Genomic DNA, 57,671 nt, shown 5'->3' with positions numbered 1-57,671 from the left:
AGGGTTTAGTCTCCAAATTTTCAATCGTGAATTGAGCGTTCTTACATGTATTTAAAAAGTCAAGGGCTTCGGATTCGCGCTCAAAGCGTGTAGGAAGTTCAGCCTTTAAAATGGCATTTCCTTCAACAACAAATTCAGCTGAAACCTTAAAAGAGGCTACCGGCACAAACTGCTCGATCTCCTTTTCCCTTTCAACAATAAGTCTAACCGTAACAGACTGAACCCGACCAGCAGAGAGTGCTGGCTTTACTTTTTTCCAAAGTACAGGAGACAGTTCAAAACCCACCAATCGATCCAATACACGGCGTGCTTGCTGAGCATCAACGAGGTTCAAATCAATGAACCGTGGATTTTCAATGGCTTTGGATATAGCTGGCTTGGTGATCTCGTGAAATACGATACGTTTGGTATTCTCGGGCTTCAACCCCAGCACCTCATATAGGTGCCATGAGATCGCCTCTCCTTCGCGGTCCTCATCCGTTGCTAGCCAAACCGTATCCGATTTCTTGGTTAGACTCTTGAGTTCCTTGATGACATTCTTTTTATCTGGCATCACCTGATAGTGTGGAGCAAAGCCATCTTCGATGTCGATGGATAGGTCTTTGGTGGCCAAATCGCGGACGTGTCCGTAACTGGATTTAACGGTGAAGCCGTCTCCCAAAAATCCTTCAATAGTCTTTGCTTTTGCAGGTGACTCTACGATTACCAAATTCATTCTTGCAATGGGGTTTGATGCGTTTTTTACGTCGTGCAAAGTAATGGAATATTCAAAAAACAGGCATTTTAAGCTTAATTCACATCCAACAGAACCAGCTCACCTCACACCAAACACCCCTATTAAACTGGGAGTTACGGCCAATTAATGCCATTTTGTCACCATTTACCTTTTGGCTACTTTTGCCAGTCAAACTCGGCCTGGAGCCGAAAAAGAGTGCAGCAAATGGAAGAAATGATGGACGAAAAAGTGCAGGGAGAAGCTATTGTGAAGGAATCTTCTCAATCTGGAAATGGTAAAAAACTCTACCTGGAAAGTTATGGCTGTGCGATGAATTTTTCGGACAGTGAAATCGTAGCTTCCATTTTGGAAAAGGAAGGTTTTGCGACTACCCGTGATGCTGATGAGGCAGACTTGGTTTTGATCAACACCTGCTCCATTCGTGAAAAGGCTGAAACAACCGTGCGCAATCGTTTGACTCACTTCAAAGGGATTAAGAGAAAAAAGAATCCTGGAATGATGGTGGGTATTTTGGGATGTATGGCTGAGCGCCTTAAGTCTCAACTACTCGATGAAGAAAAACTGGTGGACATTGTTGCTGGTCCGGATTCTTACCGAGCCCTTCCTGACTTGATTCAAGAAGTGGAAAGCGGACAAAAGGCGGTAAATGTTTTACTCTCACGAGAGGAAACCTATGCTGAGATTTCTCCTGTAAAGTTGGGCGACAATGGAGTTTCCTCCTTTATCTCTATTATGAGAGGATGCGACAACATGTGTTCCTTCTGCGTAGTGCCATTTACCCGCGGTAGAGAAAGAAGTCGTGACCCGCATACCATTGTAGAAGAGGCCCGCGAACTATTCGAAATGGGCTTTCGGGAGGTCACTCTTCTGGGGCAGAATGTGGATTCTTATCGATGGAATATTACCAAGAAAGGAGAAATCAAAGACCCTGAAAAGCCGACTGTTAGTTTTGCTCAATTGCTCATCAAGGTGGCCGAGGTTAGTCCGGAACTTCGGGTGCGGTTCTCCACCTCTCACCCTAAAGATATGACCGATGACGTTTTACACGCCATCGCTGACTACCCTAATATTTGCAACTATATCCACCTACCTGTTCAAGCTGGAAGTAGTGAGTTACTCAAGAAAATGAACCGTGGATATACCCGTGAATGGTACCTGGAGCGTATCGACGCTATTCGACGTATAATTCCTGGATGTTCCATTTCAACAGATATTATCAGTGGTTTCTGCACCGAAACTGAGGAGCAACATCAAGAGACACTTTCTCTAATGGAAGCGGTAGAATTTGATTTTGCCTACATGTACAAGTATTCGGAGCGTCCCAAAACTCTGGCTGAACGAAAGTTCACCGACGATGTTCCCGATGATGTAAAATCAAAGCGCCTTACGGAAATCATTTCGCTTCAAAACGAACACGGGTTGAAAGGAAACCAGCGTTTTATTGGCGAGGTAAAAGAAGTTTTGGTAGAAGGCCCATCCAAAAGAAACAAAGACGAATGGTGTGGAAGAATTTCTGAAAACACCATGGTTATTTTCCCTTACACCGATATGCGCCCGGGAGAATATGTTCAAGTTAAAATCACCGAATGCTCATCTGCTACCCTAAAAGGAACAGTGGTATAAATCATGACCATACAACAAGTAAAACAACGCTTTAAGATAATTGGTAGTTCTCCTGCCTTGGATCATGCTATTGCAACCGCAATGCGCGTAGCTCCCACGGATTTGTCTGTTCTGATCACAGGAGAGAGTGGTACGGGTAAGGAGAATTTCCCAAAAATCATTCACCAACTTAGCCAAAGGAAGCACAACAAATACATTGCTGTAAACTGCGGTGCCATTCCGGAAGGAACGATCGATTCTGAATTATTTGGACACGAAAAAGGCTCTTTTACCGGAGCTCACAATACACGCCAGGGATACTTTGAAGTAGCCAATGGCGGCACAATCTTTCTGGACGAAGTTGCGGAACTACCACTTCAAACTCAAGTTCGCTTGCTACGCGTTTTGGAATCGGGTGAATTCATTAAGGTGGGTTCTTCCAAGGTTCAAAAAACCGATGTACGCATCGCAGCAGCAACGAATGTGAATATTCCCGAAGCGATCGAAAAAGGGAAATTCAGAGAGGATTTGTTCTATCGTTTAAGTACGGTACCCATTAAACTCCCACCTCTTCGGGATCGGAAAGAGGATGTTCATCTTTTGTTTCGAAAATTTGCCGCTGATTTTGCAGAAAAGTACCGCATGCCTCCAGTTCGATTGAATGAACAAGCAGTAAGAGTCCTGGAAAACTACTCCTGGAAAGGAAATATTCGTCAGCTAAAGAATGTGACCGAACAGATTTCGATAATTGAACAGGTACGTGAAATTGGCGCTGAAACGCTGATCACCTACCTACCTGATTTTGCGGAGCGAAAACTTCCTACACTCTATAAAAAGGAAGAGCAGGAATTCTCAGAACGTGAACTTCTTTACAAGGTGCTCTTCGACATGAAAAAAGATGTGACCGATTTGAAAAAATTGGTTTTGGAGGGAATCAAAAATCAAACGATCAACCCTAATAGTGGTGAAAATGTGGATATCATCAACCGCTTTTATGGGGAGGTTCAATCCGATACAGTGCATCCTGTACCTATCGATCAAAATCCTGGCATTGTTTCTGATTACAACGAAAACGAGCCTCGAATCATTCATCCGAATCGCCCATCCTTTCATGAGCATGAGGAGGTAGAAGAGTCTCTGTCTATTGAAGAAAAGGAAAAGGAATTGATAAAAAAGGCCTTGGAAAAATACAACGGCAAGCGAAAACATGCGGCCCGAGAGTTGGGAATTAGTGAAAGAACATTGTACCGTAAAATCAATGAGTACCATTTAAAATGAAAGCCACGTTAAGAAATCTTTTTATGGCCGTATTGGTCAGTTCTTCATTGATATCCTGCAAAGGAGTTCAGTTTACCTTTAATGGTGCCGTGTTGGACTATGATAAGGTCAAAACTATTTCGGTTGAAGTTTTCCCCAATTATGCACCACTGGCTCAGCCTACTCTTTCTCAGGATTTTACTGAAGCCCTTAGGGATATCTTCCTGACTCAAACGCGATTGGACCTGGTAAAGAACAATGGCGACCTCCAGTTTTCCGGAAAAATCGAGCAATACCGTACCGCCCCTGTGGGAATCCAGGCCGACGAAGTTGCTGCACAAAACCGTTTAACGATTACGGTATTTGTTAAATTCGTGAACCGAACGGATGAAACCCGCAACTTCGAAAAGCGCTTTACCCAATATGCCGATTACAACAGTACCCGGCAATTGAACGAAGTAGAGGCTACATTGATTGAAGAAATTAATGAGTTGCTGGTTCAAGAAATCTTTAACGCTTCGGTAGGAGACTGGTAAATGAATGTATCTGAACTTGTGCAGTGGACTCAATCGCCTGAACTGATGACAGCATCACAGGCAGAGCTGGACAAGTGGGAAAAATCTTTCGGTTTTATCCCTCTGGTGCAAACCTTAAAGGCTAAGCAATTTCAACTTCAGCAGGATTTGCGCTTTGAGCAACAACTGAAGAAAGCCGCCCTATTCTCCCCTGATCGGGAAAAACTCTATCATTTTATTCATCAGCCTGCCATGGAATTGGTGGACGTGGTGGAAGAAGAGGTGGCCAGTGAACCCGAAGTTATTACTACTTCACTTGAAGTGGTAGAACCTGAACCGGTAGAAGAAAAGCTCGAAACTCCTCCGGAAACCGAACCAGAAATTACTCCCGAAGCTATTGAGACCATAGAAGAACCTGTTCAGGATACTGAGGCAGAAGCTCGGGAAAGAGAACTTCTTGAAAAACAATTGCTCAGTTATGCGGTATCGGCGAGTATCGAACGTGAGGTCAGCGATGAACTGAGCGCACAGGAGCCCGTTGAAAATGTTGTTCAAGAAGAAAAAGAGGAAGTTCAGCCAAGTGCTCCAGTTGAAGAACCGGGTGATCCTGGCCTATTATCCTGGCTTAAAAGGGTAGAAAAAAAGGAAACTCAAAAAGTTTCTTCACCCGATAGTTTGATTTCGACATTTATCGAGAAAGGTCCGGTTGAAATTCCAGCTCCCGTAAAAGACGAAAAACCTACGATGGTGCCCATCAACAGGCCCAAAGCCGAATTCTTCTCCCTGGACAAAATGGCTCGTGAAAGCCTTCGTGAAGACGATGATATGGTCACCGAAACACTGGCCAAAATTCATGCGAAACAGGGGCATTTCGACAAGGCCATAGAAGTTTATGAGAAATTAAGTTTGAAATTCCCGGAAAAAAGCGGTTATTTTGCACGCCTTATTTCTGAATTGAAGGAAAAAAGATAAGATTATGCTTTATTTCATTTTCATTTTGATATTTATCGACTGTCTGCTTTTGACAGCCGTAGTTCTGGTACAAGAATCCAAAGGAGGAGGTCTTGCCAGTGGATTCTCATCAGCCAACCAGGTGATGGGAGTTAAGAAAACCGCCGATTTCTTGGAAAGAGCAACCTGGAGCCTGGCTATTGTATTGATGGGATTGTGTTTGGCCGCTGCCGCCATTCAAGGACCTGCCGGAGGATCGGCTATAGGTGTTAATGACGAAGGCTCAGGGGTTATCCAACGTATTGAAGACGATCCTACTCAACTTCCACAAGTGCCTCAGTCTGTTCAGCAGCAGCCTTCTCCACAGCAAGGAGAAAATGCTGAAGGAAATCAGTAGAGTATCTTAGGACTAAAGTCCGACCATAAAATTTTTAGAATGTCAGTATGTCACAACATACTGACATTTTTTTTGCAATCCTGTAAAATTGTCCCACAAGCTATCATTGGCACAAGAGATGATAGAACCCCGGGAAACAAGAAATAACTTAATTCTTTTAATACACTTTAATTATGGCTTTAAACATCACCCCTTTAGCGGACAGAGTAGTAGTAGAGCCTGCTGCTGCTGAAGAAAAAACCGCCGGAGGAATTTACATTCCAGACACGGCAAAAGAAAAACCACAGAAAGGAACTGTTGTTGCAGCCGGAGCTGGAAAGCCCGATGAACCCATCACAGTTAAAGTTGGTGACGCTGTTCTTTACGGAAAATACAGCGGAACTGAAATCACAATCGAAGGAAACGACTACCTGATCATGCGTGAGTCTGACATCTTCGCTATTGTATAATCCCCATTAAAGAACATCACTAAACACAAGAAAAATGGCAAAAAAGATCACTTTCGACGTTGACGGAAGAGACAGTCTGAAAAAAGGCGTTGACGCGTTGGCCGATGCGGTAAAAGTTACCTTGGGCCCTAAAGGAAGAAACGTGGTTATCGATAAAAGCTTCGGTGCACCGGCCATTACCAAAGACGGTGTGACTGTAGCTAAAGAAATTGAGCTCAAAGATCCAGTAGAAAACATGGGTGCTCAAATGGTAAAAGAAGTGGCTTCTAAAACTGGTGACGCTGCCGGTGACGGAACTACTACTGCTACTGTATTGGCCCAGGCTATTATTTCAACTGGTTTGAGAAACGTTGCTGCAGGTGCTAACCCAATGGACCTGAAAAGAGGTATTGACAAGGCGGTTGCAGCTGTTGTAGCTAACCTGGCTTCTCAATCTCAGGAAGTAGGTGCTGATTCTGAAAAGATCAAGCAAGTAGCTACTATTTCAGCGAACAACGATGCTCACATTGGTGAATTGATTGCTGAAGCTATGGCTCGTGTTACCAAAGAAGGTGTAATCACTGTTGAAGAAGCAAAAGGAACCGATACTACTGTTGAAGTAGTAGAAGGTATGCAATTTGACCGCGGTTACTTGTCACCTTACTTTGTGACTAACACCGAAAAAATGATTGCTGAGATGGAAAATCCTTACATCTTGATCTTCGACAAAAAGATCTCGACTATGAAGGATCTTCTTCCAATCCTTGAACAAACGGCTCAAACTGGAAAAGCTTTGGTAATCATCGCTGAAGATGTGGACGGTGAAGCTTTGGCTACTTTGGTAGTAAACAAGTTGAGAGGTTCTTTGAAAATTGCTGCTGTTAAAGCTCCTGGATTTGGAGATCGTAGAAAAGCTATGTTGGAAGACATCGCTATCCTTACCGGTGGTCAAGTAATCTCTGAAGAGCAAGGACGTAAATTGGAAGATGCTACTCTTCAGGATTTGGGTACTTGTGAGAAAATTGAGTTGGACAAAGACAACACCACTATCGTAAATGGTGCTGGATCTGCTGACGCAATCAAAGCTCGTACTGAGCAAATCAAAGCTCAAATTGAGTCTACTACTTCTGACTACGACCGTGAGAAGCTACAAGAGCGCTTGGCTAAATTGGCCGGTGGTGTTGCTGTACTTTACATTGGTGCTGCTACTGAAGTAGAAATGAAAGAAAAGAAAGACCGCGTTGACGATGCCCTACACGCTACTCGTGCTGCTGTAGAAGAAGGAATCGTTCCTGGTGGTGGTGTTGCACTTATTCGTGCGGCTTCTGCACTTAACGATTTGCCTACTGACTTCGATGATGAGAAGACAGGTATCGCTATTGTACGTCGTGCGATTGAAGAACCACTTCGTCAGATTGTGAAGAATGCTGGCGGTGAAGGTGCTGTAGTTGTTCAGAAAGTGAGCGAAGGTGAAGGTGACTTCGGATACAATGCTCGTGCTGACAAGTATGAAAACCTATTGGGTGCTGGTGTAATTGATCCTACTAAGGTAACCCGTGTTGCTCTTGAAAACGCATCTTCTGTGGCTGGATTGTTCTTGACTACTGAGTGCGTATTGAGTGAAGAAAAAGATGAAGACGCTCCTGCAATGCCTGCTATGCCAGGTGGAATGGGTGGCGGAATGCCAGGCATGATGTAAGCCTGACAGTCTTACCAAATAATAGAGACCCGTTTGCCCCTGGCAGACGGGTCTTTTTATTTATAGCCACTATCCCCTACATTTGAAGCAATGGACACATTGGATCAGGACCTTCTCGAAAAATCGAAAGTAAAAGCCAAACAGGCAGATGCCCTTTTCTTAGCCTTGGCCGCCCTTTTTATTACCGCCCTGGTTACCTGCAACCTGATCGCCAACAAATTCATTTCAGTTGACCTGGGATTCAAAACCTTTATAATAAGTGCTGGAGTACTTCCCTATCCAATCACCTTTCTCATTACCGATGTTCTGTCCGAAATCTATGGCCGTCGCAAAACGAGTCGGGTAGTTCTTACCGGGTTAGCCGCATCCTTGTTCGTCTTATTCATTCTCCTGTTGGGCAGTTACTTTCCTTCCATCGATGGATCGCCCGTGGACAATGCGACCTATGATCAGGTTTTTGCCAATTCTTGGCGAGTCATATTTGCGAGTATGACTGCTTACCTCGTGGCTCAACTGGTAGATGTTCGTGTCTTCCATTTTTGGAAAAAGTTGACCCAGGGCAAACACCTTTGGCTGCGCAACAATGCCTCCACTATCTTCTCTCAATTTCTGGACACCTTTCTGGTCGTTGGTGTTTTGTTCGTAGGAGTAAAGAGCTTTGGGGAGATTGGTGATATGGTATTAGACGGTTGGATGTTTAAGGCCCTGGCCGCTCTAATTGACACGCCTATCTTTTATGGACTGGTTTATTTCCTGAGGTCCTATTTCGGATTGAAACCCGGTGAAGAGCTATCCGAGTAGCTTTTTTGTCGCAAAAAAGACCCTTTTAACGCTTATTGTTAATGAATTAAAATAGACTTTGCTCGAAAAAGAAAAGTGCTACTTTTGGGCCCTTACACCTTTTAGTTAGGACGTTATGAAGTATTGGTTACTCGGAGTTTTATTGGGTTTTACCACCTTGTCGCAGGCCCAGATTTTCAATCCCGTAAAATGGAGCCAGGAGAGCAAGCAGGTTTCAGAGAATGAATTTGAGGTTTTACTTACCGCCAAGATTGACGATAAGTGGCACTTATACTCCCAAACCCTTCCCTCAGCCGACGGCCCCGTAGCCACCGAAGTAGTCTTTAAAAATGCAGGTTCCGATTACCAATTGGTTGGAAAAACCGAAGAAGTTGGAGATCTACACAACGAATACGATCCCAACTTTAAAATGGACCTCTCTTTTTATGAGCACGAGGTCACCTTCAAGCAAAAAATTAAATGGACCGGCGCTCCTGGAAAAGCAATTGTTGAAGTCTATTACATGGTTTGTGATGACAAGCAATGTCTTCCGCCAGAGGCTTTGGAATTTGAGATTGATATCGCTCCAGGCACCATCGAGGTAAGCGAAGAGTTTGTAGAAGAGGCCGCTTCAGAAGAAGCATCTACCGAAACTGCTGCAGCTTCATTGACTGGAAGCATTCAACACGATCAACCGTCGGGTGGAATTCTTCAACCGATTAAGTGGAGCTTTTCGGCCGAAAAGATCTCCGACAAAGAATACAACTTGGTAGCCACTGCTACTCTGGATCCAAAATGGCACCTCTACTCTCAGAACTTGGAATCGATGGACGGCCCTGTTCCTACCCAATTCAGGTTCAATGAAAAGGACGGGAACTTCAAAGTAGTTGGTAAAACGGAGGAACGCGGAGAGATCCACAAAGAATTCGATCCGAATTTCGAAATGGAGCTATCCTTCTACGAGCACGAAGTATCCTTTGCCCAGCGCATTCGCTTTGAAGGTGAACCAGGCATAGCCAAAGGAGATGTTTATTTCATGGTATGCGACGACAAAAATTGCCTACCCCCTGAAGAAATTGTTTTTGAGATTAACACCAAGGATGCGGTTCCGGTTGAAGACAGCGCTGCTGCATCTGGAGGCAAAGAAAAATCCGGCAAATCGCTTTGGGAGATTCTACTTTACAGCTTCTTAGGAGGATTAGGAGCTTTACTTACTCCTTGTGTTTTCCCGATGATTCCTATGACTGTAAGTTTCTTTACCAAGCAGAGCAAAACTCGAGTTGAAGGAATTAAAAAAGGAGTAACCTACGGTATGTCTATCATTTTGATCTATGTACTATGTAGTGTCCCTTTTCACCTATTTACTTCGGTAAGTCCGGATATTTTCAATGAGTTTTCGACTAACCCGATATTGAACCTGACGTTCTTTGCCATTTTCATCATTTTCGCAGTTTCCTTTCTAGGTGCCTTTGAGATCACTCTTCCCTCCTCTTGGGTGAACAAGGCAGATCGAGCCGCTGACAAAGGTGGTATGGTTGGGATATTCTTTATGGCCCTTACATTAATATTAGTATCCTTTTCATGTACAGGACCTGCCATCGGCCTACTTCTTGGAAGTGTATTGTCAACGGATGGAGGAGCCACTTATCTATCTGTAGGTCTCTTTGGCTTTGGACTTGGTTTAGGGCTGCCCTTTGGTCTATTTGCAGCTTTCCCAGGCTGGCTACATTCCCTTCCACAATCAGGTGGCTGGTTGAACTCGGTAAAGGTAGTATTCGGATTCCTCGAATTGGCTTTTGCATTTAAATTCCTGTCCAATGCAGATTTAGTAGTTCAAGCTGGTCTATTGACACGTGAAGTATTTATTGCTATCTGGATTGCCGTTTCCTTTATGCTTGCCTTATATTTATTAGGCGTATATCGACTTCCCCATGATAGTCCTACGGAGAAAATATCGGTCGGTCGGTCGCTCTTAGCGACCTTGACGCTCGCCTTCACAATCTACCTGATACCAGGTTTGTGGGGCGCTCCTTTGAAGTTGATTAGTGGATTCCCACCTCCCATGTTCTATTCTGAATCTCCTCAAGGCGTTGGGAAAACCGCAACTATTGTCTCCTCCAGCAATTCGGAAGAAGATCATGCCGGATCCGGTGGGCATAGTGGCACTTGTCCGCATAACTTAAATTGCTTCCACGATTACGATGAAGGCATGGCCTATGCCAAAAAAGTGGGCAAACCTGTAATGTTAGACTTCACAGGTTGGGCTTGTGTAAACTGCCGAAGGATGGAGGAGCAAGTTTGGTCTGAAGAGCCTGTACTCAAAAGACTTAGAAAAGATGTGGTCCTTATTTCCCTGTATGTCGATGAGAAAAAAGAGCTGCCTGAATCGGAAAAATATGTTAGTGATGCCACAGGCAAATCAATTAAGACAGTCGGAAATAAATGGAGTGATTTTCAAATCACTCGTTACGAGTCAAACACTCAACCCTACTACGTAATTATTGACCATGATGAAAATCAGTTGGTGGAAAGTGCATCTTACGATCCCGATGTTGCACTATTCGTAGACTGGTTAGATCGAGGCAAAAAAGCATTCGAAAAAGGAAAGCACTAATGGCAGCACAATCCATCCAAGCCCAATTTGACGAAGCCCGTCAGGTATTGGAGCAATTTCTGGCCGATCCGGCCCACCTGGAATCGGTGGAGGAAGCGGGTAAGGTTTTAGTTTCCTGCATTCAAAACGGAGGCAAAATCCTGAGCTGTGGAAACGGAGGTTCGATGAGCGATGCCATGCACTTTGCCGAAGAACTATCGGGCCGCTACCGGGATAATCGTAAGGCATTGCCTGCTCTGGCCATTTCGGATAGCGGGCATTTGACCTGCGTTGCTAATGACTTCGGTTATCAGGACGTATTTTCGAGAATGGTAGAAGCCCTGGGTCAATCTGGAGATGTATTGTTTGCCATTTCTACCAGTGGAAATTCCGCGAATATTGTCAAGGCCATTGATGTAGCTCATGAACGAGGAATGAAGGTTATCGGCCTCACTGGAAAGGACGGTGGAAAAATGGCAGGTAAATGCGACGTAGAAGTTCGTGTGCCCCATTTTGGTTATGCCGATCGAATTCAGGAAATCCATATTAAAGTAATTCATGCCCTAATTGGGTACGTGGAAGAGAACGTCCTCTGATCTAGGTTTTTTCAGACGAAACAACTTTCCTACATTTGCCGCAAATTCATGATCCGATGATTAACGGAAAAAAAGTGGTAGTGGTCATGCCGGCCTACAATGCGGCAAAAACGGTAGAGAAAACCTATGCGGAGATTCCCTTTGACCTGGTGGACGACGTAATCCTCGTAGATGACCACAGTCCTGACAACACCTCAGAAATCGCTCGAAAGATTGGTATTAAGCATGTCATTCGTCACGAGCAGAACAAGGGCTATGGCGGTAATCAAAAGACTTGCTACAACAAAGCTCTCGAAATCGGTGCCGACATCGTGATCATGGTGCACCCGGATTACCAGTACACGCCCCTTCTTATTCCTTCTATTGCGCACATTATTGCCAACGATCTTTACCCGGTGGTACTTGCCTCCCGGATCTTAGGAAAAGGAGCTTTAAAAGGGGGAATGCCTATTTATAAGTACATCGCCAACCGATTCCTCACCTTGACCCAAAACTTGTTGATGAATCAAAAGCTTTCGGAATACCACACGGGATACCGGGCTTTTTCGAAAGAGGTGTTGCAATCGATCGATTACAATGTGAACTCAGATGACTTCGTCTTCGATAATCAGATGTTGGCCCAGATTTTCTATGCCGGATTTGAAATTGGAGAAGTGACTTGTCCAACGAAGTATTTTGAAGAGGCCTCTTCGATCAACTTCAAGAGAAGTTCGGTTTATGGATTAGGTGTTCTTTGGACCTCTTGGATGTACTTCCTGAATAAATTGGGAATGGCTAAATCTAAGATCTTTAGAAAGCCGGCTTAGGCAACGGTCAAATTTCAATCTTCAATTTTCACCCTCATTCGGATTTGAAATCCGGATGTAAGGGATTGCGGATTTCAAATCCGCGGCTATCGCTTTCGGATAACATATCCGGAAGAGTTCGTGAATTCGTGTAATTCTAATAAGATACAGTCAGTAGGCTCCTCAACCTTCATCTTTCATAGAACCTCATTCGGATTTGAAATCCGAATGTAAGAGGTTGCGGATTTCAAATCCGCGGCTATCGCTTTCGGATAACATATCCGAAAGAGTCAGTGAGTTCGTGTAATTCTAATAAGATACAGTCAGTAGGCTCCTCAACCTTCATCTTTCATAGAACCTCATTCGGATTTGGAATCCGAATGTAACAGGTTGCCGATTTCAAATCCGCAGCTATCGCTTTCGGATAACATATCCGAAAGAGTTTGAGTTGAAAATGTGTTCTCTTAATTATTGAGTGGAGTAACGCTCTCTACCCGGGCGATTTGGGGTACATCCTTTAGGATGGCTTCTTCAATTCCTGCACGGAAGGTCATGTTGTTCATGGAACAATCCAGGCAGGCTCCTTTGAGTTCCACCCGGGCAACCATTTCAGAGGTAATTTCGACCAATTCAAGATCACCCCCATCTTCCCTAACAAACTTTTTCAAATCCCCCAGCGCGTCATTAACGCGATCAAACAATTCTGACTTTGACATGAATGCGAAACAATTGAGCTACAAAGTTAATACACAAAGTCCTACGATTTCTGCAACAGGCACTCGCTAAACTTCTGAGTCAAGTCTTTGAAGGCCAAAGCCTGTGGAGTGTTATCCTGCAAAACTGCCGGGCGACCTACATCGCCGCTTTCACGAATGCTCTGGACCAATGGAATCTGTCCCAACAAATCAACTCCCATGGAGTCGGCCAAATCTTTGGCTCCGTCTTTTCCGAAGATGTAGTATTTGTTATCGGGCAACTCGGCTGGAGTAAACCAAGACATGTTCTCAACCAGACCTAAAACAGGAACGTTAATGGAGTCCAACTTAAACATACCAATCCCTTTTCGGGCATCGGCCAAGGCAATCGGCTGAGGAGTACTTACCACAATAGCTCCGGACAGCGGTACCGCCTGAACAATGGAAAGGTGAACATCACCGGTACCTGGAGGAAGATCAATCAACATATAATCGAGGTCACCCCAGTGTACATCGTTAATCATTTGATCCAATGCCTTAGAAGCCATAGGACCTCTCCAAACAATCGCCTGGTTAATGTCTGCAAAGAAACCGATAGACAAGATTTTCACTCCGTAAGATTCCACCGGAGTCATCATCTGCTTTCCACCTACTTCAATCATTCCAGGTTTTTGATCCTGAACATCAAACATCAAAGGAGCGGATGGCCCATAAATATCAGCATCGATTAGACCTACTTTGTATCCTTCTGCGGCCAATCCAGCAGCCAGATTGGAGGTAATCGTCGATTTCCCTACTCCACCTTTACCTGAAGCAATGGCAACAATGTGCTTTACGCCAGGTAATACTTTTCTGAGTTCGGTATTCTCGCCATCCTTCTTATCCAAAGGCACGACTTCAACTTCAACCTCAACATCACCTCCAATTTTGGTCTGCACCTGGTGGACACAAGCCTCTTCCAGCCTTTTCTTACTGTGCATGGCCGGATTGCTCGTTTGCACCCGAATGGACACCTTGTTATCGGAGATAGATTTAATGCTTACCAGACCTAAGGAAACCAGGTCTTTTTTTAGATCAGGCTCAATCACAAAGGAGAGAGCGTGGAGTACCTCTTTTTCTGTCAACTTTTCGATTTTTTTAGGCGTTGCAAAGGTAACGCTTAAGGGCTTACCCCGGTTCAGAGTTCACCCAATTCTACCTGTGGGTCCCAAAACAATTCCTTAAAGTTGACCACTTTGTCTTCTTTCACCTCTACACCTTCCATTTCCAACAATTCCTGCATCCGGTATGGGGTTTCAAAATGGTGTTTCCCGGTCAACAAACCCAATCGATTGACCACCCGTTGTGCCGGCACTGGAGGATCCTGTGAATGGGCAGCATTCATCGCCCACCCCACCATTCGGGAAGAACGGGCTGCACCCAGGTATTTCGCAATCGCACCATAGCTGGTTACCCGCCCGGAAGGAATCTGCCGAACGACATCGTATACATTATCGAAAAAGGTGTACTGATCCATCGTTAATGGATTCGGTATTTAGTATAAGTAATCTTATATCCCTGGGCAGAAAACAACTGCTCGTAATGGGTTTTGATACTCAAAATCTCACGGGTATCGGGATCTACCTCATCCACCTTTTCGCCATACAAGTCGGCTGTAGTTTCCAACAGGTCGTAACCGTTCTCCTGAATTTCGTCCAAGGTAAACTCGTGTAAAAAGGCACTATCGGTTTTAAGGTGTACGAGACCATTTGGCTTGAGAATCGTTTTGTAGCGGTCGGTAAACAGCTTATTGGTCAATCGCTTTCTTCTTCTGTTTTCCTGAGGTTGTGGATCCGGAAATGTTATCCAAATCTCGTCCAACTCGCCGGGTGCAAAAAAAGAGGTAATGAAGTCGATTCGGGTTCGGAGAAAAAAAGCATTGTTAAGGCCTTCATCCAGTGCATCTTTGGCACCATACCAAATTCGGGCTCCCTTGATATCAACCCCAATAAAATTTTTGTTGGGAAACTTACGAGCCATTCCTACCGAGTACTCGCCTTTTCCGCAACCCAATTCAATGACAATGGGATTGTCATTTTGGAACACTTCCTCACGCCACTTTCCGGCCAACTTATGCGGTAGAATGGATTTATTCTCCGAATCAAACACTTCACATAGTCCAGGTTGCAAGACATTGGAAAAAGTCTTCATGTCCGCAAAACGGATCAACTTCTTTTTCTTACCCATAGGGTTCTACAATTTGGGATTAACGGGTTTTATTTCCAATTCCTCAACCATCCCATTACTGGTTAAGGCAAGAACAACGCCATCGGCCACGTCCTTGGGCTGTACAAAATCTTCAACTGGAGCGTCCAACCCTTCCCAACTCGAAGTATTGGTCGATCCTGGAAGGATAGCAGTCACCTTTACATCGTAATTTCTCAACTCAGAGCGCAACACCTTGGTATAGGTATACAACATCTGCTTGGTCAAAGTGTAGGACACCGCCTGGCGACGCACTTTTTTGCTAAGTACGGAACATACGTTGATGATATGTCCTCTCTTTCTACGTTTAAATTCAGGAATGAAAGGCTGCGTCAAACGAAAGGCACTGAGGAAATTGATATTAAGCATATACATCAACTGCTCTTCCGAGATGTTATCCAATTCATCCTCCTCATATACCCCAACATTATTGACTAAGACATCAATGTCTCCCCAATAATTGATAAAGGTTTCGGCAAAATTGGTAGTCTCGTATTTTCTGGAGAAATCAGCAGATTTGGTAATTACTTCAAGGTCTGGGTAAATGGACATGATTTCCTTTCTCAGGTAATCCATCTCTTCCAGATTTCTCGCTCCAATTCCTAAATCATAGCCCTGTCCAGCTAAGGCCAGGGTGATTGCACGGCCGATTCCTTTGGTTGCTCCAGTAACAATTGCCTTCATCGAATTACAAATTTAAGATTACCAGTCACATGGTTGAAGGTTGCTTTTCGAAAATTGAACGAGTAGGTTTTACAACAGCCATAGCCCCTACCTATTCTTCTAAAGTATATTTGAAGGAATGAAAATCTTATTCACCGTTTTAAACTGGGGATTGGGCCATGCGACTCGAAGTGCACCGCTAATTCGGGCACTTACGGAACGAGGGGCTCAAGTAATCCTGGCAGGTGACGGTGACTCCAAAAGTTATTTGCATGATAGCTTTCCGGGTTTGGAAATAAGAGAACTCCCCTCTTACCCGATCAAATACGGCAAATCGGCAATGGCTACCCGACTACAATTGGTCCAAAGCAGTCCGGGAATTAAATCCACTATAGAACAAGAGCGAAAAGTGGTGGAGCAATGGATAGAGGCCGAAAGCTTTGACTACATCATTTCCGATAATCGATATGGCTGTCACCACCCAAAGATTCCCTCCATATTGATCACTCATCAATTAAACATCGCTGCGCCATTTGCCTCCTTTCTGGTTAACAAAGTGATCAAAAATTACCTTAAACCCTTCCATCGAATCTGGGTTCCGGATGTGGAGAATCCAGAAATAAACTTAAGTGGTGATTTGTCTCACCCTAAAGCTGAATCTCTTCCGGTTGAATACATTGGTCCACTCTCTAACCTTCCCGTAAAGCCTGGCAAAAAAGACCTTGAATGGCTGGGTATTGTATCTGGGCCTGAGCCACAACAATCCTTGTTCTATCAAGCCTTGCTGAAAATTCAAGCTAAGCATCCGCTGCGCATAACCCTTGCCAGAGGTCTTAGCCAAAAGGAACTGACTCCACTTTGGAATCGTGCTCAAAAAATTATTTGCCGCTCCGGCTACTCAAGTATAATGGATCTGGCCCTGCACCAGAAACCCGCCATCTTGGTGCCCACTCCTGGACAAGACGAGCAGCTCTATTTGGGCAAATGGTTCCAAAATGATTGTTCGTTTAAGGTCATTCAGCAAAATGAGATTGATGATCGATGGGTAGACTGGGAGCCCGAAAACAAAAAAGTCCACACGAGGTGGACTTCTTTCTATATGGAAGCGATTGAATCGCTATTTCCTACATCAAATTAGGCAAGCATAGTCACAGGATTCTCTAAGAACTGCTTAAAGGAAAGCAAGAACTCAGAACCAGTAGCACCATCCACAACCCGGTGGTCGCAAGAAAGGGTTACTTTCATTCTGTTTCCAGGTACGATTTGACCGTCTTTTACAACCGGTACTTCGCGAATTCCACCTACAGCCATAATACAGCTATCCGGTGGATTTACGATGGCCGTAAACTCCTCGATACCGTACATACCCAAGTTCGAAATGGTAAATGTGTTACCTGCCCATTCTTCCGGCTGAAGTTTTTTGTCCTTAGCACGCTGAGCCATATCTCTTACTTCTGCACTAATTTGAGTGAGAGGCTTACTGTCAGCAAAACGAACTACAGGAACCAACAAACCTTCTGATACTGCCACAGCCACACCAATGTGAACGTGATCGTTGTAACGGATAGAAGTTTCTTGCCAGGAAGAATTAACAGCTGGGTGCTTTTTCAAAGCCATGGAAACCGCCTTAATCACCAAATCATTGAACGAAACTTTTCCTTCAATGGAGGCATTAATGGCTTTACGGGCTTGAATCGCCTGATCCATATCAATCTCCATGGTCAGGTAGAAATGAGGCGCCGTAAACTTGCTATCGCTTAGTCTTCTTGCAATGGTTTTACGCATCTGAGAAACGGGCTCCTCATGGAAACTCTCTTGACCCAAGATAGCTGTACCAGCAACTGGAGCAGCTACCGGTTGATAGTTGTCAATATCTCTTTTTACAATTCGTCCGCCTTCACCTGTACCGGCCAAGGTATTCAAATCAATTCCTTTTTCCTCCGCCATTTTCTTAGCCAGAGGAGAAGCCTTAACCCGGCCATTCGTTGAAGCAACTAACGGGGCAGGGGCTGCCGCCGCTACTGGTGCCGCTTTTACTTCAGGAGCAGGCGCTGCTACCGGAGCCGGAGCTGCTTGAGGAGCTTCAGGCTCAGCTGCGGGTTGTGCTGGAGCAGATTCTTCAGCGGCCAACAAGGCCGAAACATCTTCCCCTTTCTCACCCAAAATAGCGAGAATACTATCTACAGGAGCGGCTTTTCCTGCCTCCACTCCAATGTGAAGGAGAACCCCATCCTGAAAGGATTCAAATTCCATCGTGGCCTTATCGGTTTCGATATCTGCCAACAATTCACCTGATTCGACCGAATCTCCAATTTGCTTGTGCCACACTGCTACCACACCTTCTTCCATGGTGTCGCTCAGTTTCGGCATTCTAACGATTTCTGCCATTTTACTCCTTTATTCAGTTACAAAAGGATAATCCTCTTGCATGTAGACATCTTTGTACAATTCTGCTGCTTCTGGCTTTGGAGATTCCTCAGCAAAGCGAACAGATTCTTCCACTTGATCTTTGACGCGTTGAACGATTGCTTCAAGCTGTTTCGCAGTGGCGTATTTCTTGGATTTGATGGTTTCCAACACCTTATTTATAGGATCTTGCTCCTGGTAAGATTTTACCTCGTCTTTGGTCCGGTACTTCTGAGGGTCAGACATGGAGTGACCTTTGTAACGATAAGTTCGGATATCCAAAAGGTAAGGACCTTTTCCACTGCGAGCATGACTCGCTGCACGCTCGATGGCATCATGAACTGCTTCTACAGTCATTCCATCAACCGACTCAGCAGGCATCTCATAGGAGGCTCCTAACTTAGACATATCAGTAACGTTGGAAGTCCGCTCAACGGAAGTTCCCATCGCATAGTTGTTATTCTCAATGATGAAAATCACAGGTAATTTCCAATTCATAGCCATGTTGAAGGTTTCATGCAAAGCTCCTTGCCGAGCAGCACCATCTCCAAATGAACAAAAGGCTACGTTTTTGGTTCCCTGGTATTTTTCAGCGAATGCGATTCCGGCTCCCATTGGAATTTGAGCTCCAACGATTCCGTGACCACCCATAAAATTTCGCTCCTTGTCAAACATGTGCATGGATCCACCTTTACCCTTAGAACAACCTGTGCTCTTTCCGTAAAGTTCGGCCATTACATACTTGGCTTCCATTCCAAATCCGAGTGGATGGGCGTGGTCGCGGTAAGCGGTAATGTGTTTATCACCTGGCTCGCAAGCTGAAGCCGTTCCGGCTACTACAGCCTCTTGGCCAATATAAAGGTGACAAAATCCACCAAATTTCTGCTGGATATACAATTGGCCAGCCTTCTCTTCAAACTTTCTCATCAAGAGCATGGACTCATACCACTTGAGATAAGTTTCTTTTCCAAACTTCGATCGTTTTGCCATAGTTTATCGCTTCTGAAAGCGGCAAATTTATACAATTGGAGGATAGAAAAATGGGATGGTGCTCCGATTTCTCAGTTATTTTCAGGGAACTGAAATCCAAAGGGCAACAAGGTCTGCGTTCCTTCGATAACAACGGCTCCATCTCCATCGGCCAGAATGATGGTGAGAGGCTCCTTGGCTAAGGATTCATACTCGGCCATAACTTGCCTACAAGAACCGCATGGAGCAACTAAGGATTCAAGGGCTTCGCCCTGATGACGAGCAAAAACGGCAATGCTTTGGACCTTACTGTCCGGATAAGTAGAATGTGCAGCAAATAACGCTACTCGTTCAGCGCACAAACCTGAAGGATAAGCCGCATTTTCCTGATTGGTGCCGGAAACAATTTGACCATTGTCCAGTTTCAAAGCTGACCCTACCTGAAAATCGGAATAGCGGGCATAGGCAGTGACAGACACTTCCTTCGCCTTTTCTAATAGCAAAAGGTAATCCTCAGGAAGATCTTCCCATCGATCGTAGCGATCGTAACTGGCGTTGATATACTCTTTGGTAGAGCCCATTCAGGATTTTTTTACCAAGACGGTGGCGTAGCTTTTCACCCCATCTTCTGTTCCAACGAAGCCCAATTTTTCGCTGGTTGTGGCTTTTATGGATATCCGATCACTGTCTACCCCCATCACTTCTCCCAAGCAGCGTTGCATTTCGGGAATATGAGGATTCAGTTTCGGAAGCTCCATAACCACGGTGGCATCCACGTTTCCTAATTCAAATCCTTTATCACGAATCAATTCCATGACTCCGGCCAGTAGCTTTTTGCTATCTGCGCCTTTGTATTGAGGATCTGTATCTGGAAAATGAAAGCCGATATCGCGTAGATTTAGTGATCCCAAAAGGGCGTCACAAATGGCATGAATCAATACGTCAGCGTCGGAATGCCCAACGGTACCTTTGACATATTCTAATTCAATTCCTCCTAACCAAAGAGATTCTCCTTCGGCTAAGCGATGAATGTCATACCCAAATCCAACTCGAATATCCATTAACCTTCAGCAGGGGTGCTGCCTGCTCCAGTTCTCTTAACTCCGTCTTTCCCGAAATTAAGCAAAAGCGTGAAACGCAGTGTATTTTGCAAAGGTGATTGCTGCCCAGTTTGATTGAAATAGGCAGGAATCAGGTAAGAAAAGTCTAATCCAAAGGCGCTGTAGCGGAATCCGGCACCTAAAGTGAAGTACTTCCGGTTACCTTTCAATTCGTGCTCCCAGAAATATCCAGCGCGTAGAGCCAATAGCTCATCGTACCAGTATTCTAAACCAACACCAATATTAATTTCTCTCATCTCTTCACGAAAACGGCTTCCTTTCTCAATCTGATAGGTTCCATCTTCGTTCTCGATGTAGTTTCCATTCTCATCAGCAATCGGGTTACCTGGGGCATCATAGAAAGAACTAATCATTCCCTCAATCAAAGGTCTCTCAGGATCTTTACCGGCGCCAATCACCAATTGATCTCCATCACGGATAGGTTGACCAGTACTGTCTACCTTATAAATAGGAGGAGTAGGAACCAAAAGCTTGTTGATGTCTACATTAATTCCGATAGAGTTGTGATCATCCAACTTGTAGGTAAATCTTGGGCCTAAGCGCAAATTCACTGGAAGGAAGTCTCCATTACGTGTACTGGAATAAGACATCTTACCACCGATATTGGAGATGGCCAAACCAGCCGCTACCTCAATATCTCTATCTCCAATCTTCATCCGGTCATTCACCCAATAAAGAGAAAGGTCAGCAGCTACCATGTTACCCGGCTTAGTATCTACCCCTTGCACATCAAGCCCACCTGAAAGGTTGGAGTGAATGTATTTCAAAGTGAAACCACCCGAGATATCCCGGCCCAATTTAGCAGCCATTCCTAAATCGATAGAAAACTCATTAGGGTTAAACTTTCTGAGGTCGTTTCCGAACTCATCGGTAAATTGAATATCTCCAAGAGAAAAGTATTTCAAGCCCCCAGCTACAGTAACAATCTTGTTTACCTTATAGTAACCAGCTAAATAACTCAAACTAATATCCGGAACCAAGTTGCGAAGCCAAGGCGTGTAAGCCAGTGTAACTCCAGACTTATCTTTTACAAAGGCCAATTTGGATCCATTCCAGTGCAATGAATTTGCATCTGGTGATGTAGCTACACCAGCATCACCGAGGGCTCCCCTCTGGATTCTGGAGCAATCATCAAAAACGGAACGGCTGTGGTAATGGTATTAAGTCGATCGTCGACTGGTGTTCCGTTGATTTGCTGGGTGGAAAGCTGTGCCATGGCCGAAGAGCCAAAAAGGCAACAAACGCCCAGCGCGGTTAAAAACTTATTGTATGCGAGTATCATATCGATTTATCGAGGTTACAAATATACTGCTTTATCTTACTTTCAATTTAGTTAAGAATGACCAACTTCTCGAACTTTTCGGCCAGTTCACCATTGGGTGCTTTGACTTCAACTTTGTAGACATAGACTCCAACTCCTATTTTGTCTCCAAAATCGTCCAAACCATCCCATTTAATTGGACCTATCCGAAAGCCCTTGGAGTTAAAATAGCCATCCAAGGTTTTCACAATCTTACCCGAAACGGTAAAGATCTGTATACGTACAAACAGATCTTGGCTCGGATAATTGTGTTCCAGGTAAAATTCTGTGTTAGTGGTAAATGGATTGGGGTAGTTCAAAACATGATCCAAAGCCAGTTCTGCACTCTCCGAAACCACAAATTCGGTATTGGCCGTGCCCGAATTGTTGTAAACATCCCAAGCCTTTAATCTCAAGGTATGTTTTCCATCTGACAGATCCTTGAGGGGATAATTGACCACTCCCTTTTGGTAGGAGTTCAATTCTGCCTCGTAATATTCGTTCAAAACAATCTCATTTGCTGTATTCTCATCCAACACGGCCACAATATCATGGCCTACACCCCCACCACTGGTATTGATTCCATTGTCATCATAAAGTCGGGCATAAATGGAAGGGCTCTCATTAGTCATCCCACCAAATACAAAAGTGGAATCGTTCATATACAGATCGACCTGAGGCCCTACTTGATCCGAAGAAGCATCTCCCGATTGCCCTCCTACAACCAGAGTTGTATCAAATCCAGCCGCATCATACACATTGTTATGGGCGTAGTAGCTGATTTTACCTTGTCCGAAGTTAAAGTTAATGTCCTTTGGAACGACGAAAGTAAAACTAAACTTCCCGTTGGTAACAGTTACCTTCCCACGGAACAGAACATTTATCCGAGCGTCGAAGGTAAAGGCGCCTTTACCGTCGTTATTTAAAGTTTCGATGGTTCTCTTTTTATCATAAATCGTTGGGAAAACAACGCCATTAAATCCGGTGAGCAGTTCTCCGGTTTTCCGGTTTTGCACTTCCCCCTCAATGGTCACCTTTTGTAGCGAGCCAATAGTATCCGGGCGAGCAGTGGTTACTACCTTTTCCCGCGGATAGGCCAATTTCATAGCCGGATCTCCCAAAAGAGCAAACACCCGGGTATTGCCATTAAAGTTTCTTGGATGGGTTTTGGTTAATCTCAAAATATCTCCGAGGCGAGGTGTTTCTCCATCGATTTCACCATAAGCCAGTCGATTGAACGCAGAGGCCAGGGCATAATTTGGAGAAGAATAAACCAACCTGGTCGTGGTCAATAGTCCGATTCCAGCTCCATCCGGATTCAAGAAAACAAATTCACCAGCTGAGGTCCTCCTTGGGTCATCAAAACGGCTAAACTCACAAGTGGCCGTTACAAACAACGGCATATTCGTGGGGTTCCTCCATTTGTTAATCTGGGAAACCTCGAGAACACGTTCATGAGCCCAGCCTAATTCTCCTCCGTGTCCCAAATAATTGATGGTAAGCGACCCTCGTTGCACCGCGTCATCGATTGCAATATTCACATCTGGATATCGCTGACCTCCCGGAGTAGATCGTTGAGGGTAGGCATCCAAAAATACTTTGGATACATTGTAATCTGGGTACAGAAAATCAGTAGTGTCGGCCAATTTATTGGACTTATCCATGTGTTCGTTCCGATCTTCATCATCCCCAACATAAACCGCTGAATTTCTCCAAGGTCCAAAAGATGATTCTGAAGTATACCGCAACAACTTGGTCACCGCGTTGGAAGCTTGGCGCAAATCCTTTACTGGAAAACGCCCCACACCAATTTGAGCTACACCAGAATCAAGGCGTCCATCATAATCGGGAGACAAGAATGAAACGTAATCATCCGAAGCCAACGAACCCGTAGGGCGCAATGACTCCGTAGTTTGGTATATAGGAACGAAATTCGTGTTACCCGTCACTCTATCCTTATAATCATAGGAAGCATCTCCAAACAGCAATAAGTATTTGGGCAAGTCATCCGGCGTCGCAGCACGCTCATAGAACATCCGCATAAAATCTTTGATCGCCGTAATATCCTGGCGTCCACTGGAAAATTCATTGTATACTTTATCCGGCGTGGTTACATAAACCGTTAAACCATCAAATTGAGTGTGGTGCTCAGCCACTTTTTCCGCGTAGGACAAAAAACTCGGATGGCTCAGAATCACCATTTCTGGAAAAGTCACAGCCACTCCATGTAAGTTCTGATTTTCGATCGAATACCCTCCATCCGGAGTAGGCACGTCGAAGGGAGAAAAAACAACAAATTCAGAAGGAAGAGTAGTATCGCCTTTGGTTACAAATTCGAGGTTAGATCCGCTAAAGCTGGCATTTACCTCAACGGCAGCCCTCGGCTCAGACACCTTCCAAACGCGCAAATTGGAATTGGCATTGGAAACCGAATACCTCACATTGGCATAGTTAACCACTTCCATATAGGCATCAAAGGATCTAAAATTCATTTGAGATCCTACATACCGCAATTGACGACGGCAATTCACTTGAAGCCGGTTCAGCCAGGCATTGGCCTCACCATTGGCTTTGGAAAAATTGAGGGTCACCCCAATTTTTGAGGATGATGGGTTTCCCTTTATTCTATTGTACAAATCCCTGGCATAAGGCGCGGTATAGGTTCCAGCCACATTACCTCCGGTAACCGAAGAAGATCCTAATCCCGAGGCATTAATACTCATGGTACTGTTTGAGTTAACAGATCGGATGGCAAAATAGGAATCAAGCTTGGCCTCCGAAGAGGTAACGATATAGGGAAAATCAAACTCGATGAAGTAGGTTGTCTTTACATTAAAGGACTCCCCGTACCAAACACGACCTGAACCAATAAGATTGGATTGTTCCAATTCATGAACGGCGTAATCGTTGAATTCGGTAATGGTTTTCACCGGATTGGACTGGGCTGTTTCTTTTTGAATTCGGGCTGGTGTTCCATCTCCACCATTAAAGGTCAGGAAATAAAAATTGGTATCGGAGTAAGGATTGACTTCAAAAAAGTATTCTCCATTTTGTTCATTCCATCGGTGGGCATGTTCCGCATAGAAGAGTGCAAAATCGCCCTTATCGAAGCGTCCGTCTTCTGCACCAAATAGTTCAATAGGGTTCTCTTTCAGGTCATCTTGGCGCTCAGCCGTATTGGGTTCCAGCAGGCGACCGCCGCCGTTTCCAAAAATTCTCATACCTCCAAAATTGACCGACTCGGGACTTATTCCCATTCCCTTCAAAAAATCATAGTCAATTTTATAAACTCCTGTTTTGGTAATCTGAATTTTGTACCAATCTCCCGAAACCAAAACTGATGTTTCCTTCCAATCACTGCGGGTGGATCGTGTGGCAGAATTAAAACCTTGCTGCGTTTCAACGGTTAGGACAAATCCATCAATGCGGCGAACGGTACTTCCACTCTTTAATAGAGGTATGAATGAAATACTGGCAAACTTTCTACCACGATCCTCATAAATGCGGTAGCTCGGTTGAGGAATTTCAGAAAGAAGATTCAGATTCAGCGTTTTTTGTTCAGCAGCAGATAGCGGGCTTAATTCCAGATCGGATATAATTACGTTAAGGGCTGTCGTGTTTTGGGGTACGGCTATGCGCTTGGTATAGCGCGGCGTAAAGTCGTCGGGAAGTTGGTATGCTGCTCCCACAAAATTTAAATAGTCAACGGGCAAGCCGTCCAGGGAGCGATCCATTTGAATGCCTGTCCACTGCAAATTCACACGTTCTTGGGCGAACGAGTGAAACATTGTAAATATTAATCCCAACCCCAACAAATAGCGAAGGGTACTACCACTTTGAAGCATGTGTTATTTCTTTAGGCAAAAATAATACGGCCGAAACGTTAATTGATTTTGAATATTGCACAAATTGAGATTTATCAATTGACCGGCAGATTCAGTAGTTAACTGAATAAAAATTAAAATAATTCGTATAATTGCCTACCGATAAGCAGGAGGTCTATGTCGCTGAGGTATTTTTGGAAGATAACGTTATTCCTCGTAGGGTTGATAAGTGTGGCTGAGTTTGGATATTCGCAAGATCCCATATACACTCAGTTTTACGCTAACCCACTATACCTCAATCCAGCCATGGCCGGAGTTGAAAGGTGTCCCCGATTTATTATGAATTTCAGAAGTCAATGGCCAGCAGTGGCGAATGGCTTAGGTAATTATGTAACCTACAGTGCTTCGTATGATCAGCACGTTGATGCATTAAGCGGAGGACTTGGCGGATTGGTGACCCATGACCGCGAAGGCGTAAATGGTGTTTTTCAAACTACGCGTGCCGCCCTTATTTACTCCTATAATCTGCCCGTTAACCGAAAGTTATCAATCCGATTTGGTTTAGAAGCGGCTTATTTCCAAAAATCAATTGACTGGAGTCAGTTGACCTTTGGAGACATGATTGATGAGCGCTACGGATTTATTTATCCGACCAATGAAACACCGGTAACCGATAATGTAACCGGAGTAGATTTCTCGGCAGGTGCGTTGGCCTACACCAAGAATTTTTATGGTGGAGTTGCCGTACATCACCTTACTGAACCTAAAGAAACTTTCTTGTTGGGAACGGAAACAGAGCTTCCGCGTAAATTAACCATGCACGCAGGTTTTGTAATTCCTATTAATAAGAGATTCCCGAAAGAGGGAGCCATTTCACCCAACATTTTGTACCAGCAACAAGGACAGGAATTTAGCTTCCAGCCTAATGCTCGTCAACTTTTCCTTGGAATGTACGGTTATAAAGGGCCTATCGTAGGTGGACTTTGGTACCGTGCAGGAGATGCCTTTATCGTATTGGTGGGTATTCATACCGATCATGTCCGATTTGGATACAGCTATGACATCACAACCTCGAAGCTGACCAACAAATCAGGTGGGTCGCACGAAGTATCGCTGGCCTTACTATTTAACTGTAAGCAACCAAGAAAGCGCTTCCGCCCGATCTCCTGCCCTAAATTCTAATTGTCTAAATACTATTATATTTGGTTCGCCGTTAATGCAAAAAGCGTGAATATGAAAATTCTTAAGTTAAGCATAGTACTGGGATCGCTGTTAGCGATGTACTCCTGCGGTTACGAATCTTCGTCTGCCACAGGTTGGAACTATAACGATCCTAAGAACGGTGGTTTCCAAAAAATGCCTTTCGAAGAGCAGGAAACCGGGCCTAACCTCGTTTTGATCGAGGGGGGTACGTTCACCATGGGACGAGTAGAAGATGACTTCATGCACCAGTGGAACAATTACCCGAGAAGGGTGAGTGTTTCTTCATTCTACATGGATGAAACTGAGGTAACTAACCTACACTGGTTGGAATACCTTTACTGGATTAACCGCGTGTTCGGTCTGGATTACCCAGAAGTTTATGCCAAAGCTCTTCCTGATACCTTGGTATGGAGAAGTAAACTGGCCTACTCTGAACCTTACGTTGATTATTACCTACGTCACCCTGCTTACCGTGATTATCCGGTAGTTGGTGTTACTTGGCTGCAAGCCAATGACTACTGTCTGTGGAGAACAGACCGTGTGAATGAGCACATCTTGATTCGTGAAGGTATTCTTGAGCACTACACCGATCAGGTAGGTGAAGATAACTTCAACACTGATGCCTATTTGGTAGGACAGTATGAAAGTGGAAAGAAAATTGAAGGTCTTCCAGACTTTAGCCCGAACAGCACAGGCTTCCGTCGTGTAAAGATGGAAGATGGTATCCTATTACCTAAGTATCGTCTCCCAACTGAAGCAGAATGGGAATACGCCGCCTATGGTTTGATTGGAAACTCATTGGGTGAACGTGTAATCGAACGTAGAATGTGGCCATGGAATGGACACGCTGTTCGTAACCCTGAAGAGAAGTACATCGGATCTATGATGGCAAACTTCAAGCGTGGACGAGGTGATAACATGGGTATCGCTGGAAAACTAAACGATAACGCTGATATCACTAACCCAGTTTACGCTTACTGGCCTAACGACTACGGTCTATATAACATGGCTGGTAATGTAAGTGAGTGGGTAATGGATGTTTACCGTCCGTTGAACTCTGAGGATAATGATGATTTCCGTCCTTTTAGAGGTAATGTTTACACCAAATTGAAAGTAGATATCGATGGATTTATCGATGAGAAAGATTCCTTGGGTCGTCTACAACGTGTAGAGGTTACTGAAGAAGAGAACCTGGATCGTCGTAACTACCAGCGTTCAAACAACATTAACTTTAAAGATGGTGAGTATGAATCGCACATCGATCGTACCCACTGGGAAGATTTTGAAAATTCAGATGACAAGTTGACTGAGACCACTTACATGTATGAGTATGGTCAAAAGTCCTTGATCAATGATGATACCCGGGTATATAAAGGTGGTAGCTGGAGAGACCGTGCTTACTACATGAACCCTGGAACTCGTCGCTTCCTGGAAGAAACTCAACGTACAGCCTGGATTGGATTCCGCTGTGCAATGGACCGCGTAGGAAGCCCTGTTGGTTTAGGAGGACGATAACCCCGAAACAACGTTGAAAAGATTTGAAACCCCTACTTGAAAGTCAAGTAGGGGTTTTCTTTTTTTGGTACTATGAGCACTGATCTACTTGCCCTGTACAAGTCCTGCAACAGGACCATATGCACCGATACCCGAAAAATTTCCCCTGGTTCTTTATTCGTTGCCTTAAAAGGTGAACGGTTTAACGGTAATAAGTTTGTCGAACAAGCCTTGACGACCGGGGCCAAACATGCCTTAATTGATGAGGCTGAATACCACATTGAAGGAAAAACCACGCTCGTAGATGATGCTCTAAAAGCACTTCAAGAGTTAGCCCACGCCTATCGCAACACCTTTTCCATTCCTATTATTGGTATCACCGGGTCGAACGGCAAAACCACTTCTAAGGAGTTAATCACCGCCGTTCTTGCGAAACGTTATCGGGTGCATGCTACACCCGGAAACTTCAACAACCACATTGGCCTGCCTCTCACCCTACTTTCCATGCCTGAGGATACCGAAATTGCCATTTTGGAAATGGGCGATAATCATCCTGGAGAAATCGACTTTCTAAGTCAAATTGGCGCGCCTACTCATGGATTAATTACCAATGTAGGAAAGGATCATATTGAAGGATTTGGCTCCTTTGAAAACAACAAGTTGGCCAAAAAAGAATTGTTCGACTACCTGGTCAACCACGATGGAGAACTTTTCGTTCCCACGTTTGAAACCGATTTACTACCCCTTGTTCCAAATGGAGCACGAGAAGTTCGCTTTGGATCTCCTGAGGATCGCTTTAGCCTGCAATTTACAGGCTCTTCTCCCTTTGTGAGGTACATGGACTCTCAAGGAACAGAAACCACCTCACAGCTCATCGGAGACTACAATTTCAAAAACATCGAAATGGCCTATGCCCTGGGAATGTACTTTGAAGTTGAAGCCCAAAACATTCACGAAGCCATAGCCGAATATCGCCCTTCCAACAACCGGTCACAATACCTGGAAAAGGGAGAGCATGTCATATTTCTGGACGCCTACAATGCCAACCCTTCATCGGTTGAATTGGCTTTGGAAAGCTTCGTAAAACAAAACTTAAAGGAACACCGAATCGTCATTTTAGGCGACATGCTGGAACTCGGAGAGGAAAGCCTATCCGAACACCAGGGAATCGTTGATCAAATCAAGACTTTGGATATCCAAGCCTTGCTTGTAGGCCAGGAATTTGGGCAAACGAAACTTTCCGAGAAAATGAAGGCCTTTGCCGACCGACACGAATTGATGGACTACCTCAAAGCCAATCCGCTTCCCGGAAGTCAATTGCTCATAAAAGGTTCCCGTGGGATCCGCTTAGAAGAAGTTTTAGAAATCTGGTAAGGCCTACTTCGCCTTCTTCACCAAAGAGCTAATCTGCGTCTTTTCACGTAGAATGGTAGCTATTTGTTCGGCAGGAATACGTTCCTGACTCATGCTATCTCTTTCACGTAGGGTAACGGTGCCATCTTCCAAAGACTGATGATCCACCGTTACAGCATAAGGTGTACCGATAGCATCTTGTCTACGGTAACGTTTTCCGATGGCATCCTTCTCGTCGTATTGAACGTTGAATTCCAATCTTAGGTCATCCAGAATAGAACGAGCCATTTCAGGTAAACCATCTTTCTTCACCAAAGGAAGAACCGCACATTTTACCGGAGCCAACGCCGGTGGAAGATGCAATACAACACGCTGAGAACCGTCTTCCAGCGTCTCTTCTTCAAACGAAGAGGAAAGGACAGCCAAGAACATACGATCTACTCCAATTGAAGTCTCAATAACGTAAGGAATGTAGCTCTGATTCTCCTCGGGATCGAAGTAGCGAAGTTTTTTACCTGAGAACTCTTCATGGTTTTTCAGGTCAAAATCGGTTCTGGAGTGAATCCCCTCCAACTCTTTAAAGCCCATGGGGAAATCAAACTCAATATCACAAGCAGCGTTAGCATAGTGAGCAAGCTTAATGTGGTCGTGAATTCGGTATTTATCAGGATCGGTACCTACATTGTGGTGCCAGTTGATACGTTGCTCTTTCCAGTATTCATACCACTTCATTTCCTCGCCTGGCTTCACGAAAAACTGCATCTCCATTTGTTCAAATTCACGCATGCGGAAAATAAACTGACGAGCAATAATTTCGTTTCTGAAAGCCTTACCAATTTGAGCAATCCCAAATGGCACTTTCATCCTTCCCGTTTTCTGAACGTTTAGAAAATTGACAAAGATTCCCTGGCAAGTTTCCGGTCTAAGATAAACCGCACTGGCGTCATCAGAGGTAGACCCCAATTCGGTTTTGAACATCAGGTTAAACTGACGAACGTCTGTCCAATTGGAAGTACCCGAAATAGGACAAACAATACCCAAATCCAGAATTAGGTTTTTAAGGCCTTCCATATCCTCGTTTTCCAAAGCTTCGCGCATGGAATTTTGGATGTTCTCGATTTTCTCGAGGTAACCTACAACTCTCGGATTGGTTTGAACAAATTGTTCCTCATCGAAACTATCGCCAAAACGCTTGGCCGCCTTCTTGATTTCCTTTTGGATTTTTTGAATGCGGATTTTTTCGATGTAATCTTCAATCAAAACATCAGCGCGATACCTTTTTTTGGAGTCCTTGTTGTCCACCATCGGATCATTGAATGCATCCACGTGGCCCGAAGCCTTCCAAGTAGTGGGATGCATAAAAATGGCAGCATCCAATCCCACAATGTTCTCATGGGCATGCACCATAGCTTTCCACCAATAGGCTTTGATGTTGTTTTTGAGCTCAGCACCATATTGACCATAGTCGTAGGTAGCACTCAAACCATCATAAATTTCGCTGGAAGGAAAAACAAAACCGTACTCCTTAGCGTGGGATACGATTTTCTTTAGTGGATCTTCGTTGTTCGCCATGTTGCATTCAATTTGGCTGCAAGTTTACGACGATTTTAGGCGAGGACGAATCGGTCAGTGAAGAAATCTTTTACAAAGAGTTTCGAACTCCCGGATCATCATCGCAGTGGCACCCCAAACAATCTCTTCCTCGACCAGGTAACAAGGTGTTTTGATCTTGTATTTTCCTGATGCAACGACGGTTCGTTCAGCTTTGGTTTCCTCGTGAAGTAGCTGATGAATGGACGGATGAAGTAGCTTGGCTACCTCTTCGGGGTCGGGTTCAAATTGCGGTCGTTCATGAAGGATTCCCAAATAGGGCGTTACGTGGAATCCACTGGGAGGAATAAAAAGATCGCTCATGGGCCCAAGAACTTCCACCTGACTGGATGAAACTCCGGTTTCTTCTTCAAATTCCCGTAAAGCGGTACTTTCCAAATTCGTATCCTCTAATTCTTGTTTACCGCCAGGAAAGCTTACCTGAGCGCTGTGCACTCCTGGATAAGAGTTTCGCACCATAAGAACGGTATGAGCTCTTCCCTCCAAAGGATACATAGCCATGAGAACAGCACTTTCTTTAGGATTGGGATGTTTAGCCAAAGCTTCTTTGGAACTTCCCCGTCCCATTGGGGACATCTTCATTTGCTCTGCTTCACCAGGGAGTCCCTGCTCATAGGCACTGCGAAGATTATCGACAAAGTTCTTAAACTCCATTAACCAAAGAGTTCGTTAAATACTTCTTCGATTTTCCGAACGGCGATAACCTGAATATCAAATTGCTTAAGGTCCAAACCTTTTACCGAATAGGAAGAAACGATGATTCGTTCGAAACCGATTTTTTGAGCTTCCCGAATCCGTTGCTCCACTCGATTGACTGGTCGAATTTCACCAGACAATCCAACCTCGGCGGCAAAACAAGTGCCTGGATCAATCGGAAAATCCTCGTTAGAAGATAATATGGCGCTCACTACAGCCAAATCCGTAGCCGGGTCGTCTACTTTGATTCCTCCGGCCATATTCAGAAATACATCCTTGGCTCCCAGACGAAAACCACAACGTTTTTCCAAAACGGCCAACAACATGGACAGACGCCTCAAATCAAACCCGGTAGAGGACCGCTGAGGTGTACCATAAACCGCACTGCTCACCAAGGCCTGCGTTTCGATCAACAGGGGACGAACCCCTTCAATACTTGCGGCAATGGCAACACCACTCAAATGTGCATCACGGTTGCTAATGAGTATTTCGGAAGGATTAGAAACTTCTCTCAACCCTGACTGGTCCATTTGAAAAATGGCCAATTCGTTGGTGGATCCAAAGCGGTTTTTAACCGCCCTCAATATGCGGTATACGTGATTTCTATCTCCCTCAAATTGCAACACGGTGTCTACCATGTGCTCCAACACCTTCGGCCCGGCCAGTGCTCCATCTTTGGTAATGTGACCGATTAGAAATACCGGCACTCCTGTGGACTTGGCATATCGCAACAAATCGGAGGTACAGGTTCTGATTTGAGAAATACTGCCTGGCGCACTATCCAAATCGTCTGAATGCAGGGTTTGGATCGAGTCGATGATCAGCAGATCGGGCTTAATTTTTTCGGCGTGGTTTAATATTTTAATCAGTTGTGTTTCTGCCAGTACGTAGCAATTGGGATTGGCCTGTGGAAGACGATCCGCTCTTAGCTTAATCTGCGCCGCACTTTCCTCACCCGATACATAAAGCACCTGCCCTTTTAACTCGTTAGCCAGTTGCAACAAAAGGGTGGATTTTCCAATACCCGGCTCACCGCCAACCAAAGTCAAAGATCCAGGTACAAGACCACCACCTAATAAACGGTGAAGTTCGTGAATGCCTACCTCAATACGAGGCTGACTGTCAACTTGAACATCTACCAGCAACTCGGGTTGCCGTTGTTGATCACCTGGCAATTGCTTGGCCGTAGGTTTACTAACTACCTCCTCTACGTACGTATTCCACTCGCCACAGGAGGTACATTTGCCCATCCACTTGGGAGAACTGGCTCCACAATTCTGGCAATAAAATATGCTTTTTGATTTAGCCAAATCAGTTTGCGTTCTTGATTTTTTGCTCCAATCGGGTTGTTGAATGACCCGGCAAGAAGGCCAAGGCTTCTACCCTACCTCCGCGGTTACGAACCAAGTCTGATCCCACAATATAGGCCTTCGAATCTCGATCTGTTTCGGCAGGATCGTAATCACCTCCCTTTACCAAAACGTCAGGTTGCAAAATTTGAAGGAGTTCATAGGGTGTATCCTCTCCGAAAATAACCACTCCAGATACAAACTCGAGTGAAGCCAAAATAAGTGCTCTTGAATCCTCGTCCTTGATAGGTCGTGCTGGTCCTTTATTAAGCTGGCGAACAGATTCGTCACTGTTAACACCAATAACCAACCGCTGCCCTAAATCAGAGGCATTAGCCAGGTAATCGATGTGTCCGGCATGAAGAAGGTCGAATACTCCGTTGGTAAACACCACTTGATCCCCCAACTCTTGCCAGGATTTAATTTGTTTTCGAAGATGTTCTGCGTTGAGTACTTTGCCCTTTACACGATCCAGATTACGCATTCTCTTTGTTTCTATTGTAGATGGGCATAAAGATAAGAGAGATTAACCCGGCAACAACAAGGAGAAGGTTTTGAGAGGCCCAAATGATCCAGCCCAGGCCTTGCCCGTGCCCCTTACTCACACCAAATTCTACAATGGCAAGGGCAATTAATCCTGGATAAACACCAAGTCCGCCCGGAGTAACAATTACGCCAATGGTACCGGCGATAAACCCGGCGAGAATACCTTCAAGCGCCACGCCTTCTGTTTGTGGCAATGCCTGAAAACAAACGGCAAACATGGCTACGTACAAAAACCAGATCAGGAAGGTATGACCAATAAAGGCCCATTTCTTTTTAAGGGAGAAAACCGTTAAAACACCATTGAGAAAACCTTTAATCATTCCCCAAACTCGATTTCTTAGCTTTTCATTTTTCAGGACAACCACCAATCCAGCAATTCCAACAGCTACTACTCCAGCACCAATCCAGAGGTATAGATTCGATCCTTTCTCTTCACCAGAAACCGCAGCACTACCACCTCCATTAATGATGGCCATGATTTTGTCATAACGCAGGGAAAGAGCGATTAGAAAAATGAGCCCGAGCATCAAAAGATCAATCACCCGTTCGGCAATGATGGTACCAAAACTCTTAGCCACAGGAACACCCTCGTAGCGTGCCAAAAAGCCAGCCCGACTCACCTCCCCCGACCTCGGAATGGTGAGGTTTATCACGTAACCGATCATGGTAGCGTGGTAGGCATTCCAAAATTTGGGATGATAATCCAAGGGTTCCAGCAGATACCGCCAGCGGATGGCCCGACTAATGTGACTGAACCAACCCAATACCATCGAAAATAGAATCCAGGTATAGTCGGCATGTTTGATCGCCCAAAAGAGTTGGGACTTTCCTTCGGCATCCAGACTGTCGTAAAAAAACCAAACCAAGTATCCCCAATAGCAAAGGGAATAATGATTTTCAGGGCACCGATTAACTTTTTCTTCAAGAGCTTAAGCTAGTTTGTTAGTGGTTTCATCTGGAAAGATGACAGCAGGTTTAAATGTTTTGGCTTCTTCAAAATCCATAAGTGCATAGGATATAATGATAATAATATCTCCTACTGCTACACGTCTGGCCGCCGGTCCGTTCAAACAAACGTCTCCGGATCCTTCTTCACCCGTAATAATATAGGTTTCGAGACGCTCACCATTGTTGATGTTAACAATCTGAACCTTTTCGCCTTCAATCATATTGGAGGCCCGCAACAATACCGGGTCGATCGTGATACTACCGATGTAGTTGAGATCGGCTTCCGTCACCTTTACCCGGTGAATCTTCGATTTTAAAACTTGAATCTGCATATCGGGCTGCAAAATTAAGCATTCTTAAAATTTGAACCACTAATCTTAATCACAAGCCTCAAATTTCGAAAATCAATTTTCAGAATTCAGAATTCCTAAAGTTCAATATTATCAATAAGCCGAACCCCACCAATGTGAGCCGCCACAAATGCTCTAAGATTATTCTTCCTGTTGTTTCGAGGGGCCCTCAAGCTTTGGCTATCCGCGATTTTGAAATATTCCAGGTTAAACTCAGGGCGTTTTTTAAAGTTTTCGCGGATTCTCCTTTCCGTTTCCTTCACCCCATGGCGCTTCAAATACTCCCGGGCCTTAATTAATTGAGAAAACAGGTAGCGGGATGCCTTGGAATGGTTAGACGACAACCTTGCATTACGCGAACTCATAGCTAAACCACCTTCCTCCCGCACAATCTCGCATGGAATCACTTCCAAATCCGAATGATATTGTTGAGCCAGTCGGTCAATAACCAAGTATTGCTGGTAGTCCTTGAGCCCGAAATAGGCCTTGTTGGGCGACACAATTTCAAAAAACTTGTTAACGATCGTAATGACCCCATCAAAATGTCCCGGACGAAAACTGCCCTCCATCACCTCATCCAATCCGTCCAAATTAACCTGGGGCCCACCTTTAAAGCCTTCCGGGTACATCTCCTCCACATCCGGATAGAAGACATAATCGCACAAAGCGCTTTCGAGTAGAGCAGAATCCTTTTCGAAGGTTCGAGGATATTTTTCCAGATCGTCTGAGTTGTTGAACTGGGTTGGATTTACGAAGATGGAGCAGATCACCACATCGTTCTCTTTCCGTGCTCTTTCTACCAAAGATATATGCCCGGGATGCAGGGCTCCCATTGTCGGAACAAAGCCTACTGACTTTCCTGATTCCTTCGCCTCTGCAGACAATTTCGCTATTTCAGCTGAATTTTGTACTACCTTCATCATCGATCAAATCCAATAAAACCAAGGGCTTCAAAAGTAGTCAAAGAGAGAAAATTACCATTTTTTTCGTAATTTTGCAGAGATTTTAAAAAATGTTCTTTTATTATGTCGAAAGCGAGGGTTTTATACGTGACGCAGGCCATGATGCCGTATTTGCCGGAAGATGAAGTAACCAGCATTTGCCGACAGTTACCGCAGGCTATTCAGGAGAAGGGAAAGGAAATCAGAAATTTTATGCCTCGATATGGCAGCATTAACGAAAGAAGGCACCAATTACATGAGGTGATTCGTCTTTCGGGAATGAACCTTGTAATTGACGACCACGACCACCCCCTGATTATTAAAGTCGCTTCCATCCCACAAGCTAAGATGCAGGTATACTTCATCGACAATGAAGAATACTTCAAAAGAAAATCCACCTTCGAAGATGCCAATGGCGAAGCTCACCCGGATAACGATGAGCGTATGATCTTCTTCTGTAAAGGTGTTGCTGAAACGGTTAAGAAATTGGGCTGGGCTCCGGATGTAATCCACTGCCATGGCTGGTTCTCTTCACTTTTGCCGTTGTTCATCAAAAAAGTATTTAAAAACGAGCCTTTGTTTGCCAACTCCAAAGTGGTTTATTCCATCTACGGAAGTGGTTCAAAACACGGTGTAAATCCTAAGATTTACGACAAGCTACTTTTCGAAAGTATCGAGGCTGAGGGTATTGAATCGTTGAAAAATCCAACGAACGAAGAGCTTCACAAAATCGGTGTTTCTTTTGCCGATGGAGTGATTATCGCCGATGATCAGGTTGACGAAAGCCTGGTTAGCTGGGTAAAGGATCAAAATAAATTGGTACTTGAATACGAAGGCTCTGAAGATTACGTTGACCGATACAATAATTTCTATGATGAGGTTATTGAGTCGGAAGAAGTTTTGGCTCAATAATCCGTGCCAAACGTATCGAATGAAAGTTCTTAAAAACTATCATATTGTGCGGCCCCTTATTGGGGTCGCCTTCTTTTTGGTCCTTGCTGCTGGCTGCCGCAAACAAGACGGTAATGCCGCAGGTATCGAGGTGCAACCTGAGGATCAGTTACTGGGTTTTGAAATCACAGATACCTTTTCAATTACCTGTGTAACCAAAGACATGGATTCTATTCGTTCGGATCAAGCGGATGTAAATTCGATTGGTTCTTACCACGATCCTGTATTCGGCAAAGTAGCTCACTCTACCGTGGCTCAAATCCGATTATCTTCTGAAACGATTGATGCAGATCTGCTTTCCACCTTCCAAGTGGATTCAGTGGTTCTGTCCTTGGCTTACTTCTCCTTGTACGGAGAGTTTGATCCTCAGACTTTTGAAGTTTACAGACTCACCGAGGACCTGGGAGTCGACACCTTCTACTCCAATCACGTGGCTCAGGTTGAGTCCACTCCAATTGGTCTGCTGAAGGATCACAAACCCAATACTTCTTTGGTTATTTCGGTGGATGGAGAAGAAGAAGTGCCAGAACTGCGAATTCCGATTGACAGCGCTTTTGGTAGAGAGTTGTTTGACGCCGGTGCATCTGTGTATTCCAGCAATGAAAACTTTTTGGATGTATTTAAAGGATTGTACATCACTACCAACAATCCAAGTCAATCCTCTGGTGAGGGGGCTACCATTCTGTTTGACCTGCTAAGCGAGTATTCCCGACTCACTGTTTTTTACAAAAACAATATCGGTGAAAGAGGCAAGCTGGACTACGTCATTAACTCAAACAGTAAGCGGTTTAGCACTTCAAAAGCGGATTACACAGGCTCAGAAGTGGGAATGGCATTAGACAATCCTGCAGCTGGCCAACAAACAGTTTATGTGCAGACTTTGGGCGGAACCAACGTTGAAATCAAGGTTCCAAACATCAAAAAACTCAAAGAAAACGGACCAGTTGTCATCAATAAGGCTCAATTGATTCTTCCAGTTAAAACCAACACGGCAGTGCCCTATGCGCCAATCCCTCAGCTGTTTGTCTTCGGACTTACCGCCGATGGAGAAGCCTTTAGAGTACCCGATTGGACAGAAACTTTCTACGGAGGAGTGCTTGATGACAATTTTGAATATAAATTTGGCTTGAATCGCTATTTCCAAGCTGTACTCAATGGAGATTTTGAGGACAATGGATTAATAGTAATGGATTTAGGAGAATATAACGGCCGATCCATTATCAATGGGCCTGCAAGCGCGGATCGCCCAATGAAATTGGTGGTATCCTATACGCCGGTCAACGAAACAAATTTGAATTAAGTATGTGTGGTATTGTTGGATATGTTGGAAACAAGGACGCCTACCCGGTGATCATTAAAGGGTTGCAACGCCTGGAGTACAGAGGTTATGATAGTGCAGGGGTAGCATTGGCCAATGACGGAATCCGACTCTACAAATGCAAGGGAAAAGTAAGTGACCTTCAAAACCATACTTCTGGTAAAGACCTAAGTGGTTCAACCGGAATTGGTCACACCAGATGGGCTACTCACGGTGAACCAAGTGATGTAAATTCTCATCCTCACACTTCCCAATCGGGCGACTTGGTAATGATTCACAATGGAATCATTGAAAACTACGCCCCTCTCAAAAAAGAACTTAGAAATCGCGGTTTCGAATTTCAAAGTGAGACCGATACTGAAGTTTTAATCAACTTCATCGAAGATATTTATACCCAGGAAGACATTGCCTTGGAAGAAGCAGTAAGAAAGGCGCTTAACCACGTGGTTGGAGCCTATGCCATCGTGATCATGGATCGAAACGATCCTTCCCGATTGATTGCTGCCAAAAAAAGTAGCCCCTTGGTAATTGGTATTGGACAGGATGAATTTTACCTGGCATCTGATGCAACTCCAATTGTGGAATACACCAAGAATGTAGTTTACCTGGAGGATGAGGAAATTGCGGTTGTACAACCGGGGTCGCCTATCCACCTTTTTGACATCCGCAAGGAAGAAAAAACGCCTTACATCCAAGAGCTCGAAATGCAACTGGAGGCGATTGAAAAAGGAGGCTATGACCACTTCATGCTCAAAGAAATTTATGAGCAGCCTCAATCCATCAAAGACAGTATGCGAGGTCGGCTTCGTGCCAAACAGGGAATTGTATCCTTGGGTGGAATTGCCGATTACCAGCAAAAGCTCGACAATGCCAAACGAATCATTTTCGTGGCTTGTGGAACCAGTTGGCACGCCTGTTTAGTAGGCGAATACCTGTTTGAAGAATTTGCCCGTATTCCCGTAGAAGTAGAATATGCCAGTGAATTCCGCTACCGTAACCCTATCATTTATGAAGATGATATCGTTATCGCGGTAAGTCAATCTGGAGAAACGGCAGATACCTTAGCCGCTATCGATTTGGCTAAGTCCAAAGGAGCCACGGTAATTGGGGTTTGCAATGTGGTAGGATCTACCATAGCCAGAACTACGCATGCCGGAAGTTATACGCATGCTGGACCGGAAATCGGTGTTGCTTCAACTAAAGCATTTACGGCTCAGATTACCGTTCTTACCTTAATGGCACTTTCAGTAGCTAAGAAAAAAGGTACGATCGCTTCTTCCAGATACCGCCAGTTGTTGACTGAAATTGAAATGATTCCTGAATTCGTGGAGCGTTGCTTAGAATCAGATGGAATCATTCATGCTATATCCAGTGAATTTAAGGATGCTCGCAACTTCCTTTACTTAGGTCGTGGCGTATCCTTCCCGGTGGCTTTAGAAGGGGCTCTTAAATTGAAAGAGATTTCCTACATCCACGCAGAAGGTTATCCGGCTGCCGAGATGAAGCACGGACCTATCGCCTTGATCGACGAAGAAATGCCGGTAGTTGTTATTGCAACGCAGGGCCCATCTTATGAAAAGGTGTTGAGCAATATTCAGGAAGTAAAAGCTCGCAAAGGTGTTGTTATCGCGATTGTAACGGAAGGTGATACTCAAGTTCGCCAAACAGCAGATCACGTAATTGAGATTCCTGCCATTGATGAATCCCTTGTTCCCTTCTTATCTGTTATTCCACTTCAGTTATTGTCTTACCACATTGCTGTAATGAGAGGCTGTAACGTGGATCAACCGCGTAACTTGGCAAAATCCGTTACTGTAGAATAATTGAGCCTCATGAAAAACTGGATATTGATTGGCCTCGCTGGTCTCTTCGCCTTGAGTTGTTCTATGGAGCAACCGCCTAACAGCGAGCAAGAGGTTTTAAAGCAGAAATATCACGAGATATTAGATCCAAAGCCGGTACCTGAAATGCCTGCAAGTTCTACCAAACCGGATTCACTGGCATTGGAAGGCGACACGCTGCAATAAGCCATTCTACCCCTTTATTTCTTCCATTTTTCCGGAATTTTTCCGGCTGATTCGGTATTGACCAAATTCTAACCCGAATGCGCCAAATTCTCACCGGACTCTTCCAAAAACTCCCGGGCTATTTTTTAAGGTTTTAGTCCTCCCTAAATTGGGGTAAACTAATTCTTTAAAATCATGAACAATCGAAAACTTTTGGGCATCCTATTAGGACTGCTCGCCCCCTTTGTTACTCTCGCTCAAGGGTCCCTTACCTTTAATGGAAATTCCGGATTCATATTCTTTGCCTGTGGTAATACACCGAATACTCCAACCATCGACTTGGATTATACGATCACTGTAGGAGATCCGCAAAACTGTGGATGTTCAGTACACCGAGACCTTCGGTTTCGCCTCGTTGATGGAAATGGAGATGAAGTGGACCAACAGTTCTCTCCGGCCTTAACTACTTCCGCCAACATTACCTACAATCTAACATTCACCGTACCCAATGCGCCCGAATCCTACACGGTTCAGTTGTGGGAAGGAGAAACGGGTTGGAATGGAATGAATTGCGATGTTGCTTGTGCTGAGAACAATCACCTCAGCAATAGCAACACCGTCACCTTGGTGCATCCCAATGCCACAAACCTAAATCTGAATTATACGGGAGCCACCTATGCCTTCTCCAATGGGATCCATCAGATATGCTCAGGCTCTCCCAAAACAGTAAGCACGAATGGCTGTGAAACTCAATTCAGACCACTGATTGAGCGTCTGGATGCGAACGGAAACTCATTTTCCACTCCAGACTACGTGGCTCAAGGAAACTTCACTTTTGCCACCACCGATGGATTCGACTTCAACTCCATGGGATACACCTTTTTAAATAACACGAATTACCGATTGATACTCCACACCTTTTTTCCGATGGCCACTCATTCCATCAAAATTCACAACACCAACACCCAAACGATTAGTACAAGCAACTACTCGGTTTGTACCGGCAACAATATTACCATGACGGCTACCGGTGCCTCAAATCTGGTGTGGAACCCATCGACCTACCTATCCGGTGGAAACACAGGCTCGAGCGTAACTGCCGTTAATCCCAGCAACTCGATCCAATATACGGTTAGTAGCACCGACAACTGCGTGGTACCAGCCACTGCTCTGCTAACCGTAAATCAAACTCCAACCATCGATGTATCCTCAAACCCAACGGATGTATGTGATAATGCTACACCTCTTCAACTTCAAGCCGCTGCAGTCCCAACGGGAGGTACCGGTGTTTGGACCGGTTCTTCCTGTGCGGTGACTTCGGCCGGAGTTTTTGATCCTATTGGCAATGGGTGTAATGTTAGCGGATGGAGCTACTCCTATGGTTTTTCCTCCATGACCTATACCTATACCACGGCTCAAGGCTGCCAAGCTTCCGAATCCTTTTCACTGACTTATCACAAACCTTCTGATTTGGACTTAACAACGGTAAATGCGTGCTTCAACAGTGCTACGGGAAGTGCATCCATAGCTCCTACGGGTAATGGACCTTTTTCTATTCCTTCCTGGAATGTTCCAGCTGGAAGTTCTCCGGTTTACAGCAATGCCAGCAAAGATGTTGAAGGCCTGGCTACAGGAAGCGGTACCGTGTCAGTTGTGGATGACGACGGATGTACCAATTCCGAAAGCTTCACGATTGGAGAGCATGGTAAAGTTATCGTCAATGCTACCGTGGTTGCCGATGCCCTTTGTTCTCCTTCATCCTGGTCGAATCAGTATGGGGAAGCGGATATCACTTTTTCAGGTGGTGCTGGTGCTCCGTATTATATGAGTATAGATGGAGGAAGTGCTTTTGGCCCGGTTAGTTCCACCTACACCATCAACCCAACTGGAGAACCTCATTCGGTTACCATCGAAGATGTTCAAGGATGTCAGGGAACAGTCAACTTTACGGTTAACTCTCAAAACGACCTGGATTTTGCCTCCGGATATCCGCAAAGTACTGATGCCACCTGTGTGGGACTAAACAACGGTTCCATCGACATTCAACTTACTGGTGGCACACCCAACTACACTTATAAATGGAATCCTGGATCTGGAAATGTAACTCAATCCAGCAACCAATACACCATCAGTGGACTTGCTACCAGTCCCCATGATTATTGGGTTACAGTAACGGATCAAAATGGTAGTTGTACCATTATCGCTGGCCCCTATAATATTGGAGAAACGAATCCCGCTTTGTGGGACGTAGACTTTACCGGAATTACACCGCCTACCTGTAATGGTATCCCTGATGGTGAAATTACCGGAACCTTCAATGGGGTAAATATGTCACCTTACACCTACAACTGGGGCAGTGGTCAAAACACCGCTACCCTTTCCGATCTTCCTGATGGCAATTACTCCCTAACCATGACGGACTTTATGGGCTGTAAAGAAACAGGTGTTTACTCCCTGGTATCGGCTGGTCCGGAAGATTGGCAAAAAGTGACCGGTGGAAACAACGGCCCTATAAAAGATGAGCCCGTTGCTATGGCCATTGATGCATCCGGTAACGTATACATGGCTGGCAATTTCAAAGGGCAAACCATGTTTGATGGTCAACCTATTGTAGCTGGAGCGAACGCCAACGGCGATCAAGGTATATTCATCGTGAAGTACGACGAATGTGGAATTATGCAATGGGTAGTAAACTCAGATTTCGATCAGGTTCCGCAAGACTTTGAAGTGGCTGACATTACTCTCTTGGGTAATCACGTGTTCTTGTTAGGTAAACAACAGGGTTTAGGTTCATTCCGATTTGCAGGAGTCCCTGCCTCCAATGTATCCACCACCAATCGCTGGTTTATGCTCAAGGTGAATCAAAACACCGGAGTAATGACCAATAACCGAGGCTTGAACTCCAACCTTTCCGGAGCGGATCAAATCTATGATATGGAAGTACATTGTTCAAACAACCGTTTCTACCTAGCTGGACGAGATGGCGGAACAAATGCTGCCACCGTATACCGAGTAAACTTCGGCAACGGAAACGTATTTACCCTGCTTCAAGATCAGGCCGGAACTCCAAACAGTGAATTCAGAGATATCGAATTTGATGACGCTAACGGAGTTCTATACGCTGTAGGAACCATGTATGCCGATGCCGAATTTTCCGGAAACGCGATAAACACCATGTACCTCACCTCCAGCTCTGATGCTTTTGTGGTTAGAGGAACAATGACCGGTTGTGCCAACTGGACGTATACCCATCAAACCCACAGCGGCATTACTGGAGACCTTGCAACCGGCCTAAGCTTAGAGTGGGACGACGACCAAATGTTGTACATCACCGGAAACTATCAAGGTATCCTCAGCAACTGGAACAACCTGAGTACTGGAATGAACAATGCCTACATCCTTAAGCTCAAGGAAGCTGACCTCGGATTCAAATGGTCTTCAGACGTGAATGAAACCATGGGAATTCAATGGGCCAACTCGAATGACTTGAGCATTGACGAAGATGGAAACATCATGGTCGTTGGAACTTTCCAAGGTGATAACATCGAAATTACCTCCGGTAGCTTTCAAGACGATTCTCCTGGGAACAATAGCACAACCGCTCTCTGGTTAGCCTCCTTTGATCCGAATCAGGATTTGAACTGGACCCTAAGCGCCAAGTGTACCTCTGGATCTGATCCAGCCAGTGGAGTGGCATTAGTTAGTGGATCCAGTAGCAGTTATGCCAGTGGAATTTTCCAGCATAACCTGGAATTGGAAATGGTAGCCGGAAGTTTGACCCACCACAACGCCGGAACATTTACCGATGCAGGATTTGTTCTGCGCTTTGGAGAAGCATACACCGGCATCACCGGTCAGTTCTATAAAAAAGGAGACGACTTGAGTTCTTCTGAAATCCAAGATGTTAATGAGGAGTTGTCCATTTACCCGAATCCAAGTAGTGGTCAAATCAACATCCAATGGCCAGAATCCCTCTCGGGTGAAACGGTAACCCTATCCATGACTGATGTTTCTGGTAAAATCGTTGAACAATGGGTTCGTGTAGCTCAAGGTTCTCAGCTTGAAACCTTATCCATCGATAACCTGGAGGCAGGCACCTACTTCCTGGAAATGCGATTGGAAGAACGCAGCTGGAGATCTACGGTTATTAAGTATTAGTATCTTTAGTTTAATACAGTTAAAACACCCGATTCCAAATGGAGGATCGGGTGTTTTTTTTACTCTTTAAACCAGCTGGAGTATAGCATGTAGTTTTCCGCAATTCGGGAAACCTCTCCCTGAAACAATTCAGGACTCAGCGTTTTTACCTTTTTGGCGGGAACTCCGGCGTACACTGATCCCGATTCTACCACCGTATTGGCCAAAACAACCGCACCAGCAGCAATCAAGCAATTGGATTCGATAACGGCATTGTCCATAACAATAGCTCCCATACCGATCAACACGTGATCGTGAATGGTGCAACCATGCACCAAAGCATTATGCCCAATAGACACTTTATTCCCGATAGTAGTAGCCGCTCTTTCATACGTTCCATGAACCACTGCACCATCCTGAATATTGACCTGATCACCGATTCGAATGCTGTTTACATCCCCTCGAACTACGGCCTGATACCAGATGCTACAATCCTTTCCCATCTGGATATCTCCGATTAAAGTGGCGTTCTCAGCCAAAAAACAATTCTCTCCAACCTGAGGCGTAAAGCCCCGTACTGTCTTAATTAGCGCCATAAGATTCTGAATTTCACGAGAAACCGAAAGTAAAGGATTAATCCTTGCTTGCATCGCCCGGAGTGTCTTGATTTTTTTACTTTAGTCGAATTATAATGGAAGGTATTTTCCGACATATCGAGCAGCTGCTTTTTTCCCACGATTGTGTAATCGTTCCAGGGTTTGGCGGTTTTGTGGGCAACCCTCATTCGGCTCGATTAGACCGTTTGCGTTCCCGCATTTTACCTCCTTATAAAGAGATAGGATTTAACTCCAGGCTTACCAAAAGTGATGGCTTATTGGCCCACACGATAGCCGAAGAACAACAAATCCCATTTGCCGAAGCCCAAAAACAGCTGAATGCCTTTGTTCAGGATATCCGTCAGGAACTGAGAAGTAAGGGCAAAATTGTTTTTCCAAAAATCGGTACGTTCTACTATGACCATAACCGTTCGTTGCGATTTAAACCGCTAAATACGGTAAACTTCGCTCCTGGCCTATTTGGTTTAGAGCCCGTTCAGCTCATCCCCTTGGCCAAACCAGTTGAAACTCCTGTTGTGGAATTGGCGGCGGAGGCAAAAGAAGAGCCCAAAGAATCTACTCCGATTATTGACATTCGGGAATACCGCAAAAGGCTCAAAAACTGGAAAACAGCGGCTGTCGTTGTGGCCTGCGTTCCTTTGCTTTTCTATTTAATCTGGCTCCCAACAGGCTCTATGGTATTTAAGGACAAAAATTTCCAACTTTCGGAACTTAATCCTTTTAGCCCTCAGGTTTGCGCTATGTATACAGCAAGAACAGGATTACCAGAAGTAGTTGACGCCGATGACATCGCTCGGCCCGATGCATTTGAAAAATGGGTATTGTCTGGAAAGGATTATGTAAAAACCTCCTTTTTTGACCGCAACGACCCCTATTTCGATCCTACCGAACTCATTACCATTAAAGTAAGAGAGCTGGCCCTTCGCCCGGATTCGCTTCGGGTTAAGTCGTTACTTCCGCCTACAAGCTACCAAGGTTACTACGCCATTGGAGGATGTTTCCGTGAGCGGGATAACGCCACTCGATTGGTCGCACGTTTGCAACAGCAAGGATTTGGCGCGGTTATCATTGATCAGCACAAAGGGTTGTACCGTGTAGGTATAGAACAATACACTACTTTGAATGAGGCTAAAGGAGATCTCGATCGAATCCGGTCTGCAGGTTTTGGTGACGCCTGGATATTAAAGAAATAGTCCTCCCTTTCTCCTTTTTATTTCCCCCTTGATTACGATCGAATAGGGCATAAAAAAAACCCCTTCGCAAAGCGAAGAGGTCTCTTTATATCTAATACCTGATGCTATTTACAGATAGTGTTTCAGGAAATTTGAATTTGTCTTTTTGCGAAGACCTCTAAGGGCTTTTTCGCGAATCTGACGAATTCTCTCTCTGGTCAATCCCAGACTGTTAGCAATTTCTTCCAAAGTCATCGGAGTGCGGCCGCCGAGCCCGAAGGACAAACGAATCACTTCCGCTTCTCTTGGCTTCAAAGAAACCAATACCCGTTCGATGTCTTTGCACAAAGATTCGCGCATCATTTCATCTGCTGGGTTTTTGGAATTATTGTTAGACAATACATTCAACAGTGAATTCTCTTCACCGTCAATAAGGGGTGCGTCTACTGAAACCTGTTTTTGTGAGTAAGTCACCAGGTCTCCGACACTTTCGGCATTGGTTTCCAGGAGCTCGGAAATTTCTTCGTGGGACGGAGCCCGCTCGAATTCCTGCTCTAATTTGGAATAAGCAGTTGCCACCTTTTGTATAGCAGAAACTTTGTTAAGTGGTAGCCGTACCACTCGTGAGTTTTCTGCAATGGCCTGCATAATACTCTGACGTATCCACCAAACTGCGTAAGAGATGAACTTAAACCCTTTCGTTTCGTCAAATCGTTTGGCCGCTGTAATTAGACCAATATTACCTTCTGCAATCAAATCTTCTAATGTCAAACCATGACCTTGGTATTGCTTGGCAACAGAAATAACGAACCTCAAGTTGGCGTTAACCAATTTGTTAAGAGCTCTCTCATCACCTTGCTTAATCCGTTTTGCCAGTTCCACTTCTTCCTCAGCGGTGATCATTTCCTCTTTGGAAACATCGCTTAGGTATTTGTCAATGGATTTGGAATCACGATTGGTAAGCTGTTTGGAGATTTTGAGCTGTCTCATAGGCGAATAAAAAACTGAACTTTAAACAACCAGTTAAATTACAATAATTGTCCTAAAATGCAAATAGTTTGTCTATTAGCACTTTTCGGGCTGCAAAAGTACTGGTAATTTTCCTTTGATTTACCTAAAATTTTGCTAATTCATACGTAAACCATCGAAAAACGTTACAATCTAACGGATATAAGGTTCTGAGAATTATCAGATGATACGACCTGCTCGGCCACCAAAGAGCCATTTTTTAGTACAGTCATCCTCAATTTTGGGCTTCCTGATTCTACCTTGAGTTCCATTCGAATCGGAATTCCAGCCTTTACATTTTTATATTCTGTGGATTCCCAACTCGAAGGTCCAAGAATTCCTGTGGACACTGTGGCATTGGATGGATCGAGGTAATTCAAAGAAAAGGTAGCTCGATTTCCTCCCGTTTGCAGCACTTGATATTGTAAGGTAAACAGTTCCTCATCCTCTTTTTGACAGGCTATTAAAAGAAAGATCCCAATCAGGTAGAGGGAATTACGGAATATCTGAGTCCAAATCATTTGCTCTTTGCTACATTTGCAGCCTAAATATAGGAATATGGAAGTTGGCTTTTTACACTTACACCGCACCGTTGCTTATTTGGTCCTTATTTTGGTCTTTGTGGCATTGTTGAAATCCCTTTTCGGTTTTCTCAACAACAAAGAATACACCTCTGGGGATCGAAAACTGGCTTTATTTTCAATGATTGCTGTACATATTCAACTGCTGTTGGGTATTGTTTTGTACGCTGTTCTCGGTCATTTTTCGAGAATTGGAGCCTCTATGGGTGAAGGAATGGCTGCGCTACGCTTTGTAACGGTGGAGCACCCGGTGATGATGATTTTGGCCGCTGTGGTTATTACCATGGGATATTCCAAAGCCAAAAGAGCAGAAACTTCCAAAAACAAATTCAAAATGATGAGCTTGTTCTACCTGATTGGTTTCGCCTTGATTCTTTCAAGAGTGCCATGGGACAAACTCATGCCTTAATATCCTGACTATTGATCGAAACGAAAGGAACAGCAGAAAGAGCAGTCCTCATTGGCCTTGGCCAGCAAGGACAAAGTGACGAAGAGCTGACCGAATACCTGGATGAGCTGGAATTTCTGGCAAAAACAGCGGGTATTGATTCTGTTAAACGTTTTACCCAACGGTTAGACACCCCAGATATCCGAACCTTTGTGGGTCGAGGAAAATTGCTCGACATCAAAGAATACATCAAGGAAAACGACATTGATGTTGCGATTTTTGACGATGACTTGTCTCCCAGTCAATTGCGCAATATTGAAAAAGAGCTCAAGGTTAAGATCTACGACCGGAGCTTAATGATTCTGGATATTTTCCAATTCCGTGCTCAAACGGCACAGGCCAAAACTCAGGTAGAGTTAGCGCGTTACCAATACCTACTTCCTCGATTGACCCGAATGTGGACTCACTTAGAAAGGCAGCGAGGAGGAACCAGCACTCGGGGTGGATCAGGAGAAAAAGAAATTGAAACCGACCGTAGGATCATTCGCAAAAAGATCACTCTGCTTGAAGAAAAGCTCAAGGCGATCGATAAGCAGAATGCAGTTCAGCGTAAAAACCGGCAAAAAATGGCCCGGGTTTCCTTGATTGGGTACACCAACGTGGGTAAGTCGACCATTATGAATCGCTTGAGTAAGTCGAATGTATTGGCAGAGAACAAGCTTTTTGCTACACTGGATACTACAGTAAGAAAGGTGGTGATCGAGAATCTCCCCTTCCTGCTCTCTGACACGGTAGGATTTATTCGCAAATTACCTCACCAATTGGTAGAGTCTTTTAAATCTACCCTGGATGAAGCCCGTGAGTCTGACATTTTGATCCATGTGGTGGATATATCCCATCCGCGGTTTGAAGATCACATCCGTGTGGTGAACCAGACCTTGACCGAACTTGGTGCTGAAAATAAGCCTACTCTACTCCTCTTTAATAAGATTGATCAATATCGTCAAATGGAAGATGGAGAGTTTGATTATACCGCGAATACCAAACAAAACGTAGCGCTCTCTGAACTAAAACGTACCTGGATGGCTCGTGAGAATGTTCACGCCGTATTCATCTCCGCCAAGGAAAAGAAAAACTGGGACGAGTTCCGTAAAATTCTCTACCGAGAAGTGCAAAAGGTTTATGAGGAAAAATATCCTTATCAGCATTATCTGTACTGATCAATCATAAATCTTAAGGCAAAATCTTAAATCTTAATAGGAACAAAAAAAGCGGGCCAAAGCCCGCTTCAAGTACTCTAAAAAGATTAAAAATTTAGAGTTTATCCTTAAGATTTAAAATTCTCCTAGTCTTTAAGAACTCCTCTTCCAACTACGATTTTCTGAACTTCGGAAGTTCCTTCGTAGATCTGAGTAATCTTCGCATCACGCATCAAACGCTCAACGTGGTATTCTTTAACGTATCCGTATCCACCGTGAACCTGAACAGCTTCTACCGTTACTTCCATTGCAACTTGTGAAGCGAACAACTTAGCCATTGCACTGGCGTGTCCGTAAGGAAGGCCTTGATCTTTCATCCAAGCGGCACGGTAAACCAACAAACGAGCGGCTTCAATAGAAGTAGCCATATCAGCCAACTTAAATTGAATGGCTTGGTGCTTTCCAATTTCTTTTCCGAAAGCTTTTCTTTCCTTGGCATAGGCAGTAGCCAATTCAAAAGCACCTTGTGCAATTCCCAAAGCTTGGGCAGCGATTCCAATACGACCACCTTCCAAGGTTTTCATAGCGAATTTGAATCCAAATCCATCTTCACCAATTCTATTCTCTTTAGGAACCTTTACGTCGTTAAACAACAAGGTATGCGTATCGGAAGCACGGATTCCCATTTTGTTTTCCTTGGCTCCCACTACAAAACCTTCCATTCCTTTTTCAACGATGAAGGCATTGATACCGTGGTGACCTTTATCAGCATCTGTTTGGGCAATTACCAAGTAAGTAGATGCAGAGTTTCCGTTTGTAATCCAGTTTTTAGTTCCATTCAACAGGTAGTAATCTCCCATGTCGATGGCGGTAGTACGCTGTGAAGTAGCATCAGATCCAGCTTCTGGCTCAGAAAGACAGAACGCACCGATTTTTTCACCTCGTGCAATTGGCGCCAGGTACTTTTGCTTTTGCTCTTCCGTTCCATACTGCTCAAGGCCGTAGTTCACCAAAGAGTTACATACAGACACACAAACAGAAGAAGAGGCATCCATTTTAGAAAATTCCTCCATCGCAATTGCGTAAGAAAGAGCGTCCATTCCGCCCCCACCATATTGGGGATCGACCATCATTCCCAAAAATCCAAGCTCGCCTAACTGACGGATTTGCTCGGCTGGGAATTCCATTTTCTCGTCTCTCTCAATCACTCCGGGAGCCAAAACATTTTGGGTAAAATCTCTGGCTGCTTCTCTAACCGCTAATTGCTCTTCTGTTAATTGAAAATCCATACCTTGAAGTCTATTTTTTTCGAGGCGCAAAGGTATCTTTTTGTCGCGATAAATTACTATCCTTGTCGCAGTTAATGCCTACTTCCAGCAAATCCAAGATTGTTTTGGGCATGATGTCCGGAACCTCCCTGGACGGGTTAGATCTTGCCCTGGTCCAAATTGATAACGATCCTTCAAAATCTTCCTTTCAGCTCTTATCCTGCCAAACCATTCCCTACCCGGAATACTGGTTGACACAACTGCGGCAAATGGAGCAATACAATGGGGAAAAACTCTGGCAATATCACAAGGAGTTTGGTCGATATCTTGGACAACAAGCACAGGCTTTTTTAGGCAATCGGTCCGTTGACTTAATCGCGTCCCATGGGCATACGTTGTTTCACCGACCCGACCTGGGGTATACGTTTCAAGCCGGCTGTGGTCAAGAAATAGCTCGAATAACCGGCATGCAAACCGTTGCCGATTTTAGGAGTAAGGATGTATCACTTGGCGGACAAGGGGCTCCATTGGTTCCCATCGGCGATCGAGATCTATTTTCTTCCTATGAGGCCTGCCTTAATCTCGGAGGATTTGCCAATATTGGTTTTTCAAGAAAGGGGCAACGCTTGGCTTTCGACATTTGTCCGGCCAATTATGTACTTAACCACTATGCCCGAAAACTGGGCCTACCTTATGACAAATCGGGAGAAATTGCCCGGCGACATTCGGTCAATGAAGCTCTGCTTGACCAGTTAGAATCATTACCCTACTATACCAGCGCTCCTCCCAAATCGCTCGGCAGAGAATGGGTTGAAAAATGGATTTTTCCGCTCATCGATTCCTTCGACCTAAAACCTGAAGAGGCCATTGCCACCATGACCCAGCACATTTTTCGGCAACTCAAGCGGGTGGCAGAAGCGTACGAATTAGATTCCATTCTGGTCACAGGAGGCGGTGCCTACAACAGCTATTTATTGGAGCTATTAAACCAATCATCTCCTGGAAAATGGACTCTTCCGGAGGCTCAAATCATTGAATTTAAGGAAGCCATCATCTTTGCCTATTTGGGTTGGTTAAGGCTTCATAATCAAGCAAATTGCTTAAGTGACGTAACCGGTGCAAAACGGGACAATTCGGGTGGAGTCATCTTCGATCCTTAATACCGTGGAAAAATCATGGAAATAGCTCACCAATCAAGGTAGAAATGGTTGTCATTTTTTTACATTTGCCCGAAATTTTAAGACCATGAAAGATCTTCTCGATAAATTCGAAAACAAAACTCCTGAGATTGTTTTTGAATGGCATGATGCCGAAACCGAAGCCAAAGGATGGGTTGTAATCAATTCTTTGCGTGGTGGAGCAGCGGGTGGTGGAACTCGTATGCGTGTTGGACTGGACAAACGTGAAGTAGAATCACTTGCCAAAACGATGGAAGTGAAATTCACTGTAGCCGGACCTGCTATTGGTGGTGCCAAATCGGGAATCAACTTTGATCCGAACGATCCGAGAAAAGAAGGTGTGCTTAGAAGATGGTACAAAGCCGTAACTCCTTTGCTCAAGCATTACTACGGAACCGGTGGAGACCTTAACGTGGACGAAATTCACGAAGTTATTCCCATTACCGAAGATTGCGGAATCTGGCACCCACAAGAAGGGGTTTTCAATGGACACTTCCAGCCTACTGAACCTCAAAAAATTAACCGCATCGGACAATTGCGTCGCGGTGTGTTGAAAGAAATTGAAGATAATTATTTCTCTCCTGAGCCAAGCCGCAAGTATTGCGTAGCTGATATGATTACTGGATTTGGTGTAGCTGAATCGGTAAGACACTACTACGATATCTGGGGTGGATCTTTGGAAGGAAAAAGAGTAATCGTTCAAGGATGGGGAAATGTAGGTTCTGCAGGAGCTTATTTCCTTAGCCAGAATGGCGCCAAAGTTGTCGGAATCATCGATCGTCCCGGTGGATTGATCAAGGAAGACGGATTTAGTGCAGAAGAAATCCGTCAGCTTTTCCTGGATAAAGACGGAAACAAGCTGGCCGCTGAAAACATGCTTTCTTTTGATGAAGTAAACGCCAAGATTTGGGATTTGAAAGCCGAGGTTTTCATTCCTTGTGCCGCTTCTCGTTTGATTACTCGTGATCAAGTAGATCGCATGAAAGCTTCCGGAATGGAAGTTATTGCTGCTGGTGCCAACGTACCCTTTGCAGATCCAGAAATCTTCTTCGGTCCGATTGCAGATTACACGGACAACCACATTTCCATTATTCCTGACTTTATTTCCAACTGTGGAATGGCTCGGGTTTTTGGTTACTTAATGAGTAACGATCACGTGGACATGTCGGATAAGGGAATTTTTGATGATACGTCCAACATCATCCGTAAGGCTTTGGAAGACGTTTATGCCAAAAGTGAGAACAAAACCAACATTGCTAAGACTGCTTTTGAAATCGCATTGACTCAATTAGTTTAAAAGAATAGAACAAGCTCCTTATGGAAATATTAATGGTCGTCATCTTTGTGTTGGGCTATCTCGCTATAGCCATGGAACACCCATTGAAAATAGATAAAGCGGCCACGGCAATGGTGACCGGTGTACTTTGTTGGACCATCTACATCGTAAGTGGTCCTACCATCGTGGATCCGGCCAACGTTCCTGATGGAGACTTCTATCATTACATTGTTCATGATCACCACCATAAGGCAGGGCTACTCTACCATTTGAGTGAGATCGCTTCCATCCTCTTCTTCCTCTTAGGAGCAATGACGGTAGTGGAATTGATCGATGCTTATGAAGGTTTTGCCGTAGTTACCAAACGGATTAAAACAACGAAGAAGGTCACCCTGATGTGGACCTTGTGTATTGTTGCTTTCTTTTTCTCCGCTGTACTGGATAACCTTACCACGGCCATTGTGATGGCTGCCCTGCTCAAAAAGCTAATACGTAACCGAAGGGTGATGTGGCTGTTTGCGGGTATGATCATTATCTCGGCCAATGCCGGTGGTGCCTGGTCTCCTATCGGTGACGTAACCACCATCATGCTTTGGATCGGTGGTCAGGTAACGGCTATGAACATTATTGTTGGTGTGTTTACACCGAGTTTGGTTTGTATGCTGGTTCCATTAATCATCCTTACCTTCCGTTTGAAAGGAGATGTGATGAGGCCCATGGAACCGGAGAATAAAGAAGAACATCTACACGTGAAGATTGAGGATTGGGAGAGAAACCTGGTATTCAGTTTAGGAGTAGGTGCATTGTTGTTTGTTCCCCTTTTTAAAACCTTGACGCACCTTCCTCCATTCATGGGAATTTTGATGGGTCTTGGTTTCCTTTGGATGGTTACCGCAGTACTCAACAGAAACAAACCTAAGTATAGCTTGAACGAAACTACCGTTGAAGGTGTTTTGACCAAAATTGATACCCCCAGTGTATTGTTCTTCCTTGGTATTCTATTGGCTGTAGCGAGTCTTCAGTCTGCCGGACAATTGGGACAGCTGGCCGTTTGGTTGGATGAAACAGTGGGGAATATCTACGTGATCAACATCGTGATTGGAGTTCTTTCTTCCATCGTGGACAACGTGCCATTGGTAGCCGCGGCAAGCGGTATGTATCCGATTGCGGCTACAGGTGACTTTGCTCAAGATGGTGCCTTCTGGGAATTTTTGGCCTACTGTGCCGGTACCGGAGGAAGCTGTTTGATTATCGGGTCTGCAGCTGGTGTAGCTATTATGGGGATTTTGAAAATTGACTTCCTGTGGTACATCAAGAAAATCTCCCTACTTGCCCTAGTTGGTTACCTGTGTGGAGCTGCAACCTACCTCTTGATTAACTAAATGCCTGAAGTGCCTTAGAGCACTATCAACAGAACCTTGTGAGTATTAAATACTCCGCCCCTTATGGGTGGGGGTTCATTCCGAACATCTTTGTTTATCGCATTGAGCTTTAAAACAAAGACAAATCATGATATACACCTTATTGCAGCAGGTATCCATGGGTGCTGATGCCGCAGCATCCGATTCACTTGCCACAGAGGCTCCAACTGAAGGAACAATTTCAATTTTGGAATTAATTGCCAATGGGGGCTGGTACATAATGGGACCTCTCGGCATTTTGTCCGTAGTGGCGGTTTATATCTTCATCGAACGGTTTTTAGCCATTCAAAAATCCCAGAAACTCAATCCTACTTTCATGAATCAAATGAAAGATTTCATCTACGATGGAAAAATGGATGCAGCCCGGGATCTCTGTAAAAAGAATCAAACTCCCTTTTCCCGTATGTTGTTCAAAGGTGTTAACCGCATCGGAAAGCCCTTGAATGAGATCAGTGCATCCATCGAAAATGCTGGAAAACTGGAGGTCTACAACCTCGAAAAATCACTTTCAACTCTGGCTACCATTGCTGGTGCTGCACCCATGATTGGATTTTTGGGTACAGTTATTGGAATGATCAACACATTCCATGAAATGTATGCAGCTGGAAACGCTGTGGAAATTTCAAATTTGGCCGGAGGTATCATGCAGGCCATGGTAACTACAGCCGCTGGATTGGTGATCGGAATTATTGCTTACGTTGGGTATAACCTGCTCGTTGCCAAGGTGGACAAAGTGGTTCACAAAATGGAGGCTACCTCCATCGAGTTCATCGACATGTTGCAAGACCCAGTGAAATAAAACGGATTATAACGAGTTAACAAACTATGGCCATTCGCTCCAGAAATAAAGTCAGTGTAGCCTTCTCGATGTCGTCGATGACCGATATCGTATTCTTGCTGCTCATCTTTTTCATCATCGTGTCCACCATGGTTACTCCTAATGCCTTGAAGGTTTTGTTGCCTAAGAGTGCATCTAAGGCTACCTCGCCGAAAACCGTTGCCGTGGCTATCTCTGAGGACAATAAGTTTTACGTCAACAACCAGCTGGTTTCTCCAGAAAATCTGGAAAGTAAAATAGTAAGCGAAATGGGTCAGGCTGAGAAAAAGGGAATCATTCTTAGCGGAGATCAACGCTCTACTTTGGAATATGCGGTAAAAGTGATGGACATTGCCAACCGTCACCACTACGAATTTATATTAGCCACCCGAGCCAAGTAATGAACATTCCGGTAGACATAAAAAGTAGAAGACGAGGACTGATCGGTACGATCATTATTCACCTTATTCTGCTCATTTTGTTTGCCATTTATGGACTTACTCATCCCATCCCCCTACCTTCTGTAGGTATTCCGGTAAACTTCGGGACCACAGATATGGGAAGTGGCGATGAAAATCCTCAAAATGCGGGAGAACCGGTACCGGTAGAAACCGAAACCATGGAACCTGAACAAGCTACATCAGCTCCCGAGCCTACTCCTACAGAGGTAGCTGAAGAGCCAGTCATTACTCAAGATCAGGTTGAGACTCTGACCACTCCTCAGCAGGAAGAAGAAACGACTACTCAACCTACCGAAACCACTGAACCACCGGAAGAGGTGACCGAACCGGTTGAAGAACCAAAACCTCAAATCAGTGACAATCTATCGCAGGCACTCAATCGCATGAAAACCCAACAAGGTGAAGGTTCTGAAGGCCCCGATGATCATGTACCTGGTAATGCAGGCGAACCTGATGGCGACGATGGGCCTAACTACCACGGAACCCCTGGAGATGGCGATCAAGATGGTGATGGAGGGAACGGAAATTACTCCTTAGGAAACCGCCTGGCGCTGGTCAAGGAAAAGCCCGAGTACGAATGCGACGAATACGGAATCGTTGTAATGACCGTGAAAGTTGATCGTACGGGTACCACTGTGGATGCGAAGGTTCGCCCCAAAGGATCCACCAACCTGGCCGATTGCCTGGTAAGAAAAGCCAAAGAAGCCGCCTTACAAACCCGCTGGCAAGCGGATGATAGCGCCCCCGAATACCAAATCGGAACGGTGACTTATAATTTCAGCATCGAGCGATAATTTACCCTTCTCTTTTTTGTGAATGCTTTTATTTTGCGTCAAATGCAAAGCATGACCTACGAGCAAACGCTGGAATACCTGTTTCAACAATTACCCATGTATCAACGGGTGGGAAAAGCGGCCTACAAAGCAGATCTTAAGACCACTGAAGACCTAATGGAGGTTTTAAATCATCCCTACCGCGACTTTCCAAGTATTCATTTGGCTGGAACCAATGGTAAGGGAAGTACGGCCCACATGCTGGCTTCGATGCTTCAGGAAGAAGGATACCGGGTGGGATTATACACCTCCCCGCACTTAAAGGACTTTAGAGAACGGATCAAGATCAATGGGGAGATGATCCCCCAAGATAAAGTGGTGCATTTTGTTGAGCTGAATCGGAAATCTTTTGAAGCGCTTCAACTCTCCTTTTTCGAATGGACGGTAGGTCTTGCATTCTCCTACTTTAAAGATGAAAAGGTGGATATTGCCGTCATAGAAACCGGTATGGGCGGACGCCTGGACTCCACGAATGTTATTACTCCATTGGTTTCCATTATCACCAATATTGGACTGGATCATACCCGGTTTTTGGGTGATACCATTGAAAAAATTGCGGCAGAAAAAGCAGGGATCATAAAGGCCGAAATACCCGTTGTATTGGGAAAAATGAACGAGCAGGCCCAAAAGGTCATCCGCTCCCGAGCAGAAGAATTGAACAGTGCCTGCATCGATTCCAGTGAGAGAGACCTACCGACTTATCCCTCCGATTTATTGGGGAGCTACCAGCAAGAAAATCAAAAAACGGCTTTAGCAGCTATCTCCCTATTAGGCCAGACCGGCTTTCCAGTTTCTAAAGACGGTATTGAGCAAGGCTTGAGAAGGGTATCCCAAAATACCGGGTTGATGGGGCGATGGCAGAAGCTTTCCGAAGCCCCGCTAACGATCTGCGACACTGCCCATAACACGCATGGACTGATTCCGGTAATGGATCAGGTAAGCCGATTGGATGTTAAGACCAAACATTTTGTCATCGGAATGGTTGATG

The 57,671-nt window shown here is 44.7% G+C and carries 53 protein-coding genes and 1 pseudogene (2 of these 54 cut by a window edge); 30 read left to right on the top strand and 24 right to left on the bottom strand.

Annotated features, from left to right (window positions below):
• Nucleotides 1-715, bottom strand: a pseudogene (gene topA, locus KFE98_09990) (type I DNA topoisomerase) (it extends 1,588 nt beyond the left edge of the window).
• Between the two features lie 225 nt (nt 716-940).
• On the opposite strand from topA, the gene miaB reads away from it, so the two are divergent.
• The 11 genes from miaB (at nt 941) to KFE98_09935 (ending at nt 12,360) form a co-directional block, all read left to right on the top strand.
• Nucleotides 941-2,359, top strand: a complete 1,419-nt coding sequence (gene miaB, locus KFE98_09985; protein ID UTW64682.1) for a tRNA (N6-isopentenyl adenosine(37)-C2)-methylthiotransferase MiaB — start codon at nt 941-943, stop codon at nt 2,357-2,359.
• A complete protein-coding gene (locus tag KFE98_09980) occupies nt 2,360-3,616 on the top strand; it encodes a sigma-54-dependent Fis family transcriptional regulator (protein ID UTW64683.1) in 1,257 nt (418 codons plus the stop codon). It begins immediately after the preceding gene.
• A complete protein-coding gene (locus KFE98_09975) occupies nt 3,613-4,131 on the top strand; it encodes an LptE family protein (GenBank protein UTW64444.1) in 519 nt (172 codons plus the stop codon). Before KFE98_09980 ends, KFE98_09975 begins: the two co-directional genes overlap by 4 nt.
• Before the next feature lie 45 nt (nt 4,132-4,176).
• Nucleotides 4,177-5,082, top strand: a complete 906-nt coding sequence (locus tag KFE98_09970; protein ID UTW64443.1) for a hypothetical protein — start codon at nt 4,177-4,179, stop codon at nt 5,080-5,082.
• A 4-nt stretch (nt 5,083-5,086) separates the two neighbouring features.
• A complete protein-coding gene (secG, locus tag KFE98_09965; GenBank protein ID UTW64442.1) occupies nt 5,087-5,458 on the top strand; it encodes a preprotein translocase subunit SecG in 372 nt (123 codons plus the stop codon).
• A gap of 173 nt (nt 5,459-5,631) precedes the next feature.
• Nucleotides 5,632-5,907, top strand: coding sequence for a co-chaperone GroES (locus tag KFE98_09960; protein ID UTW64441.1), 276 nt, complete (start codon nt 5,632-5,634; stop codon nt 5,905-5,907).
• A 34-nt stretch (nt 5,908-5,941) separates the two neighbouring features.
• Nucleotides 5,942-7,585 carry a chaperonin GroEL gene (gene groL / locus KFE98_09955; protein UTW64440.1) on the top strand — a complete coding sequence of 548 codons (1,644 nt, stop codon included), beginning with the start codon at nt 5,942-5,944 and terminating at the stop codon, nt 7,583-7,585.
• A 90-nt stretch (nt 7,586-7,675) separates the two neighbouring features.
• Nucleotides 7,676-8,386 (top strand): queuosine precursor transporter, encoded by a 711-nt coding sequence (locus KFE98_09950; protein UTW64439.1) that lies wholly within the window; start codon nt 7,676-7,678, stop codon nt 8,384-8,386.
• Nucleotides 8,387-8,888: 502 nt separating this feature from the next.
• Entirely contained in the window at nt 8,889-10,979 is a 2,091-nt protein-coding gene (locus KFE98_09945; protein UTW64681.1) for a thioredoxin family protein, read from the top strand.
• Nucleotides 10,979-11,554 (top strand): D-sedoheptulose 7-phosphate isomerase, encoded by a 576-nt coding sequence (gene lpcA / locus KFE98_09940; protein ID UTW64438.1) that lies wholly within the window; start codon nt 10,979-10,981, stop codon nt 11,552-11,554. The genes KFE98_09945 and lpcA overlap by 1 nt, the downstream gene beginning before the upstream one ends.
• A gap of 56 nt (nt 11,555-11,610) precedes the next feature.
• Nucleotides 11,611-12,360, top strand: a complete 750-nt coding sequence (locus KFE98_09935) for a glycosyltransferase family 2 protein (protein UTW64437.1) — start codon at nt 11,611-11,613, stop codon at nt 12,358-12,360.
• A 443-nt stretch (nt 12,361-12,803) separates the two neighbouring features.
• Here the strand turns inward: KFE98_09935 and KFE98_09930 are convergent, their stop codons facing one another.
• Genes KFE98_09930 through KFE98_09910 form a run of 5 tightly spaced genes read right to left on the bottom strand, consistent with a single transcriptional unit; the run spans nt 12,804 to nt 15,962 of the window.
• Entirely contained in the window at nt 12,804-13,055 is a 252-nt protein-coding gene (locus KFE98_09930) for a NifU family protein (GenBank protein ID UTW64436.1), read from the bottom strand.
• 41 nt (nt 13,056-13,096) lie between these two features.
• Nucleotides 13,097-14,158 (bottom strand): Mrp/NBP35 family ATP-binding protein, encoded by a 1,062-nt coding sequence (locus KFE98_09925; protein UTW64435.1) that lies wholly within the window; start codon nt 14,156-14,158, stop codon nt 13,097-13,099.
• Nucleotides 14,159-14,211: 53 nt separating this feature from the next.
• A complete protein-coding gene (locus KFE98_09920; GenBank protein ID UTW64434.1) occupies nt 14,212-14,550 on the bottom strand; it encodes an MGMT family protein in 339 nt (112 codons plus the stop codon).
• A gap of 2 nt (nt 14,551-14,552) precedes the next feature.
• Nucleotides 14,553-15,260 carry a tRNA (guanosine(46)-N7)-methyltransferase TrmB gene (gene trmB / locus KFE98_09915; GenBank protein ID UTW64433.1) on the bottom strand — a complete coding sequence of 236 codons (708 nt, stop codon included), beginning with the start codon at nt 15,258-15,260 and terminating at the stop codon, nt 14,553-14,555.
• 6 nt (nt 15,261-15,266) lie between these two features.
• On the bottom strand, nt 15,267-15,962 hold the full coding sequence (locus KFE98_09910; GenBank protein ID UTW64432.1) for an SDR family oxidoreductase: 696 nt from the start codon (nt 15,960-15,962) through the stop codon (nt 15,267-15,269).
• A gap of 118 nt (nt 15,963-16,080) precedes the next feature.
• Here KFE98_09910 and KFE98_09905 point away from each other — a divergent pair, with 118 nt between their 5' ends.
• On the top strand, nt 16,081-17,079 hold the full coding sequence (locus tag KFE98_09905) for a glycosyltransferase (protein UTW64431.1): 999 nt from the start codon (nt 16,081-16,083) through the stop codon (nt 17,077-17,079).
• Here the strand turns inward: KFE98_09905 and KFE98_09900 are convergent.
• The 7 genes from KFE98_09900 to porU form a co-directional block, all read right to left on the bottom strand.
• Complete coding sequence (locus KFE98_09900) at nt 17,076-18,329, bottom strand: pyruvate dehydrogenase complex dihydrolipoamide acetyltransferase (protein ID UTW64430.1); 1,254 nt, start codon at nt 18,327-18,329, stop codon at nt 17,076-17,078. The two genes, KFE98_09905 and KFE98_09900, sit on opposite strands and share 4 nt — an antisense overlap.
• Nucleotides 18,330-18,338: 9 nt before the next feature.
• Complete coding sequence (gene pdhA, locus KFE98_09895; GenBank protein ID UTW64429.1) at nt 18,339-19,337, bottom strand: pyruvate dehydrogenase (acetyl-transferring) E1 component subunit alpha; 999 nt, start codon at nt 19,335-19,337, stop codon at nt 18,339-18,341.
• 71 nt (nt 19,338-19,408) lie between these two features.
• A complete protein-coding gene (cdd, locus tag KFE98_09890; GenBank protein ID UTW64428.1) occupies nt 19,409-19,897 on the bottom strand; it encodes a cytidine deaminase in 489 nt (162 codons plus the stop codon).
• Nucleotides 19,898-20,377 carry a 2-C-methyl-D-erythritol 2,4-cyclodiphosphate synthase gene (locus KFE98_09885; GenBank protein ID UTW64427.1) on the bottom strand — a complete coding sequence of 160 codons (480 nt, stop codon included), beginning with the start codon at nt 20,375-20,377 and terminating at the stop codon, nt 19,898-19,900.
• Nucleotides 20,377-21,555, bottom strand: coding sequence for a type IX secretion system outer membrane channel protein PorV (gene porV, locus KFE98_09880; protein UTW64680.1), 1,179 nt, complete (start codon nt 21,553-21,555; stop codon nt 20,377-20,379). The genes KFE98_09885 and porV overlap by 1 nt, the downstream gene beginning before the upstream one ends.
• Nucleotides 21,522-21,719 carry a hypothetical protein gene (locus KFE98_09875; GenBank protein UTW64426.1) on the bottom strand — a complete coding sequence of 66 codons (198 nt, stop codon included), beginning with the start codon at nt 21,717-21,719 and terminating at the stop codon, nt 21,522-21,524. Before KFE98_09875 ends, porV begins: the two co-directional genes overlap by 34 nt.
• 47 nt (nt 21,720-21,766) lie before the next feature.
• Entirely contained in the window at nt 21,767-25,525 is a 3,759-nt protein-coding gene (porU, locus tag KFE98_09870; protein ID UTW64425.1) for a type IX secretion system sortase PorU, read from the bottom strand.
• A 267-nt stretch (nt 25,526-25,792) separates the two neighbouring features.
• Between porU and KFE98_09865 the strand changes: the two genes are divergently transcribed.
• From KFE98_09865 to KFE98_09855, 3 genes are all read left to right on the top strand, one after another.
• Entirely contained in the window at nt 25,793-26,743 is a 951-nt protein-coding gene (locus tag KFE98_09865) for a type IX secretion system membrane protein PorP/SprF (protein ID UTW64424.1), read from the top strand.
• Between the two features lie 51 nt (nt 26,744-26,794).
• Nucleotides 26,795-28,279, top strand: coding sequence for an SUMF1/EgtB/PvdO family nonheme iron enzyme (locus tag KFE98_09860; protein UTW64423.1), 1,485 nt, complete (start codon nt 26,795-26,797; stop codon nt 28,277-28,279).
• A 72-nt stretch (nt 28,280-28,351) separates the two neighbouring features.
• Entirely contained in the window at nt 28,352-29,632 is a 1,281-nt protein-coding gene (locus tag KFE98_09855; GenBank protein UTW64422.1) for a UDP-N-acetylmuramoyl-tripeptide--D-alanyl-D-alanine ligase, read from the top strand.
• A gap of 3 nt (nt 29,633-29,635) precedes the next feature.
• On the opposite strand, the gene KFE98_09850 is transcribed toward KFE98_09855, so the two are convergent.
• The 7 genes from KFE98_09850 to panC all read right to left on the bottom strand — a co-directional run bounded on the left by KFE98_09850 (nt 29,636) and on the right by panC (nt 36,031).
• Nucleotides 29,636-31,183 (bottom strand): glycine--tRNA ligase, encoded by a 1,548-nt coding sequence (locus KFE98_09850; GenBank protein UTW64421.1) that lies wholly within the window; start codon nt 31,181-31,183, stop codon nt 29,636-29,638.
• 54 nt (nt 31,184-31,237) lie between these two features.
• Complete coding sequence (locus tag KFE98_09845; protein UTW64420.1) at nt 31,238-31,876, bottom strand: CoA pyrophosphatase; 639 nt, start codon at nt 31,874-31,876, stop codon at nt 31,238-31,240.
• Complete coding sequence (radA, locus tag KFE98_09840; GenBank protein ID UTW64419.1) at nt 31,876-33,228, bottom strand: DNA repair protein RadA; 1,353 nt, start codon at nt 33,226-33,228, stop codon at nt 31,876-31,878. The genes KFE98_09845 and radA overlap by 1 nt, the downstream gene beginning before the upstream one ends.
• 1 nt (nt 33,229) lies before the next feature.
• Complete coding sequence (locus KFE98_09835; protein UTW64418.1) at nt 33,230-33,751, bottom strand: adenylyltransferase/cytidyltransferase family protein; 522 nt, start codon at nt 33,749-33,751, stop codon at nt 33,230-33,232.
• On the bottom strand, nt 33,744-34,679 hold the full coding sequence (locus tag KFE98_09830) for a flippase-like domain-containing protein (GenBank protein ID UTW64417.1): 936 nt from the start codon (nt 34,677-34,679) through the stop codon (nt 33,744-33,746). Before KFE98_09830 ends, KFE98_09835 begins: the two co-directional genes overlap by 8 nt.
• A gap of 63 nt (nt 34,680-34,742) precedes the next feature.
• A complete protein-coding gene (locus tag KFE98_09825) occupies nt 34,743-35,093 on the bottom strand; it encodes an aspartate 1-decarboxylase (protein ID UTW64416.1) in 351 nt (116 codons plus the stop codon).
• A gap of 95 nt (nt 35,094-35,188) precedes the next feature.
• Nucleotides 35,189-36,031, bottom strand: coding sequence for a pantoate--beta-alanine ligase (gene panC, locus KFE98_09820; GenBank protein UTW64679.1), 843 nt, complete (start codon nt 36,029-36,031; stop codon nt 35,189-35,191).
• Between the two features lie 105 nt (nt 36,032-36,136).
• On the opposite strand from panC, the gene KFE98_09815 reads away from it, so the two are divergent.
• The 5 genes from KFE98_09815 (at nt 36,137) to KFE98_09795 (ending at nt 44,485) form a co-directional block, all read left to right on the top strand.
• Complete coding sequence (locus tag KFE98_09815) at nt 36,137-36,964, top strand: glycogen/starch synthase (GenBank protein UTW64415.1); 828 nt, start codon at nt 36,137-36,139, stop codon at nt 36,962-36,964.
• A gap of 19 nt (nt 36,965-36,983) precedes the next feature.
• Nucleotides 36,984-38,303 carry a DUF4270 family protein gene (locus KFE98_09810; GenBank protein UTW64414.1) on the top strand — a complete coding sequence of 440 codons (1,320 nt, stop codon included), beginning with the start codon at nt 36,984-36,986 and terminating at the stop codon, nt 38,301-38,303.
• Between the two features lie 2 nt (nt 38,304-38,305).
• On the top strand, nt 38,306-40,144 hold the full coding sequence (gene glmS, locus KFE98_09805; GenBank protein UTW64413.1) for a glutamine--fructose-6-phosphate transaminase (isomerizing): 1,839 nt from the start codon (nt 38,306-38,308) through the stop codon (nt 40,142-40,144).
• A gap of 9 nt (nt 40,145-40,153) precedes the next feature.
• Nucleotides 40,154-40,348 (top strand): hypothetical protein, encoded by a 195-nt coding sequence (locus KFE98_09800; protein ID UTW64412.1) that lies wholly within the window; start codon nt 40,154-40,156, stop codon nt 40,346-40,348.
• 174 nt (nt 40,349-40,522) lie between these two features.
• Nucleotides 40,523-44,485, top strand: a complete 3,963-nt coding sequence (locus KFE98_09795; protein UTW64411.1) for a T9SS type A sorting domain-containing protein — start codon at nt 40,523-40,525, stop codon at nt 44,483-44,485.
• Nucleotides 44,486-44,544: 59 nt separating this feature from the next.
• Here KFE98_09795 and KFE98_09790 read toward each other — a convergent pair whose 3' ends face one another.
• A complete protein-coding gene (locus tag KFE98_09790) occupies nt 44,545-45,060 on the bottom strand; it encodes a gamma carbonic anhydrase family protein (GenBank protein UTW64410.1) in 516 nt (171 codons plus the stop codon).
• A 95-nt stretch (nt 45,061-45,155) separates the two neighbouring features.
• On the opposite strand from KFE98_09790, the gene KFE98_09785 reads away from it, so the two are divergent.
• Nucleotides 45,156-46,274, top strand: coding sequence for an SPOR domain-containing protein (locus tag KFE98_09785; protein ID UTW64409.1), 1,119 nt, complete (start codon nt 45,156-45,158; stop codon nt 46,272-46,274).
• A gap of 108 nt (nt 46,275-46,382) precedes the next feature.
• On the opposite strand, the gene KFE98_09780 is transcribed toward KFE98_09785, so the two are convergent.
• Both KFE98_09780 and KFE98_09775 read right to left on the bottom strand, forming a co-directional pair.
• Nucleotides 46,383-47,243, bottom strand: coding sequence for an RNA polymerase sigma factor RpoD/SigA (locus KFE98_09780; protein ID UTW64408.1), 861 nt, complete (start codon nt 47,241-47,243; stop codon nt 46,383-46,385).
• Nucleotides 47,244-47,407: 164 nt separating this feature from the next.
• Nucleotides 47,408-47,782: a hypothetical protein gene (locus tag KFE98_09775; protein UTW64407.1), complete on the bottom strand. Its 375-nt coding sequence runs from the start codon at nt 47,780-47,782 to the stop codon at nt 47,408-47,410.
• A gap of 37 nt (nt 47,783-47,819) precedes the next feature.
• Here KFE98_09775 and KFE98_09770 point away from each other — a divergent pair, with 37 nt between their 5' ends.
• Nucleotides 47,820-48,251 carry a hypothetical protein gene (locus KFE98_09770; GenBank protein ID UTW64406.1) on the top strand — a complete coding sequence of 144 codons (432 nt, stop codon included), beginning with the start codon at nt 47,820-47,822 and terminating at the stop codon, nt 48,249-48,251.
• A gap of 11 nt (nt 48,252-48,262) precedes the next feature.
• Nucleotides 48,263-49,450, top strand: a complete 1,188-nt coding sequence (gene hflX / locus KFE98_09765) for a GTPase HflX (protein UTW64405.1) — start codon at nt 48,263-48,265, stop codon at nt 49,448-49,450.
• A gap of 125 nt (nt 49,451-49,575) precedes the next feature.
• Here the strand turns inward: hflX and KFE98_09760 are convergent, their stop codons facing one another.
• Nucleotides 49,576-50,718, bottom strand: a complete 1,143-nt coding sequence (locus KFE98_09760) for an acyl-CoA dehydrogenase (protein ID UTW64404.1) — start codon at nt 50,716-50,718, stop codon at nt 49,576-49,578.
• Nucleotides 50,719-50,780: 62 nt separating this feature from the next.
• On the opposite strand from KFE98_09760, the gene KFE98_09755 reads away from it, so the two are divergent.
• The 7 genes from KFE98_09755 to KFE98_09725 all read left to right on the top strand — a co-directional run.
• The gene (locus KFE98_09755) at nt 50,781-51,857 is read left to right on the top strand and encodes an anhydro-N-acetylmuramic acid kinase (GenBank protein ID UTW64403.1); all 1,077 of its coding nucleotides are present in this window, start codon (nt 50,781-50,783) and stop codon (nt 51,855-51,857) included.
• Between the two features lie 85 nt (nt 51,858-51,942).
• Complete coding sequence (locus KFE98_09750; protein UTW64402.1) at nt 51,943-53,172, top strand: Glu/Leu/Phe/Val dehydrogenase; 1,230 nt, start codon at nt 51,943-51,945, stop codon at nt 53,170-53,172.
• Between the two features lie 20 nt (nt 53,173-53,192).
• Entirely contained in the window at nt 53,193-54,533 is a 1,341-nt protein-coding gene (nhaD, locus tag KFE98_09745) for a sodium:proton antiporter NhaD (GenBank protein ID UTW64401.1), read from the top strand.
• A 127-nt stretch (nt 54,534-54,660) separates the two neighbouring features.
• On the top strand, nt 54,661-55,371 hold the full coding sequence (locus tag KFE98_09740; protein ID UTW64400.1) for a MotA/TolQ/ExbB proton channel family protein: 711 nt from the start codon (nt 54,661-54,663) through the stop codon (nt 55,369-55,371).
• Between the two features lie 26 nt (nt 55,372-55,397).
• Nucleotides 55,398-55,790 carry a biopolymer transporter ExbD gene (locus KFE98_09735; protein ID UTW64399.1) on the top strand — a complete coding sequence of 131 codons (393 nt, stop codon included), beginning with the start codon at nt 55,398-55,400 and terminating at the stop codon, nt 55,788-55,790.
• The gene (locus KFE98_09730; protein UTW64398.1) at nt 55,790-56,644 is read left to right on the top strand and encodes an energy transducer TonB; all 855 of its coding nucleotides are present in this window, start codon (nt 55,790-55,792) and stop codon (nt 56,642-56,644) included. The genes KFE98_09735 and KFE98_09730 overlap by 1 nt, the downstream gene beginning before the upstream one ends.
• A 51-nt stretch (nt 56,645-56,695) precedes the next feature.
• Nucleotides 56,696-57,671, top strand: the 5' portion of a protein-coding gene (locus KFE98_09725; protein ID UTW64397.1) for a bifunctional folylpolyglutamate synthase/dihydrofolate synthase. 245 nt of this gene lie beyond the right edge of the window; 976 of the gene's 1,221 nt are visible here — the first part of the coding sequence; it begins with the start codon at nt 56,696-56,698; the stop codon falls past the right edge of the window.

It is taken from the genome of bacterium SCSIO 12741, from assembly GCA_024398055.1.
Lineage (GTDB): Bacteria > Bacteroidota > Bacteroidia > Flavobacteriales_G > Salibacteraceae > SCSIO-12741.
This window is presented reverse-complemented; position numbering and strand designations above follow the sequence as displayed.

Coding starts and splice junctions, on each gene's coding strand:
- miaB (UTW64682.1), top strand. CDS start 941: ATGGAAGAAATGATGGACGAAAAAGTGCAGGGAGAAGCTATTGTGAAG.
- KFE98_09975 (UTW64444.1), top strand. CDS start 3,613: ATGAAAGCCACGTTAAGAAATCTTTTTATGGCCGTATTGGTCAGTTCT.
- KFE98_09970 (UTW64443.1), top strand. CDS start 4,177: ATGACAGCATCACAGGCAGAGCTGGACAAGTGGGAAAAATCTTTCGGT.
- secG (UTW64442.1), top strand. CDS start 5,087: ATGCTTTATTTCATTTTCATTTTGATATTTATCGACTGTCTGCTTTTG.
- KFE98_09960 (UTW64441.1), top strand. CDS start 5,632: ATGGCTTTAAACATCACCCCTTTAGCGGACAGAGTAGTAGTAGAGCCT.
- groL (UTW64440.1), top strand. CDS start 5,942: ATGGCAAAAAAGATCACTTTCGACGTTGACGGAAGAGACAGTCTGAAA.
- KFE98_09950 (UTW64439.1), top strand. CDS start 7,676: ATGGACACATTGGATCAGGACCTTCTCGAAAAATCGAAAGTAAAAGCC.
- KFE98_09945 (UTW64681.1), top strand. CDS start 8,889: ATGGTTTGTGATGACAAGCAATGTCTTCCGCCAGAGGCTTTGGAATTT.
- lpcA (UTW64438.1), top strand. CDS start 10,979: ATGGCAGCACAATCCATCCAAGCCCAATTTGACGAAGCCCGTCAGGTA.
- KFE98_09935 (UTW64437.1), top strand. CDS start 11,611: ATGATTAACGGAAAAAAAGTGGTAGTGGTCATGCCGGCCTACAATGCG.
- KFE98_09930 (UTW64436.1), bottom strand. CDS start 13,055: ATGTCAAAGTCAGAATTGTTTGATCGCGTTAATGACGCGCTGGGGGAT.
- KFE98_09920 (UTW64434.1), bottom strand. CDS start 14,550: ATGGATCAGTACACCTTTTTCGATAATGTATACGATGTCGTTCGGCAG.
- trmB (UTW64433.1), bottom strand. CDS start 15,260: ATGGGTAAGAAAAAGAAGTTGATCCGTTTTGCGGACATGAAGACTTTT.
- KFE98_09910 (UTW64432.1), bottom strand. CDS start 15,962: ATGAAGGCAATTGTTACTGGAGCAACCAAAGGAATCGGCCGTGCAATC.
- KFE98_09905 (UTW64431.1), top strand. CDS start 16,081: ATGAAAATCTTATTCACCGTTTTAAACTGGGGATTGGGCCATGCGACT.
- KFE98_09900 (UTW64430.1), bottom strand. CDS start 18,329: ATGGCAGAAATCGTTAGAATGCCGAAACTGAGCGACACCATGGAAGAA.
- pdhA (UTW64429.1), bottom strand. CDS start 19,337: ATGGCAAAACGATCGAAGTTTGGAAAAGAAACTTATCTCAAGTGGTAT.
- cdd (UTW64428.1), bottom strand. CDS start 19,897: ATGGGCTCTACCAAAGAGTATATCAACGCCAGTTACGATCGCTACGAT.
- KFE98_09885 (UTW64427.1), bottom strand. CDS start 20,377: ATGGATATTCGAGTTGGATTTGGGTATGACATTCATCGCTTAGCCGAA.
- KFE98_09875 (UTW64426.1), bottom strand. CDS start 21,719: ATGATACTCGCATACAATAAGTTTTTAACCGCGCTGGGCGTTTGTTGC.
- porU (UTW64425.1), bottom strand. CDS start 25,525: ATGTTTCACTCGTTCGCCCAAGAACGTGTGAATTTGCAGTGGACAGGC.
- KFE98_09860 (UTW64423.1), top strand. CDS start 26,795: ATGAAAATTCTTAAGTTAAGCATAGTACTGGGATCGCTGTTAGCGATG.
- KFE98_09855 (UTW64422.1), top strand. CDS start 28,352: ATGAGCACTGATCTACTTGCCCTGTACAAGTCCTGCAACAGGACCATA.
- KFE98_09850 (UTW64421.1), bottom strand. CDS start 31,183: ATGGCGAACAACGAAGATCCACTAAAGAAAATCGTATCCCACGCTAAG.
- KFE98_09845 (UTW64420.1), bottom strand. CDS start 31,876: ATGGAGTTTAAGAACTTTGTCGATAATCTTCGCAGTGCCTATGAGCAG.
- KFE98_09835 (UTW64418.1), bottom strand. CDS start 33,751: ATGCGTAATCTGGATCGTGTAAAGGGCAAAGTACTCAACGCAGAACAT.
- KFE98_09825 (UTW64416.1), bottom strand. CDS start 35,093: ATGCAGATTCAAGTTTTAAAATCGAAGATTCACCGGGTAAAGGTGACG.
- panC (UTW64679.1), bottom strand. CDS start 36,031: ATGAAGGTAGTACAAAATTCAGCTGAAATAGCGAAATTGTCTGCAGAG.
- KFE98_09815 (UTW64415.1), top strand. CDS start 36,137: ATGTCGAAAGCGAGGGTTTTATACGTGACGCAGGCCATGATGCCGTAT.
- KFE98_09810 (UTW64414.1), top strand. CDS start 36,984: ATGAAAGTTCTTAAAAACTATCATATTGTGCGGCCCCTTATTGGGGTC.
- glmS (UTW64413.1), top strand. CDS start 38,306: ATGTGTGGTATTGTTGGATATGTTGGAAACAAGGACGCCTACCCGGTG.
- KFE98_09800 (UTW64412.1), top strand. CDS start 40,154: ATGAAAAACTGGATATTGATTGGCCTCGCTGGTCTCTTCGCCTTGAGT.
- KFE98_09795 (UTW64411.1), top strand. CDS start 40,523: ATGAACAATCGAAAACTTTTGGGCATCCTATTAGGACTGCTCGCCCCC.
- KFE98_09790 (UTW64410.1), bottom strand. CDS start 45,060: ATGGCGCTAATTAAGACAGTACGGGGCTTTACGCCTCAGGTTGGAGAG.
- KFE98_09785 (UTW64409.1), top strand. CDS start 45,156: ATGGAAGGTATTTTCCGACATATCGAGCAGCTGCTTTTTTCCCACGAT.
- KFE98_09780 (UTW64408.1), bottom strand. CDS start 47,243: ATGAGACAGCTCAAAATCTCCAAACAGCTTACCAATCGTGATTCCAAA.
- KFE98_09775 (UTW64407.1), bottom strand. CDS start 47,782: ATGATTTGGACTCAGATATTCCGTAATTCCCTCTACCTGATTGGGATC.
- KFE98_09770 (UTW64406.1), top strand. CDS start 47,820: ATGGAAGTTGGCTTTTTACACTTACACCGCACCGTTGCTTATTTGGTC.
- KFE98_09760 (UTW64404.1), bottom strand. CDS start 50,718: ATGGATTTTCAATTAACAGAAGAGCAATTAGCGGTTAGAGAAGCAGCC.
- KFE98_09750 (UTW64402.1), top strand. CDS start 51,943: ATGAAAGATCTTCTCGATAAATTCGAAAACAAAACTCCTGAGATTGTT.
- nhaD (UTW64401.1), top strand. CDS start 53,193: ATGGAAATATTAATGGTCGTCATCTTTGTGTTGGGCTATCTCGCTATA.
- KFE98_09740 (UTW64400.1), top strand. CDS start 54,661: ATGATATACACCTTATTGCAGCAGGTATCCATGGGTGCTGATGCCGCA.
- KFE98_09735 (UTW64399.1), top strand. CDS start 55,398: ATGGCCATTCGCTCCAGAAATAAAGTCAGTGTAGCCTTCTCGATGTCG.
- KFE98_09730 (UTW64398.1), top strand. CDS start 55,790: ATGAACATTCCGGTAGACATAAAAAGTAGAAGACGAGGACTGATCGGT.